Here is a 54,804-nt window from a genome sequence, read left to right on the forward strand (position 1 = left end):
GAACTCTACGAACCCTTCCGCCGCTTCCGCCCCAACCGCACGGGCTCCGCCAAGGGCTCCGGCCTGGGCCTGTCCATAGTCCAAGCCATAGTCCACGCCCACGCAGCCCGCATAACCACCACCGCCAACCACCACGGCGGCCTCACCATAGCCATAACCCTCCCCCGAACCCCCCACCCCCCAAGACCCACGCCACCAACCCTCTCCCCCCACCCGAGCCCCGAACGAGCACAGACAACCTCAACGACGGCAACTCTTTGAGCCCGGCGAGCAACGCTCCCAACGGGGATACTTGAACGGTTGGCTAGGCTTCAGCCCGGCCGGCGCATGAGGCCACGGGGTCCACTGCTCGGGATTCTCGGCACGGCGGGGATGGTCATCGCGGGGTTGTTCACGGCGAGGGCGACGAAGGCCGCGGCGGCGGAGGCGACTCGTGCCGCGGCTCAGGCCCAGGCGGAGCCCGAGCAGCGGCGCGTGGGTCTGGAGGCGTTCCGGGCGATCCGCGCGGAGCAGGCCATGGAGATAGACGAGATGCGGGCGGAGGCTCGGAGTATGCGGTCGCTACTGCGTGCGCTGGCTCGGGCCTACGAGGGTCTGTATCGGTGGGCGCGTGATCCGGTGGGGCCACCGCCGGAGCCTGAGGACAGGGTCAAGGAGTATCTCCGAACCGGAGTGTGAGTCCGACCTGCGTAAAGAGCCCCCGCTGCTGCCCTTCGTGGGCAGCGGCGGGGGCTTTCGCGCATTTGGTAGGGCTCATCCCCAGTCACTTTTGCGATCTGCTATCTCGATGTCAGGAACCTGTCGACGACGCGAGGCCAGGTTCACGACATCCGCTCGTGGTGCCTGCGCCGTGGCAACCGACGAAGCTGCCCCGACCTCTGGAACGAGGGAACGCAAGAGGACGAGGTTGAGACCCAGTTCTTCTGACGCCTGCCTCGACGACGCCCCGCTCTTGCCAAAGCGCCGGGTCATCATCGTCCGCATCAAAAGTGGTTGCTCCGGATGAACAATTACCGGCTCGTTGAGCCTCCAACCCCTGTTCGCAATCTGCTTGAACAGGCTCTGGGTGCGTTCCTTGTCGATGATTTCGAGGTGGCGCGACCGCATGATGAGGGCTTGCATGGACACTCCCCAACGAGCTTTCAGTTCTCCTAGTTCACGTAGCTGGAAGGGAGCTTCCAACGCCTCGTAGGCACGCTCTCGCGGAACGAGGAGGGCGCCCGCAAATCGGTGGGCCTCTTGCTCTGCGAGCTTGGGAGAGATGTGTCTGCGCGCGGGATGGAGCACCAGATGCCCGAGTTCATGGGCAATGGTGAAGCGCTGCCGGTCGCCACTCGATGCGCTGAAGTAGCTGATCAGCGACGGGTCTTCCGTGCCTCGCCAGCACGAGGCGCCGAAATGTCCGATGACGCGGTCCTCGGCGTTACCTCCGCGATCGAGAAGCATCATGGGCACAACCGGGATACCGGCTCGCTCGCAGGTGCGGGTCAGATGTTGCATGACGGAGTCCCGCGCGATGCCCAGGGCATCTCGTGTTTCCTCCGCAAGGCGTTCGATGTCGTCCCCGTCGAGGTCGCCCTCGGCGCGTGGCAGGACGGCTCGCCGCATGCCGACCTCGGTGAGCAGTCGGGCGGAAACCCCGTATGCCTCGCGGACGGTGGCGCTGACACGCTCGACCTCGGTAACCGACGAACTCGCCGTCTTGCGGAAGGCGAGGGTATCGGCCGGGAGGTCGTCGGGATCCACCTCGAAAAAGGACCGAGGGGTTCCGGTTGCGGCACACACGGCATCGAGCACGAGTGTAGGAGCCGGCAAGCATGTCCTCGGGCGACACCGCATCGTTCCGCCGGCCGAGCTGGGCGCGGGCTTTGACCGCAGCGTCGAGCGTGGTGTCGTGCGAGTCGTGCATCCGTCCGACGCTACCCGCCGGATTCGACACCGGGCTCGTGGGCGCGGCCGGCGTCCGGGTGGCGGCTACCGGACGCCGACGATGGTGACCGTCACGTGCGTATCGGTGATCACGAACGTGGCGATGCCCTCGACGCAGAACGCGTACTCGCGCATGTTCGAGGATCGCGTCGGGTGGCCGACTCGCCACGGGTCGGACGCGAGCTGCCGAACCATGCCGTCGTAGGCGGACAGGACATGGGAGGGCTTGCCCTTCAGCCACTGCTGGGTGCTGTACGAGGCGTCGACGCGGTAGCTCATCCGGGGTCTCCCCACTGGGTGCGGTCGGCGGGCACGGTGTCGACGGGCAGGCCTGCGTTGAGTCGGCGGATGGTCTCTTCCATCTCGGGCCAGTCCGGGGAGCGGCGCCGTGCGAGTTCGCCTTGCCACAGGGGCAGCATGTCGGCGAGCGCCTGGAGGTTGCCGTTGGCGTTGGCCTCGTTGAGGGCGGCCTGGTATTCCTCTTCGAACTCCATGCGCAGGTCGTCGGGGAGTTCGGCGCGTAGCTCTGCGGGGGTGGCGTGTTCGGGGCCGCCGAAGCCGATGGTGTGCTGGGGCCGGCGGGGGTCGGTGGTCTGCTCGTCCATGCGCCCAGCGTGGCATCGCTGCCGCGGTGATCGGTAGCCGGCGCACTCGCGTGGGGTACGCGACCCGGTGTGCGCCCTGCGGCTCCGGGGTCGCCGCCACCGCAGTGGGTGGGGGATCCGGTTGCCCGGTTCCGGCCTGGCCCGGCAGCCGCAGGGGGCTCGAATGCTACGACTCGCCCATGGCCTCGCGGAGCCACGTGAGCGAGCCGGTCTCCAGCAGCTCGGCCGCGATGCGCTTCGCGGACTCGGTCCGAATCCGCTTCTGGGAGTTCACGATCCAGCGGTCGACATTCTTGTGCCCCTGGTCCTGGTACTCGATGGCCTGGACGAGGCATTCGAGCTTGTCGGCGTCGCCCGCGCAGATCGCCTCGGGTGTCTCGCGGGACTCGTACTCGCCGATGATCGACCGCATAAGCGCGCCCAGAGCGGCCGGCATGCCCTGGGACTGGTCGGCGGCGATCTTCTCCGCGTCGCCCTTGCCGACGTACTTCTGGCTGATGTGCGCAAGGTCCCCGGTGCGGGTCTCCCCAGTGTCGTGCCACACGCTCAGCAGCGCCGCCCGCGCCGGGTCGGCGCCCTCGAGTTCGGCGATGATCGACGCCAGGAGGGCGGCACGCCACGAGTGCTCGGCGACGGACTCCGGGTCCTTGACGCCGGCGATCCACCACCCGGTCCGCTTGTGCAACTTCAACGAGCCTGCCTCGAAAAGGAAGTTCGCCACCGCGCGGTCTTCGTCAGCCACCCCATGCCCCTTGCCTGTGGTCTACGTCCTCGACAGGCGGATGGCGTAGCGGACTCCGTCCAGCTCGCGCCGCGCCTGCGCGGACAACGTCCCGCCATCCAACAGGAGATCGACCCGATTCCGCAGGGCGTCCGTGTCGACGCCCGCCGCCTGGAGGAGGTGGGGGCGGACCGCGAGGAGCGACCACAGGGTGTGGACGTACAGCTCGGAGAAGCCGAGCCCGGGCGTGAGGTGGTCGACGAGGTGCGCGAGGAGGCGCTGCCCGCACCAGGCACCGGGGGTGACCGGCGCCGCCATGAACGCGTCATCGCCGTGGAGCCGGGGCAGCTCGCCCACCCAGTAGGCCCAGTAGTTGAGGTTCGCGGTCTCGCCGGGGTCGCTGTCCACGAGGGTGCGCTCGATGAACCGCGTCATCCTCTCGGTGTCGCCCTGGCGCACTGCGACGGACGCCACGGAACGGGCGTCGAGCCCGTCCGCCAGCCAGCCCTGGCTTCGCCGGCCCCGCTGCTGGTGCTGTATCCACGGCGTGGTGTCCGGGGCCGGGTCGTAGCTGACGAGGTAGAGCGCCTGTCGGCGGGTCAGGATGTCGGCCGGTCTCGTCGCAGTCTCGGCTGCGCGGCGGACCGCGGTGAAGAACGCGCGACAGCTGGCGGCGGGGAGTTCCGGACTGGTGGCCACCGGGCCGCGGCGTTTCGGCTTGGGGAGGGCGTCGAGCGTGGCGGGCGCGCGGCCGGTGAGCGGCCAGGTAAGCATCTCGACCACGTTGCGCTGCAGCACGGTGGAGCCGAGGGGGTGATGCGGTCCGGCGGAGCCGCCCTCGAGGACGCCTGCCAGGAGGACGTCCGCTTCCATGGCCCGGTCGAGTGCGGTGAGCAGGTCGGGCGAAGCGCCCGCCTGGAGCAACCGGTTGCGGTAGACGAGCATGTGGCCGACGGGTACGGCGGTGATCGGACGGCGCCCGGTCTCCCATGCGGCGACGGTGTCGACGCTCACGCCGAACTGCTCGGCGAGGCCCTCCTGGGTGAGTCCGGTTTGCTCGCGGATGCACCGCATCACGTACCCGGAGATGACGCCGCCGCGGGTCCGGCCGGCGGAACCCTGCGTGTCGGTCAGGGTTTCGGTGGGGGCGGGGGTCATGGGCCCTCCGGATGGCTCGACAACCCGTACCGGCGGTCACTGCCGCGCCGTTGGGGCTGCTCGTAGCGTTGCGGTATCAGTTCACTTAGCGTAGAGGCGAGCGATCATGATCGTCACCGAACAGCCCGATCGGCCGTGTGTCACTGCGTCGGGTGACCCGCACCGTCCGATCCGAGCCGCGCTCTCGGACGGCAGGGTGATGGACATGACGCACGACGAACTCATCGCGCTCCAGCACGAGATCCGGGCGTACCTGCTCTACCCGGTCCCCGGTCCGCCGGTGCGGCGGATGTCGAACTCGGGCGGCTGAGCCCCGCCCGACGCCGCTCGCGATCGATCCGCGGCGGCACCCCCGGCTGTTCGCCCTTCGCCCGGCGGACGGCCCGGCCCGGCGGTGAGTATGACACCGCCGGGCCCTCGACTCCGGTCCTGCCGCCACCGGCGCGGTAGCGGGACCGGCCCCGTCGCCCGACCGTTCGCGGGCGACTCGGCCCGGTGGCGCTGGTATCGCTGCCGGGCCCCCAACGCCTCGCCCGGCCGGGGAAGATCGCGCCCAGCGCGCCGGCCGGGCGAGGCACCACCACTCACCGCCCGCACCACGGAGACGAGGCCATGCCGCAGCGCGACTGGAAGCTTCGCGAGTACACCTACGACCCCGACCTGCTCACCGCGCACTACGAGTTGCCCGACGGGTCGTACGAGTCCGAGACGCTCGCGATCCCCCCCGGCACGCTCCCGGCGCTCGTCCAGGCGGTCCTGGCGCACGCGGACCAGAACGAGCGCACCCACATCCTGCGCGCGGAGGTCAAGCGGAACGACGAAGCCATGGCCGCCAGATACAGGGCGATGCCCGTGCCGGACTGGCTGCCCGCGGCCTACCGGGAGGGTCACACGCTCCGGTAGGCGGGCCCGAGCCTCACCCGCCACCGGTCCGCCGGCAGCAATAGCTCGTCGACCGCAGCGGGGCAACCGTCCCGCGCGTACCTGACCACCCGCACGACAAGGAGGATCGATCCGATGGCGACGCCGAGCATGCCGGCCTCTCCCGGGGCTGCGGCCCGCGCCGACGTATCGGCGTGCTCGCCACTTCCGGGTGCTGACCGGAGGCGCCGGGTGTACCTGACGAGCAGGTGGCTCGTTCGGCCGTCGGGGTCGATGAGTTCGGTGCGTTCGCGCTGGACCCGGGTGCCGTTGGCGAGCCCGAGCAGGACGGCGACATCGCCTGTTGCGGCGGCTCGGGAGAGCTGCCGCTCCCCTATCTCGTGGGGCCAAGCCGCGGCCGGGTCGGTCAGGACTCCCACTGCTGGAGGATGCGCCACCGCGGGCTGGTGGCGCTGTGTCCCCTCGGCGAGGCCTGCGTCGCGGAGGACTTCGAGCGCGAGCTGCGCGACTCTGAGGCCCACCCGGTATTCGTCGGCGACCTGGCGACGGGAGGGCAGGCGATCGCCGGGCGCGAACTCGCCGGAGCGGATACCTCGGCGGAGCGCTTCGGCCACTCGTTGTGCTGTGGAACAGGATCATCACGGTCAACCTCACCGGCACGTTCCTGGTCACCCGCGAGGCGCTGCCCGCCCTCCTGGCCACCGGCAACGGCGTCGTGGTCAACTTCAGCTCGACCTCGGCAGCCTTCGCCCACCCGTACATGGCGGCCTACGCGGCGAGCAAGGGCGGCATCCAGTCCTTCACCCACGCCTTGGCCCTCGAATACGGCAAGCAGGGTCTGCGCGCCGTCAACGTCGCCCCCGGCAGCATCAAGTCCGGTATCACCGAAGCGACTTCGGGCTACCTCCCGGCGGACACCGACTGGGAGCTGTTCGCCAAGCTCTCGCCCATCCTGGCCACCGACCTCGAATCCGGCGGCGCCGCGATGGCCGGCCCCGACGCCATCGCCGGCGTCATCGCGATGCTCGCCTCCGAAGACGGCGCCTTCATCACCGGCACCGAAATCCGAGTAGACGGCGGCACCCACGCCTGACGGCATCCGGGTACGCACGCGCCTCCCGGCAACCGCGTACCCGGCCTCACGCCCCAGACCACGCAGCCACCGCACCCGCACCCGCACCCGCACCCGCACCCGCACCCGCAGCGAATCCGCACGCCGCTCACACACAAACCTCAGCCGTCCGCCCCGACCCGTCGAGCCGGCGGCCCAGCCAGTGGGTACGGCCTCTCGACCGGCAACAACCGCTGAGCCTGCGCCGCTCGGCCCTCCTTGAGCAGCCCCGCCACCCGCCGCACCACCGGCGTCAGGTCGGCGATTCCGACGATCCACTCGTCGTTGAAGATCCGGATCACATCCCGCCCGATCCCGACCTGAATGCTGTAGTGATTCAACGCCGCGCCACGCAACGACCGTTCCGGATCCCACTGCACATGCACGTCGGCACCGGCCACCGACCCCTCGGTCGACACCGCCCGCCCGAGCGCGTCCTCGAACCCCGCCCGACTGATCCGCACGGCCAACACCCGCTCCTGGCCCGCCTTCCGCGCCCAATCACTGCGGTGCATCAGCCACAGGAACGACGGCTTGACCCACGTCATCCGCCCAAACGAAAACGGCGCCACGAACCGCCCCTCCCGCAAAGCGGGTTCGGCAATAGCCGGCGCGTAGGCCTGATACACCACAATCGACGCGGCATCGAAATCGGCCCGAATCTGACGCAACATCACCATGCCCCGACACGCTTCCGGCCTCCCCCACCCCCGGCCACAGGTTTTCCACCCGCCACCAACCCACCACCACGATGTGCCATCTCTCACTACAACCTGTTGGCCGCGCCAAGTGTCACGCCCACCGCCAAACCGGGCACGGCAGGAAATCCCGGAAGCCAAACATAACTTCACGCCTCCCTCTCGCCACCTTCCGTCACCACGGCAAGTCCGCGGCCCCTCATACCCGTTGCGGGTGTCCCAGTCGCCTGGTTGCCTACCGCAGTCCGGTGATCCCGGCGACACGAGGAGTACACCCATGCCCCGTAGGAAACCCCGCACCAAAGGCCGTCGACTCTCCACACTCATCGGTGGTTTGGCCATCGGCGCCCTAGCCTGTGCCCTGCTCACCGCACCGGCCACCGCCGCCACCGGCCCCACCAACCTCCGAATGAACCCGACCCCGATCAACGGATCGGGAGACAACTGCGGCTACCTCCAAGGAATCGGTAGCTTCAGCACGCTCGACCTGACCGCGACGGTGGGCGAGCCCAACGGGCCGCAGGTAGGCGCCCACTTCGAAGTTCACGAGGTCGGCAACGGCAATCCGACCGCCTGGGACGGCGGTTGGACATCCGAGTTCTCCGGCGCCCACACCGCACTCGCGCAAGTCCCCGGCACCGCGCTCACCGACGGCAAGACCTACGCATGGAGCGTCGAGTCGGGGCACGCGAACCAGCCCGACCCGGTCCGCACCGCAGGCTGCACCTTCACATACGACAACACACGCCCCGGTGCTCCCACCGTCACGAGCCAGGACTTCCCGGTGAACGGCGGCGGCAAATACGCCGGGCAACAAGGCGTCTTCATCCTCGACACCAGCACCGCCGGCCCCGACGTCACAGCGGTCGAATACTCCCTCAACGGGCCGATCCCGGTCGTTGGAGCAGCGCAGGCAATCTACGACGCGCCATCCGGCACATGGCGAACCCCGGCCCTGCCCGTGTCGCAGTGGGGCACCAACAACCTGTTCGCGCAGACCGTCGACCGAGCGGGCAACCGCTCGCAGCAGACGACCTATTCGTTCTACGCACCGAGCAATCCCAATCCGCCCGCGCCCAAGCCCGGTGACGTCACCGGTGACGGCAACGTGGATGTCCTCGTCGTAGACGCCGACGGTGCCCTCAAGGGCTACAACTCGGCGACTCAACCCGGATCCGGCGGCGTACTCGCTTCGGCAACCAGCGAAGGGCCGTTGGCCCGGCCCGACGGCGGACGGACCTGGACCGGTGCGCTCGTCAGCCACCGTGGCGGCGGAGGGCGTGCGGACGACCTCTACGTCTACGACGGCAGGGCCATTTCGCTGTACCGCAACACCTTGGACCCGACCACGAGCTACTTCCGTAAAGACCAGGTCCTGGTCGTCAACCGCGCTCCCCGATGCATCGATCTCAACCGGGCCGATCGCGTCTGCGTCGGCTACCGGCAGAACTGGTCCCAGGTGAAGCAGCTCCTCGCCGTCAACGACGCGCGTTCGGAATTCTTCACCGTCGAAGAGGAAACAACGGGCATGCATCGCCTGTGGTTGCACTCCCGCAACAGCCCCCGAGCCACCGCCCTCGACGGCATCGACCGTCGCAACCAGGAGTTCTCCTCCCCCGGTGACATCAACGGCGACGGCCTCGCCGACCTGTGGGCCCGCGACCGCACCGACGGCAAGGTCTACCAATACACCTCCGCCAAGAACCCGGACGGCACCGCCGACCTCGGCGCCTACAGCCGCACGCCCACCCTGATCGCCACCGGATTCGACACCACCGCCTACCCCCAGGTGTCCTCCGACGGCGACTTCGACGGCGACGGCAAGGCCGACCTCTGGGCCCGCGCCGCCAACGGCAACGTCTACACCTACCCCGGACAAGCCCCCGACACCAACGGCAACGTCTTCGGACCCGCACAACTCATCGCCGGTAGCTGAGTCGAAGGACGGTCGGGGCCGCCGCCGATGGTGGTGGTGGCGGCCCCGATCCGACCAGGGTCAGCGGCTGACGTACTCGAAGACCGCGCCGTCCGGGTGGCGAAGCACCGCGCGGCGGCCATTCGGGGTGGGTGTCGGCTCGGCGATGGGTTCGGCGCCGTGGGTGATCAGGTCGGCGAACGTCGCGTCCAGGTCCTCGACGCCGAGGGTGGCGGCCACGCCGCTGAAGCGGGCCGCCGCCTCGGGCGGGCCGGTGAAGACCAGGAACGGTCCGGTGGCCGCCAACTCCAGTCCGGCGAAGGCGAATCGGGTTGCCGGTTCGCCGGTCAGCCGCTCGTAGAACGTGATCGCCGCGTCCAGGTCAGGTACATGTCGGCGCACAGTCACCGATGTGATCGTCATGGACGCAGTCTCACGCATACGCCCGAGGCACTCGCAAGGTGTCCTGGCTAGGCCCACTCGCGCAACGCACCAATCCGCCGAGCTCCCGCGCCGCACCCACCGCGCCCGCCCTCCGCGCTCCCGACATCCCCGCAACGCGCGCCCCCGCGAGGCGCGCCCGCGACGCGTCACCCCTCCGTGCGCCCGTACCGCTCCATCGCCTCCCTCACCACTCCCGGCTTCACCTTGCCCTGGCGGGCCAGCGCGCTCAGCGTGCGGATCGCGATCGATGGGGCGTCCACCGCGAAGTGGGTGCGGGTGGCGGCTCGGGTGTCGGAGAGGCCGAAGCCGTCCGTGCCGAGTGAGGTCCAGTCCTGCCGGACCCACGGCGCGATCTGGTCGGGCACCGCGCGCATCCAGTCGCTCACCGCCACTACCGGCCCGGATGCCTCCGCCAAAACCCGTGCTATATAGGGAACTTGGCCTTCCCCTGCGGCAAGCGCCTCGCGGCGAAGCTCGGTCCAGGAGGTCACCGACCACACCTGTGCCGACACCCCCCAGTCCTCCGCGAGCAGCCGTTGCGCCTCCAGCGCCCACCGCACCGCCGTTCCACTCGCGAGCAGTTCGGCGTCGGCGCCGACACCGGTGTCCGCGCCGGCACCAACGTCAACGCCCGCGCCCGCAGCCGCGTCGGCACCCGCGCCGGCATGTACTTCGGCAGCCACGTCGAGGACGGGCGCGCAGCGGTGGATGCCCCGCAGGATCCCCTCGGCCGCGTCCGGGCTCGGCATCGCCGGTTGCGGAAGCGGTTCGTTGTATACGGTGAGGTAGTAGAAGACGTCCTCGCCGCTCGGGTGTCCCGGCGTCGCGGTCAGCATCCGGCGCAGGCCGTCCCGCACGATTACCGCGATCTCGTACGCGAAGGCCGGATCGTAGGACATGCACGCCGGATTGGTCGACGCGATCAACTGCGAGTGTCCGTCAGCGTGTTGCAGCCCCTCACCGGTCATCGTGGTGCGGCCGGCGGTGGCTCCGATCAGGAAGCCTCGGCCCATCTGGTCGGCCAGTGCCCACAGTTGGTCGGCGACCCGCTGCCAGCCGAACATCGAGTAGAAGACGTAGAACGGGATCATCGGCCGCCCGTGCGTGGCGTACGCGGTGGCCGCCGCCGTGAACGAGGCGACCGCGCCGGCTTCGGTGATGCCCTCGTTGAGGATCTGTCCGTCCACCGCCTCCCGGTAGGACAGCAGCAGTTCGCGGTCCACCGCATCGTAGGTCTGCCCGTGCGGCGAGTAGATCCCGGCGGTCGGGAACATCGACTCCATCCCGAACGTGCGCGCCTCGTCCGGCACGATCGGCACCCAGCTCCGACCCACGACCGGATCGCGCATCAGCTCCTTGGCCAGTCGCACGAATGCCATCGTGGTGGCGATCTCCTGCTTGCCGGACCCCTCGAGCAGCGCGGCGAACGGCGCCTCGGTCAACGCCGGCGGCTCCGGAAGCGGGGTGAACACGACGCGACGCGCGGGTACCGGGCCGCCCAGCGCGCGTCGGCGATCGGCCAGGTAGCGGGCCTCGCGCGAGTCCGGGCCCGGGTGCAGGTACGGCGGCAACTCGCCGTCGAGGTCGGCGTCCGCCACGGGCAGGTCGAGCCGGTCGCGCATCACCCGGAACTCGTCCTGGCGCAGCTTCTTCATCTGGTGGTTGGCGTTGCGCGCCTCGAAGCCCGGCCCGAGCGTCCAACCCTTGACCGTCTGCGCCAACACCACACTGGGCCCGCCCCGGTGCTCGATCGCCGCGCGGTAGGCCGCGTACACCTTGCGCGGTTCGTGGCCCGCGCGGGAGAACCCGATCAGTTCCGCGAGCCGCGCGTCGTCCAGGTGCGCCGCCACGCCGCGCAGATCGGGATCGCCGCCGAGCAGGTTGTCCCGAATGTACCCGCCGTCGGCGGCCGAGTAGGTCTGGAACTGGCCGTCGGGCGTGTGCTCCAACCGGCGGATCAGCTCGCCGTCGTGGTCGCGCGCGAACAGATCGTCCCAGTCCCTGCCCCACAGCGCCTTGACCACATGCCATCCGGCGCCCGCGAACACGCTCTCCAACTCCTGGACCACGCGCCCGTTTCCGCGCACCGGGCCGTCCAGTCGCTGAAGGTTGCAGTTGATCACGAAGACCAGGTTGTCCAGCCCCTCGCGCGCGGCGAGGGTGAGCGCAGCGGTGGCCTCGGGTTCGTCCATCTCGCCGTCACCGAGGAAGGCCCACACCCGGCTGCCCGAGGTGTCCTCCAGGCCCCGGTTGTGCAGGTAGCGGTTGAACCGCGCCTGGTACACCGCGGCCAGCGGTCCCAATCCCATCGACACCGTCGGGAACTCCCAGAAGCCGCCCAGGGATCGCGGATGCGGATAGGACGGCAGCCCACCGCCGCCCACCTCGCGCCGGAACCGGTCGAGCTGATCGACCGTCAGGCGCCCTTCCAGGAAGGCCCGGGCGTACACGCCGGGCGACGCGTGCCCCTGGAAGTAGATCTGATCACCGGACCCGCCGTCGGCCCGCCCCCGGAAGAAATGTTGGAAGCCGACCTCGTACAGCCAGGCCGCCGACGCGTACGTGGCCATGTGCCCGCCCAGCCCGTACCGGCTCGCCCGGGTCACCATCGCCGCCGCGTTCCACCGGTTGTACGCGGTGATCCGCTCCTCCATGTCCGGGTCGCCGGGATAGCTCGGCTCGGCAGCGGTGGGCACGGTGTTGACGTACGGCGTGCGCGTTACGGGCGGCAGGTCCAGGCCGCGGTGTTCGCCGTGTTCGAGCAGGCGGGCCAGCAGCAGGCGGGCGCGGCCGGGGCCGGCGGCGCGTACGACGGCGTCGAGCGACTCGATCCATTCCGCGGTTTCCTCGGGGTCCCGGTCGGGGAGCTGGTCGAGCTGCCCGCTCGGGGTACGGCTCGACGTGTGGTGTGACATCCGGGCCGCCCTCCTTCGTGTCGGTGAGGCTGCCGGGTGCGGACTCCCCGGGTGGAACTTCCGGGTCCGGACTTCCCGGTGGGGAGGTCCGGTGCGGACTTCCCGAGTCGGGACGTCCGGTGCGGACTCCCAAGGTGGGAACTTCCGAGACGGACATCCGGGTGAAGCCCCGCGGCGAAGCCTCTTCATCGCGTCCTCATTGCGTCTTCGTTGCACCTCCATTCTGCGCAATGATCGATCATTGCGCAAAGACGCCTGCTGCGCCCTAGACTGACCCGATGACCGAGCCGCCTCGCCCGACCCTGGAACGCCGCCCGCTCCGCGAGCAGATCCGCCAGTACGTCACCGAGGCCGTGGTCGCCGGCCGCTGGGCGCCCGGCGAGCGCATCGTCGAGCGTCGTGTGGCGGTGGAACTGGGCGTCAGCCAGGCACCCGTACGCGAGGCGCTGCGCGAGCTTGAACAACTGGGCCTGGTCGAGTCGGAGCCCAATAAGGGAGTACGCGTGCGCTCGTTCAGCGAGAGCGACCTACGCGAGATCTATCCGGTACGGGCCGGCCTGGAGGAGACCGCGGCGCGGCTCGCGCTGCCCCGGATCGACGACGAGCGGCTCGACGCGCTCGATCGGCACGTCGCCGCGCTGCACGCGGCCTCGGCGGCGGGCGACGCGAGCGCGCAGATCCGGCACGGAGTGGCCTTCCATCGCGAGATCGTCGCCGCGTCCGGCAACGCGCTCCTGCGCTCGGTCTGGGAGGCGCTGGGCATCGAGGTCTGGACGACGCTGTCGATCCGGGTCTACCGGATGGACCTGCACGAGAACGCCGCCGACCACGAGCCGATCGTCGCCGCCTTCCGCCGCCGCGACCCGGCCACGAGCGACCTGCTGCGCGAACACGTACTCGGCTACGGCGGCTGTGCGCTGCTGCCGTAGGCCGCCCGATCGCACCCCGCACCCCGTACCCACCCGCACGCCGGCCCGGACCACCCACCGGTTCGGCCGTCGCGCGGGCCCGACCCGCGAGACCGCCCGCCCGGCCGCTCGCCCCGACGCTCGCGGAACCGCCCGCCGGACGCTCGGCGCAAACCGCCCCGCCCCGCCCGCCCCGCCGCACCCTCAGCGCAGCAACCCGCGCTCCGCCCGCATATGCGGCGCGACCACATTGCGCGGCCGATTGAACAGGATCACCGTCGCCTCGACCACCGCGACGGCCAGCAGCACCAGGATCGCGACCATCGACAGATAACCCCAGAACGCGGCCGGGCTCTCCCCCTCCGCCGCGAACCACGGCGACACCGCGATCACGACGGACACGCACCACATCTGGATCGCCACCAGCGCCATCGCGCGAACGAGCCCACGCCGGGCCGGGTCACCGAGCGGCAACAACCGAAACGCGAGCACGATGTCGTCGGCCACCCGCGCGCTGCGCCAGATGTCGGTGGTGCGATTGGTCAGGCCTATCGAGGACATGAACGCGAAATAACTCAGCCACAACCGCATGCGTAAGCACCTCGTCCCCCGCCGACCCGGACCACGACCCCGACCTGCGGCTCAGCGCCACACGGGGTCGGGATCATTCTCGCGCAGAACCTTCCGGACGCGCGCAGCGGCTCGACACAAGCGGACCGGCCGGGCGGCACAACTCGGCGCATACCGGACCGACCCATTCGCGCACCGACCGAGCCGAATCGCCTAGTCGGTGACCGGGTTGCGCCGCTCGCGCTCCTCGACCGTGCGCCGGTGCTCCTCGACGTTGCCGGTCAGCGCCTCGGTACGGTGCCCGCGCGCGATGTAGTCGAGCACGATCGCCTCGATCGCGTCCTGCGCGTTGCGCACGCCGGACAGGACCATGACCTCGATCACGACGTTCGCGTCCAGGCTGATGTTGACCTTCGCCATCGACGGCTCCCTCGACTCGACCCGCTCCACCCGAACCCGACGCCCGCCGGCGCGACCCCACGACCACACGACCGCGCAATGGCACATTCACAGTCCACACGTCCGCGCGACCGGTCCCGCTCGGGCACCGGCCTGGCCGCCGACCACGCACGTGTCACCCGTGCGTCACCCACGCGAGGGGACTCTATCGGCCGTTAGAGGGGTTGGCGGTGGCGATGCGACTGAACCCACCCGCCGAGGTGGATGCATCGGGCACGTGCGCTCTCGCGCGGCCCCCGCCCCCGTGTCGAAGGCGAGTCGGATACCTGTGACCTCGGAAGACCCGCTCGTCGTCCTCTCCGGTGTGAACAAGCACTTCGGGTCGCTGCACGTCCTGCGTGACATCGACCTGACCGTGGCGCGCAACGAGGTGGTCGTCCTGATCGGCCCCTCCGGTTCCGGCAAGTCGACGCTGTGCCGCACGATCAATCGGTTGGAGACGATCGACTCCGGCAGCATCACCATCGACGGCCGGCCCCTGCCCGCCGAGGGTCGCGGACTGGCCCGGCTGCGCTCCGATGTCGGCATGGTGTTCCAGTCGTTCAACCTCTTCGCCCACAAGTCGGTATTGGAAAACCTGACCCTCGCGCAGATCAAGGTGCGCAAGCGCAGCAAGGCCGAGGCGGAGAAGAAGGCGCGCGAACTCCTGGACCGGGTCGGCCTCTCCGACCAGGCGCCCAAGTATCCGGCGCAACTCTCCGGCGGACAGCAGCAGCGGGTCGCCATCGCCCGATCACTGGCGATGGATCCCAAGGTGATGTTGTTCGACGAACCGACGTCCGCACTCGACCCGGAGATGATCAACGAGGTCCTGGAGGTCATGCGGACGCTCGCGGTCGAGGGCATGACGATGGTCGTGGTCACCCACGAGATGGGCTTCGCCCGCTCGGCGGCCAATCGTGTGGTGTTCATGGCGGACGGTCGGATCATGGAGTCGCGCAGGCCCGAGGACTTCTTCGACCACCCGGAGACCGACCGGGCCAAGGACTTCCTGTCCAAGATCCTCAAGCACTGACGGGGGATCGCACATGCGCACCCACGCCTGCACCCGCACCCGCACACACGCCGGCCCCGGCCCCCACGCCTGCGTCTACGCCGGCACCCGCGCCCGCACCCGCGCCACCCTCCGAAACACCCCCCGAGCAGCCACCCTGCTCGCCCTCCTCCTCGCCGCACTCCTCCTCGCCGCCTGCGGCAGGTCCGGTACACCCCCGCCCAAGGGCCCCAAGCCCAAGGATCTGCCCTCGTACCAGGTCGCCACCGACGTCGACATCGACTCGCCCACCTTCCGCTCGGCCAAGGCGCGCGGCCGGTTGATCGTCGGCACCAAGGCCGATCAGCCCTACGTCGCCGCGCAGGACCCGGCGAGCGGCTACTACTCGGGCTTCGACGTCGAAATCGCCAAGATGGTGGCCGCGTCACTGGGCTTCCCGGCGGACCGGGTCGAGTTCAAGACGATCACCTCCGCCAACCGCGAGACGTCCTTGCAGAACGGCGAAGTCGACTACTACGTCGGGACGTACACGATCAACGACAACCGCAAGAAGTTGGTCGGCTTCGCCGGGCCGTACTACATGGCCGGCCAGGCGCTCCTGGTCCGCAAGAACGACAAGGACATCAACGGCCCGCAGGACCTGGCCGGCAAGAAGGTCTGTTCGGTCTCCGGCTCCACGCCGTACCAGCGGCTGGTGGCCAACTATCCCAAGGCCACCGCCGTCGCCTATGACAGCTATTCGGTGTGCGTGGACAACCTGATCAGCCTTCAGGTCGACGCGGTCACCACCGACGACACCATCCTCAAGGGCTACGCCGCGAAGGTGCCCGACCAACTCCGGCTCGCCGGCGAGCCGTTCTCCCAGGAGCCGTACGGAATCGGTGTTCCGCGCGGGGACCGGAACTTCCGCCTCGCGATCGACGACGCGATCGTCGCACACGAGGCGAACGGCGACTGGAAGCGCGCCTACGACTCGACCCTCGGCCTCTCCGGCGTACCGGCTCCCCCGCCGCCGCCGGTGGACCGGTACTAGCGGAGGGCGTCGACGACGATGAATGTGCTGCTCGACAACTTCACCCTGTTCCGCAAGGGCTTCGTGGGTACGGTCGAACTGACCCTGGCCGCCTCGGCGATCGCCCTCGTGGTCGGCGTGCTGATGGCCGCCTGCCGGGTCTCCCCGGTCCGTCCGCTGCGGATCATCGGCGGGGCGTGGGTGACCGTGCTCCGCAACACCCCGCTCACCCTGCTGTTCTTCGCGGTCGTGCTGGGCCTGCCGCGATTCGGCGTGGTGCTCCCCTTCTTCACCCTCGCGGTGCTCGCCCTGGGCTGCTACACCTCGGCGTTCATCTGCGAGGCGGTCCGCGCCGGCATCAACACCGTGCCGGTCGGCCAGGGCGAGGCGGCCCGAAGTCTGGGCATGAACTTCGGCCAGACGCTCCAACTGATCGTGCTGCCACAGGCGGTGCGCGCGGTGATCCCACCGGTGGGCAGCACGCTGATCGCGCTCGCCAAGAACACCGCGATCGCCGGTTCGTTCAGCGTCACCGAACTGCTCGGCACGTACCGCACCCTCAACGAACTCGGCTACGACATCGTCGTCACGTTCCTGTGGATCGCCGTGGGCTACCTGATCATCACGCTGTCCATCAGCGCCCTGTTCCGCTTCCTGGAGAAGCGCCTGGAGGTGGCCCGATGAGCACCGAGACCTCGGCGCTGTACGACGTCCCCGGCCCGAAGGCCCTGGCCCGGCACCGCACTTACGGCTGGATCGTCACCGCGCTGTTGATCTGTGTGCTGGCATGGGTGATCTACAAGCTGATCGACACCGGACAGTTCGCCCATGACAAGTGGGCACCCTTCGAATACGTGGGCGTACAGAAGCTGTTGCTGCGCGGCCTGAGGAACACGCTCGAGGTCTTCGCGTGGGCCGCGGTGCTCTCGCTGGCCTTCGGCGCCTTCTTCGCGGCCGGTCGGCTCTCCGAACACCGGGTGATCCGCTGGGGCGCGGGCCTGGTGGTGGAGTTCTTCCGGGCCATGCCCGTGCTGGTGATGATCTTCTTCATCTTCATCGCGATGAAGGTCGAACCCCGCCTGGCCCTGATCGCCGGCCTTACCTTGTACAACGGTTCGGTCCTGGCCGAGGTCTTCCGCGGCGGCGTCAACGCGGTCCCCAAGGGCCAGAGCGAGGCGGCCTACGCACTGGGCATGCGCAAGACCTCGGTGATGGTGCACATCCTGATCCCCCAGGCGGTCCGCACCATGTTGCCCACGATCATCAGCCAGTTGGTGGTCACGCTCAAGGACACCTCGCTGGGCTACCTGATCTCGTACGAGGAATTCCTCTACGCCGGCAAGCAGATCGCCACCAACCTCGACTACAGCCTCCCCTTCATCCCGGTCGTCATCGTGATCGCCCCGATCTACATCGGCATGTGCATGCTTCTCTCCGGCCTTGCCCGCTACTTGGAAAGCAGCGGACGCCGCCGCCACAAGGGCGCCTGACGCCACGTCGGCGGATCGATGCTTCGGCCCGCCCGCGGCCTCCGGACGAGATCGGCCCTATTTCGGGTTCCCGGCTTTCGGGAGGGCCACCGGCATCACCAATGTGGTGAAGCTGCCCTGATCGGCGGAGCGGACCAGGACCGGTAGATCGGGGGCGGCGATGTCGAGGAGGACGTCCGGGCCGACGCCGGCGTCCAGGGCGGGTACGAGTGTGCCCGGGTCGAAGGCGAGTCGGGTCGCGGGGCCGGCGCAGATCGCCGGCAGGGCGCCGGCGTCGACTCGGATCCCGTCGAGGGTCGTGGTCAACACTCGGACCCGGCTCGGGCTGGGGCTGGGGCTGGGGTCTCGGCCTTGGTCCTCTTTCCGGCCTTGGTCCCGGTCCTCGCCATGGTCGTGGTCCTCGCCCGGGTCGTGGTTCTCGTCTTCGTCCCGCCCTCGGCCCAGGCCCCGGCCCTCGCCGAGCAGCGCTTCGCGTAGGGCCGCGCGGTCCACCACGACGCGGGTCTGCGGCGTGGCCAACGCGGCGAGCATGTCGCGGTAGGCCGGGTAGGTGTCGGCGGACGTCGCCGGCTCGTGGACCTCGTCGCCGGCGCGCAGGCGGAAGCCGTCGGCGTCGAGTTCGAGGTCGATCTCGCGGTGTCGGGTCGCCCAGGGGCCGAGTGCGATCAGGTCACCCACCCGGACCAGCGCCTGTCCCGGGCCGCCCTCGATCCGACCCGGGCGCAGTGTACGAACGGACAGCCGGTAGCGATCCGTCGCCACCAGGCGTACCTCCCCGTCGGCCACCTCGACCAGCACACACCCGAGCACCGCCGGCTCCCCCGCACCCGCCGCCGGCGCCACCTGCCGCACCGCGCTCGCCCATTCGGCCCCGCCGATGCTCGCCCGCGTACCGGTCGTGGTCAGCGAGCGCAGCACGCCCTCGACCACGACCCGCGCGGTGTCGGCGCGCTCGCGCATGCGGTCCAGGTGGGTGCGCAGCAGCGCCTCGGCGTGCTCCGGTGGACCGTCCAGTACGGCGACCGCCTCCGGCAGCGGCACCTCCGCCTCGCGCAACGCCCGCAGCCGCAGCGCCCGCGCCTCCTGCTCCGGCGCGTAGGAGCGGTAGCCCGTACCCGGGTCCACCGACGCGGGCCGCATCACACCGCAGTCGTCGTAGTAGCGCAACGCGCTCGGGCTCAGCCCGACCCGCCGCGCGAACGCGCCGATGCCCACCAGTGCGTCCCGTACCTCGTTGTTCGTGTCGTCGTCCATGGCGGCGAGTCTGCGGCTTCGACCTGCTCGAAGGTCAACTGCGGTCGGTCGGCACGGGTGATCGACGCCAGTGCGGGTAGCCGAAACAGGCCGATGAAGGAGGCCGCGAAAAAGGCCGACATGGCATCGAGTGGCGAGTAATACGAGTGAGGTGGACGACCATGCCACGCGGATCCAGCCCCAAGCGCGAACGTCAGTACGAGCACATCAAGGAGAGCGCCAAACAGCGCGGCACCGGCGAGAAGCGGGCCGAGGAGATCGCCGCCCGCACGGTCAACAAGGAGCGCGCCCGCTCCGGCGAGGCCAAGACCGCGAGCCGCTCGTCGCTGCACGACATGTCCTCGGCGAAGCGGGGCGGCAAGAACTCGCACAAGGGTTCGCAGGCACCCACGTACGACCAGCTCTACGCGGATGCCAAGCGCCGCAACATCAAGGGCCGCTCGTCGATGAACAAGGCGCAATTGGCCAAGGCCCTGGGCAGCTAGACGAGGCCGGTCGGGGCGGGTCGGCTCGGGGCGGCGTGGGTCGGGGCGGGTCGGGGCGTCTGCGTTCCGGTCCGGGACACCGGGGTCCGCCCGGGCGGTGGATCACGGCCGCGTCGGGAGGAGGCACCCGACCGACGCGGCCGGCCCACCTCAACGCGCCGCGACCGCCCGCCGCCGGTCCCACGCGACCGCGAGGTACGCGGTCACGCCCGCGAGCGCGAACGAGAACAGTGAGGCCGAGGTCCACGTCTGCGCGTGGATGTGCAGCGCGTCCTGGAGCCGGCCCCAGAACTTCGCCCACCACTCGACCGAACCCGGGTTGATCAGCTGATACATGCAGAATCCCAGCACCCACGGCACGACCATCACCCAGCGGGCCGGCGCGCGGTCGCCCAGGTCCCAGCCGGCTCGGCCGCGTCCGGCGAACAGGTCCACCGCGAGCACGCCGAGCAGCGGGATGAAGATCGAGCCGATCAGCGACAGGAAGCTCGCGTAGGTGTCGAAGTCGTTCACCATCAGCGCGAACGCGGTGACCAGCGCGCCCACGCCCAGGCACAACACCCGGCGGTCCACGCGCGGCGCCAGGTTCTGGATCGACATCGCGGTGCTGTAGACGTTGGCGAAGCTCTGGTCCACCTCGCGCACGACCAGCACGGCGAAGAACACCCATCCGGCGGTGACGCCCAGGAACGAGTCGAAGATCTTGTCCGCGTCGCCGCCGACCTGGGCCAGCGCGACCAGGCCGAGCAGGTAGCACCAGATGCTGGTGATCGAGAATCCGCTGAACGCCGCCCAGAACGCGGGCTTGGTGCCGCGCGAGTGGCGGGTGTAGTCGGACGCGAGCGGAACCCAGGAGACCGCGACCGCGAGCGCCGCGTCCATCGCCGGGAAGAACCCGGACCACGACCCCTCGGTCATCGGCGGCAGGCCCTCGCGCCACAACTGGATGGAGAAGTAGAGCATCGCGATGCCCACCGCGATCGTCACGTAGCGGCGCAGGATCCGCAGCATGCCCAGCGGACGCAGCGTCATCGCCGTGGTGACCGCGCCGGCGGCGACGATGTAAAGCCAATGCGGGCCGTCACCGTCGGTCATCGCCTCGATGCCGATCGAGATCACCAACAGCTCGAAGGTGCCCCAGCCGATGCACTGGACGATGTTGAACACCGTCGGCACGTAGGAGATTTTCGTGCCGAACAGGCCACGCAGCACGGTCATCGCGGGCGCGCCGCTGCGGGCACCGGGGATGCCGGCGACGGCGACCATGAGTGTGCCGATCAGCGTGCCGCCGACGGCCGCGACGATCGCGGCCACCATCGACAGTTGCGGATAGCCGGCCGGGGCGAGCACGAACAGGGCGCCGGAGAAGCCGAGCAGGCTCACTCCGAGGTTGGCCCAGAACGCCGCCTGGTCACGGAACCCGAGGGTACGTGGCGGCGCGGTGTCCAGGACCAGAGGCGCCTCGACGCCGCCGTGCGGTGTCTCGGGGCGCGCGTCGTCGATGACCGGAGCCGACATGGCTCTACCTGCTCTCCCTACGCCGGCATTACCCGGACAGGTTCAAGCGGTCGGTGGCCCCGGATGCGCCGGCGCTACGCCGACACCCCATGCCGCCCTCTCAGCCCGGTTGGTCCGAGCTCCCGCGATGGCGTGGCGAACAGTACGCGCCTCGCGGGTCGCTTGGGAAGGCGGGGTGACCCAACACACGCTCGCGCCCGCCGCCTCGCGCCGGCGAACACACGCACACGCCGGCCGCCTCGCATGGGTGAACACATGCTCGCGCGGGCCATGCCGAGTGGGTGAGCACCATGCCCGCGTCAGCCTTCCCGAGGGGGTGAACCCCGGCTCGCGTCGGCCTTCCCGAGGGGTGCACCCTGGCCCGCGACCGCCGTCCGGAGTGGTTGCACGCAGCCCTCACGCCCGCCATCCCAAGTGGGTGAGCACAGGCTCGCGCCCAGCCATCCCGAGTGGGTGTACACCAAGGCGCCCACCGTCCCGAGTGGGTGAACACACCCTCGCGCCCACCTCCCCTGGTGGGTGAACGCTGTTGCCCATCGAGCCGGCCACCCCGGGCGGGTGAACGGACTTCGCGGCTCACCACCCCGAGTGGTGAACACACGCCCGCCGCCACCCGGAGTGGGTGACAGCACGCCCACGCGCTCACCATCCCGAGTGGGTGAAGCCCGCCCAGGCGGTCAGCGCGTCCGGGGCGATCGCGCGGGCCCTGGCGGCGAGTTCGGGCGGCATCGCGGCCGGGATGCCGCGTTTGGGGTCGCGCAGCCACAACTGGGCTGTGCGTACGGCCTGAGCCGGCGGCAGGTCGCGGCGGTCGAGGTAGTGGCGGGCCATGTACAGCACCAGCGCCGTGATCGTCTCGTCCACCGGCCACAGCGTGGACACCACGGTGTGGCTGCCGGCCGTCAGGTACTCGGCGGCCCGTCGCCAGTTCTCGTCGTGACCACCCGCCGGCACAAAGGCGATCGGATCGCCGGCGGCGCGGCCGACCTCGACCCGGTACCGCCTGTCGAGGTCGCCCACCGACCGCGCGGCGACGTCGCACAACAACCGCGGCGCGCCGATGTACGAGATGCGCGTGCTCTGCAGCGCGTGCCGGCGGCGGCCGTCGACGACCGTCCAAGCCGCGTGCCAGGGCACCATGCCGAACGGTCCGGCGGGCAGCAGCACCAGGGACGGCGTGTGGCCGAACGCGTCGGGCAGCGCGGTCAGTACCGGTGCCATCACCGCTGCCCAGGCCCATTCGCACAGCGCGTCGAGCAGGTCGGCCCAGTTCTCCCGATCGCCCCTGCCCAGGTCCAGGCCGTATTCGAGTTCGGGCAGGTCGAGCACCCGCGTCGCGCCGTCGGTGCCGGTGATCACCGCGGCTCCGGGAACGAGTTGCACCAGCACGTCGTGACCGAGCCGAACCAGCGCGGCGGCGATCTCGGCGGCCGACGGCGGGTCGAGGAGCGTACGCCACGGGGTGCCGCGCGGGTCGAGCCCGATCCGGGCCGAGGCCACCTGCGCGGCGGCCCGGAGCAGGTGGGCATCCGCCGGCGCGGCCCGATCCGCGCGCCGGAAGCAGAGCCGCGCCTGGTCCCAGGCCCGACGGTCGCCGACGGGTGCCGCGCTCGCGGCGTACGCGACGCCCGCCACGTAGGCGAATTCCGGCCACCGGGCGTCGGCGCCGTCGAGCGTGCCGAGTGCCTCGGTCAGCAACTCGATCGCCTCGGCGAACAACTCCCGCACGGCGTCCGGGCCGCCCTCGCCCGACTCGGCCGCCAACGCCTCGGCGCACCGCGCCCGACCGCGTTCACCCCGCTCCCGAGCCCGCCGCGTCTCCGCGTCGACATCCTCCACGCCCACCCCCCGCTAGCCCCCGCACGCCGAAACCACGGTACCGGGGCACGAACTCGCCCCAACGAACGCGCCATCACAACCGCGGCCGAATCCCACCGCCCCATGCCACCACTCCACCCCCCACCCGACCCACCACACCGCCGGCACGTCGACCCGCCCACGCCGCTGCCCACCGTCCGGGCGCATCACAGCCCGATCGCCCGATCGACCCGCTGCTCCACCACCCCACCGGTTCGCCGATAGACCACTTCACTCCCGCCCCCACCACCCCACCAACCGCGCCCGCCACTCCGCCACTCCGCCGGTCTATCGACACACCTCCCCGCCCGCCCCTCGGGCACCCCGTCGCTTCGCCGGCGGTGCCTCCTCGTGCCGGAACCGTTGCTTCCGGTGGTGTGTCCGGCGGGCGCGCAGCCGAACCTTCCGGTTGCCGCAGCGGAGCGGTCCATGGCTCTTCCGTCTTGGTTTACCGGCGCGTAACTTACTCGTGAGTCACCCTCCGACGCCGTCCCAGGGCGTCGCTTCGCCACGCATTCCCGCTGGTCGGGCCACGCCCCGACCATGACGTCAGGAGACCCTCATGGGTCAATTCCGCATGCGCCCACGCGCTGGTGTGCGCCCACGCGCTCGTGCGGTCGCCGTCGTCTCGGCCGCGATTCTCGCCGGGACCGCCCTCGGTCCGGCCGCCTCGGCCGGCACCACCGTCGCTCGCGCCCCGGCGGCCGCCGTGCAGACCGCCGCCGGGACGTCCCTGCGCTTCGTCGACATCCCCGGCGACGGCGGCACCAAGCTCGCCGCCAACGTGACCACCCCGACCGGCGGCGCCCCCGGCACCCGCTACCCGATCGTGGTGCTGCCGACCAGTTGGGCGATGCCCCAGATCGAGTACGTCGTCCCCGCGCAAAAGCTCGCGGACAAGGGCTATGTCGTGGTCGGTTACAACTCGCGCGGCTTCTGGCAGTCCGGCGGCGAGATCGAGACGGCCGGCCCGAAGGACATCGCCGACGCGTCCAGGGTGATCGACTGGGCGCTGGCCAACACGCCCGCGGATCCGGCCCGGATAGGCATGGCCGGCGTCTCCTACGGCGCCGGGATCAGCCTGCTCGCGTCCGCGTTCGATCCCAGGATCAAGGCCGTGGTCGCGATGAGCGGCTGGGCCGACCTGATCGACTCCATCTACAGCGGTCGCACCGAACACGCCCAGGCCGCCACGCTGTTGGGCGGTGCCGGTTTCCTCACCGGTCGTCCCAGCGCCGAACTCACCGAGATCCTGAAGAACTTCCTCTCCGGCAACCTGGCCAAGGAGGCGGAGATGATCGCGTGGGGCGCCAAGCGCTCACCCGCGACCTACCTCGACCGGATCAACGCCAACGGCGCCGCGATCATGCTCGGCAACGCGTGGGGCGACTCGCTCTTCCCGCCGAACCAATACGCCGACTTCTATGGGAAGTTGACCGGCCCCAAGCGACTGGAATTCCGTCCGGGCGACCACGCCACCGCCGAGGCGGGCGGCCTGTTCGGACTTCCCAACGACATGTGGGCCGACTCGACCCGCTGGTTCGACCACCACCTCAAGGGCGTCGACAACGGCATCGACCGCGAGCAGCCCGTGCAGCTCAAGTCCCGTACAGGTGAGGGCGGTTACGAGGGCTTTTCGAGCTGGGCGGCCGTACCGTCCTCGACCCGCACCATCGCGCTCAACGGAACCCAGCGCGTCCTGGCGAACATCGACTCCGGGGCGAACGGCGGCACGATCTTCCTGTCCAGCATCCTCGACCAGTTCCTCCAGGTCCCGCCGGTCGCCTCGATCCCGCTGCTGCCCAGGGCGTTCGCGGGCGTGTGGCAGAGCGACCGCTACGACACGCAGACGAAGGTGCGCGGTACAACCAAGCTGCACACCACCGTCACCGCGTCGCACGAAAGCGGAACGATCTTCGCCTACCTGTACGACGTCGGCCCGCTGGGTATCGGCAAATTGGTGACCCACTCGCCGCTGAGCTTCCACGGCAGGACGCCGGGTGTGGCCTTCCCGGTCGACATCGACATGTTCGCGACGGCCTACGACGTCCCGGCGGGCCACCGCCTGGCGGTCGTGGTGGACACCGTCGACCCGCTGTACCTGGAGCACAACCCGTTCGCCGCCGGACTCGCCTTCTCGTCACCGGCGAACGACCCGTCCACGGTAACGGTGCCGGTCCGCGACTGAGGCCGAGGCCGAGGCCGAGGCCGAGAACGGAGGCCAAGGCGGCGACCGGGGCCAAGGTCGAGCCCGAATTCGCCCACGCAACGGCCGGTGCCCCTCGGACACCGGCCGTTGCCACCGCAACAGACCTCAGCAGGCGCCCGGCCCGACACCGTCGATCCGACCGCCGAAGTCGCCGAGGTACTTCGAGCGCCAGTCACCGTTGAACACGTCGCGCTTCTCCACCGGGCTCCAGTTGATGAAACAGGCCCTGGTGCTCGCGACGGCGGATCCGACGTGATCGTGGAAGGCCGGCGGCATATCGCGGTAGCCACTGCGCGCGGTCCACTCCCACGTGTTGCCGTGGAAACCCTCCCCGGTCCAGAAGCACACCGAGCCGTCGTTGCAGGACGGCGGCGCGGCCGGCGCCGCACTCGCACTCGTCGCCGGCAGCAACAGGGCGGTAAGGGACAGAGCGGCGGCGAGCGCCAGGGTACGCATGCGCATCATGGGTTACTCCACAATCGAAGCACTCGAGACAATCGAGACGGCAACGGCGATCTGCCGCGACGCCGCCATGCTCCTGACCCGGGCCCCGAACTCGCCATACCTCCCGGTTGTTACCACCCGATCGGGGACATGCCATCCCCATACGGCCCAGCGTCGCAATGGCTGGTCGTCGTCCGCCCCATGCCACTACGCTGCGCCGGTGATCATTCTCCTTGTCCACCCGCGACCGGCCCTCAGGGCACCTTCGAGCCGCACCGGGCGCTGACATGGCGCCTTTCGTGGACCGCATCACTCCGTACGACCCGGCCGCGGCAAACTCGACCTCCGGCCGTATTCCCACCCGCACCCGCATCCGGCACGACGCGCGCGAGGCCATCGCGACCGCGTACACCGCCGCGACAGCCGGATTCGCCCTCGACGCCGCCATCCATCGCCTGGCGATCGACAATCCGGTGGCGAACGGGTTCCATTCCGACGATCGCACCGCGGACGACGGACTCCGGGCCGAACTGAGCGAACTGGTCGCCGCCCGAGGCCCGGAGCTTCTGGAAGAGCACCGCATAGGCAACGCGTTTCGCTGGCACCGGCTCGCCGGCGGAGCCGAAATCCGCTCCACGGGCGCCCGGTTGACGCCACGCGCGCGATTGACGGTATGCCCGGACCCGCCGACCCGGCGGTCGAAGCGGGCGAGAGAGTACGTGTGACCATCACCGAAATGGACCGCGAGCGCCGCCGCATCGCCCTTTCCTTCGGCGACATCGACGCCTTCAACGACTCCGACCACTCCGGCTGAGCCCGAGGAGGCGGTCCCTCGGGCCCACCCCCCGATCCACGCGCGGCCACCCCACGGGCGGCGGGCCACTACGCGATGGCCCGCCGCGCGTACACCTCGATCTCGATCCTCATCCGGGGATCGGCAAGGCCGCACATCAACATCGTGGCGGCCGGTCGCACTTCGCCGAAGCAGCGGCGCAGCACCGGCCAACACGGCTCGTTACAACCGGATCATCGGCCTGTGCACCGCGTCGGGCTTCACCACAGGTGACCCGGCACACGGTGGAATGGCAGACCGTCTGCGCCCTGGTGGAAACCGGCCTGGGGGTGTCCCTGGCCCCGGCGAGCATCCGACGCATCCGCCTCAGGGGCGTCGCCTTCCGCACCATCGACCCGGACGCACCCCGCACCCGGGTCGCCGTCGCGTGGCGTAAGGAGGACGACAGCCCGCTGGTGGGCAGCCTTTTGACGGCCATCGACCAGGTTCCGCCGGACGGCTCTCGGAGGTTCGGCGGTCGGGCCGTGTCCTAGGAGATCGCGTCGCCGTTGAGTCGGCATGGGAACTTCGGGGTCGGGTGGGATCGTTCCGAACGGCTTGTGGGGGCGGAGCAGGAGCACACGCAGACGATTCCTCGGCATCGCCACCGCGGTCGGTGCCGGCGCGTATCTCGGCGGCACCCGGACCGCGTCCGCGGCGACGGGCGATCCGGGGCCGGCACCGGAACTGCGGGCCCGCGAAGCGATCTTCGCGATCGACACCGCCATGCGTGAGAGCTACGACGCGCTCCGGGCCGAGGTGATCAAGCAGCTCGGCCCGGTCATCGTCATCGAGAACGATTACCGGGGCGGCCGGTACACGCTCATCCACAACGGCGAGCGGGAGTCCTTGCACCCCGTCTCCGACATGTTCGAGCTGGCCAAGTCGGTCGCCCACGCGCCCCTGGGCATCTACTCGATCATCGCGCCGTATCTGAGCCGCCGAATCCCGGAACTCCCCAGCTCCGCCCGCCTCGACCAGCACGACCTGGACATGGTGGCGTTCAAGGGCCCGGGAACGAACGGATGGATCAGCCCGCTTCAGGACTTCGGTGCCACCCTGACCACCGCCCGGCGGCAGCTCGGCAACGCGCGCATGGCGCGCGAACTCGAAGCGTCCTGCGTACGGATCCTCGACGCCGCGATCGAGTTCATCGACGAGTCGGCGCGGCGCGGCTCGTTCGACATGGCGTCTTTCGAGACCTTCACAGGCGGCTTGAACGACGCCATCGAAACCAACATCAAGCACGCGTCCCGCGCCCAGATCGAGGGCGTGGAAGCCCTCATGGGGCGCTGGCGGGACAAGGTCGGCCGAGCGGACTGGCCCGGCCTGTACATCGTCGTCCTGTCCATCTGGACGACGTCCGCCCAGAACCAGAACTCGATCATCGTCAAACACTTCATGGACCCCGCAAGGGCCGACTCACACCTGATCGACCTCCAGACGGCCCAACCACCCACCGACCCCATCCACGTCGCCCTCGACAACCTGGCCCGAATCGTCCAGGACAACGTCGCGGCGGAAATGGTCTTCCCCCTGAACCCACAACCGGCGGACGCCTTGAAGGGCCGCGAGGACCTCCTGACCCAGGAAATCCTCCACCAACTCGCCTGCCCTCACCGCTGAACGGTCACCAGGGCAGGCCGGTCCCTATTGGCCGAGCGGCGCGTTCTCGATCGCCGTCGCACGGCGGGTCAACACGCGGGTGATGTGGCCGTCGTCCTCTTCGATGTCGCGGACATGCTCGAAGCCGATTCTGTCCAGCAGGACCAGCGAGGCATCGTTCGACGCGGCCACGGTGGCATGCACCTCGGTCAGGCCGAGAGTGTCGAAGCCATCCTCCGCCACCACCCACGTATACGAGTTCGGCCGGCGTTCGCCCAAGACGCGCGAGGACTCCCGGCCCTTCGGGGCATGCCACATCGCGGAGATCCCGTTCATCTGGCAATCCCTCGACGCCTCCGGCGTGGACGAACTCGTCGTCAGTCCTCCCCGCGATCTCGCCGACGAAATGCACCGGCGCTGGGTGGAGTTCATCCTGACCGGCGCACCGACGGACTGGCCCGCGTACGACACGACACAGCGCCCGGTCATGACCTTCCGCCGAGACAACGAGCCGGTGAACGAGATCGTCCCGGACCCGCGCGGACACGAACGGCTCCTGTGGGAGGGCTCGCTCGACCCCGAGTGAGCGAACCGCCGGCGAGCGAAGGCGAGCAAAGCGCCCGGCGAGCGAACCGCCCATCGAGCAAAGCCCCCGGCGAGCACCGCACCAGTGGCCGAACCGCCCTCCGGGCCGAACCTGCCCGAGCCACAACCAACCGGCCGGCGCCGCGCCTCGTCGCGCCGCCGGCCGGAAATGGTTTGACGCTCGCCCCCGCCGCCGGTCGGATGGCCATCCATGAGCACCGCCCCGATGCATCCCGATCTGCACCCCGTCGACGAGGACCTGGTACGGCGGCTGCTCGCCGGGCAGTTCCCCCAATGGTCCGCGACGGCCGTACGGCGATTCCCCTCCGGCGGCACGGTCAACGCCATGTACCGGCTCGGACCGAACCTGGTCGTACGGCTGCCGCTGGTGAAGGGCGGTGCCGGGGACGTGGCCCTCGAACGGGAGTGGCTGCCTCGACTCGCGCCCTTGCTACCGACGGCCATCCCGGAGGTGCTCGGCGCCGGAGAGCCGGCCGAAGGCTACCCGTGGTCGTGGTCGATCTACCGGTGGCAGCCGGGCGCCAACCCCGAGGCCGGGGCGCTGACCCAGCCCACGGCGCTCGCCGAGGATCTGGCCGGCTTCGTGACGGCCATGCGAGGCATCACCCTGCCCGGCGCACCGCGGGCCCATCGCGGCGGGCCGCTGACCGCACTCGACACCTCGACCCGGGCGGCGATCGAGGCATTGCGCACGATCCCGGACGAGGGCATCGACTGCGATGCGGTGACCGCCGTATGGGAGGACGCACTCCGGGCGCCCGCCTGGGACGGGCCGCCGGTGTGGCTGCACGCCGACCTGATGCCGGGAAATCTCCTGGTGGACGATCGCGGCAGGCTGACCTCGGTGATCGACTTCGGCTGCCTGGGCGTGGGCGATCCGGCCTGCGACCTGTTCCCGGCCTGGAACCTGCTGCCGATCGAGGCCGGAAAGACCTTTCGCAACGCACTCGACGTGGACGACGCGACCTGGCGGCGCGGCCGGGGCCGAACGCTCTCCCAGGCCCTGATCGCCCTGCCGTACTACCGCACCACCAACCCGACCATGACCCGCAACGCCCGACACGTCATCCGAACGGTGCTGGAAGAAGCCTGAGGTCGGCCGGCACCCTGCACCCAACGCGCCCAACGCGCACCCACCCACCACCCACGCATCCATCCGCCCGCCCGCCCGCCCAAGCCATCGAGCCTTGACATCAAGGCGACTTGAACTTCTAGGCTCCAGACGAGCATCCGGGGCCTCGGGAGCCCCGGCCCACACGGACGGAGCGCGGCGAACATGGCGATCTACACCGAGGTCGAACGTACGTACCTGATCGGGCAGGGCCTGGGCCGATTGGCCACTGTCGGCCCGAACGGCGTGCCGCAGGTGCGGCCCGTCGGGTTTCGGCTGAACGAGGACGGGACCGTCGACATCGGCGGACCCAAGCTCAGCACGAGCCAGAAGTGGCGCAACGCCGAGCGCAATCCGGCGGTGGCGTTCGTCGTGGACGACATGACGCCGGACGAGCCGGGGGCCTATCGGCCGGGCTGGGGTCGCGGCGTCGAGATCCGCGGCCGGGCCGAGCTGCTCCGCGACCACGAACCGCCGTTCGCAGCCGACTTCTTCAGCAACGAGGTGTTGCGGATCCACCCCGAGCGAGTGATCGGCTGGAACCTCGAGGACGGTTCCTGACCCGAGCGGGCACGCGGCACTCCGACCACTCCCTCCCCCGACATCGCCCGATTCCCGGACGATGTCGGCGGACGTGCCCGACCGCAGGCATCGCGCGGGCATCGCGCCGCCGACGCACCGCCGTCGTCACCGAGTGCCGATCGACGCCCCCAACGCGTGTCCGCCGAAGCCGTCGTCCGCGTGCTGGGCGGCCCACCAGTCGACCATGCGCTCGGGCGTCATCGTGGTCCAGTCCGGCGTGTCCTCGACCATCGCGTAGCCCATCGCCCGGGCGACCCGGACCAGGTCCGCGCCCGCCGGATAGCGGTCCGCCTGATAGCGCGCCAGCACGTCGTCCCACGACCCGTTCGGCCCCACCGCCAGGCACGCGCTCTCGAACGCCACCGCGTCCTGGATGCCCTTGACCGCACCGCTCGCCACATGCGGACGTGCGATCGCCGCCGCGTCGCCCGCGACCAGCGTGCGACCGCTCGTGTACGCGTCCACCACCAGGTCGTTGATCGGCTGGATCAACGTCTCGCTCTCCGGGGTGGCGGTCACCAGGTCGGCCCAGAACGGCGGGAAGTACTTGCGGACCAGCGCGAGCAGCCCCGGCCGGGGGTCGGCCGTGCCGCCGACCGCGCTGTACAGGCCCCACGACATGCGGTCGCCCGTGCTGCTCGGGATGCGGTACATGACGCCTTGGCCGTTCGGGATGCAGATCGAGATCAGGTGGTCGATCGGCTCGTGCTCCCACGGAACACTCCCGCGCCACATCGCATAACCCGCGTACTGCGGTACCGCGGCGGGGAACAGCGCGGTCCGTACGGCGGAGCCGTATCCGTCGGCGCCGACCACCACGTCGTAGCGCTCCCGGGTGCCGTCCGGCAGCACCACGTCGCCGTCCGCGCCGAGGGTGACCGGCGTACCGCCGCGATAGTCCACCTCGGCCGGCACCCGGCGGCGCAACCCCTGCCACAACTGGCCCCAGTTGTAGACCCGGAACGCGGCCGACTGGTCCCACAACAAGCGGCCCCGCGCGGAACCGCCGTCGTCGACGAGCCATTTGCGCCCGACCACGTCCCGCCACGGGGTGGTGTCGTCGACATAGCCGGCGGCCTCCAACTCCACGTAACGGTCCACGTGCAGCGCGATGCCCACACCTCGATCGGCGAGTTCGCCGGTGGTGCGCTCGTACACGGTGACCTCGGCCCCGCCGCGCGCCGCCGCCAGCGCGAACGCGCAGCCCGTGATACTTCCGCCGACCACGGCGACCCTGCCTATCGGCATGCCCATCTCCCCTTGTCCGCTTCCGACTTCGTACAGATGTCCGCACGAGCCCCGGAAGGACCCTACGGGATGTCGGTGGCGATCCGATCACGGACAACGATCAGTTGGGCTCGCCTGGTTTCGTCGAAGCGGATCTCGGCCTCCGTGTCGGGTTCGTTCACCGGAAGTCGGCGCCGGGCGTCGATCAACGTGGTCAGCCTCGGCAGCGCGCCGGCCGCGTGCCGGCCCATGTCGGCAAGCACCGGAAGCGCGTGCGCCCCCACGTACTGGTCCCCGACCACCGCGGCCAATTCCCCGACGAGACGATCGGCGATCCCGGCGTCCACGACACCGTGCACTCGCCAAACGACGCTCGCCAACTCGTACTTGAGCACCGATCCACGCTCGAACAGGCTCATCGCCTGCCGGCCTTGACGTTCCGTCAAGCCGCCGCACGCCATCAACCCGATCAGTGCCCGAGCGGCCCTGCGCCGCGACTCGACCACCTCGATCGGCTGTTCCGCCAACCACGCGTCGACGCCGGCGCGCCCGCCCACCACCCGCCGGGCGGCGAAGACCGCATGCAACTCCGGTACGGCCGCGTCGACTCGCGGTGGCTCGCCCAGTTCGCGCGCCGTTAGCCGGTCCGCCTCACCCGTACCCGCCGCCCACCGTTCGGCCGCGGCCCGCCACAGATCACCCGACAGCCGCAACACCCGCAGCGTCTCCTCGCGCAAGGCCGGACCCGCGCCGGCCGCGACCTCGGCCAGGGCGGGCAGGATCTCGACCGGCCCGGTCCGCCACAGCCGGACGGCCGCCGCCGCCATCTCCACCCCGACCCACCGCACGCCCTCCTCCTCGGCGGCGAGCAACGTCCTCACGACGCGGTGGCATTCGTCCTCGTGGTCGTTGCGGGCCAGGCGCCACGCCCAAGTCGAGCCCCACGAGCGAGCGTCGAGGCCGATCCGGTCCACCGCCGCCGGCAGGTCCGCCAGGATCGCGTCGTTCAGCGCACGAGACCGGGCCCACGGAACACCCTCCGCGCCCGACAACCCGAGCACCGCCGGCACCCGGACCGTCGGGTCGCCATCCTCCGACAGCGTCGTGAACAGGGCCGCGAACCTGTCACCGGTCCCGAGCAGGGCGTTCACGCCCGCCATCCGCACCGCCGGATCGGCGGACCCCGGCAGCCGCGCCGAAACCTCCTCGACCTCGCCCGTCGCCACGAACAGCGGTGCCGCCGCCATCCGGACGGCAGGCTCCGAGTCCACCACATACGCCGCGGCACGCTCGGCGACAATCGGCCAGGTTCGTCCGAACTCGCGCAACGAGCACAGCAGTTCGATGGCACGCACGCGCATCTCGACCGCTCCCGCGTCCGCGAGTCCCAGCAGCACACGCGTCATCGGTCCGTCCCGGTCCGCGCGCACCGCCTCGAAGATCGCCGTCCGCTCCGGCCCTGCTGCCACCGCCGCCGCGCCCGACCCCACCGCCCACTCGATCGTGCGCCCGTCCGGCATCGCCGGCCCGAGCGGCATCACGCGCCCACGCGCCATGACCTGTGCGTCCGCCACCGCGCACTCGCCCACCATGGCCTGTTCGGCCGCCATCCCCTGCTCGACCGTAATCGCCCGTTCGTCCGTCATCGCGATCGACGGTGTCACACCGCAGGCGGCGGGCCCATCGAATTGCGGCGGCCGTCGGGGTCGATCGAGGTCGGCCCCGAAGCCGCCGCGGTCTCCTCCACCTCCGGTCGACCGCCCGCGTCCACTCGACCGCTCACGTCCGCTCGACCTCCCGCCTGGGGTCGACCGCTCGCCTCGGGGGATGCCGCGCCCGCCGACGTGCCCAGGTGCATCGTGATCCGCACGACCACACCCTCGGCACACTCGGCCACTTCGACCTCGTCGCACAACGCGCGGGCGATCCACAATCCCCGCCCCGGGGTCTCGTGCTTGTCGGTCAGCCGCGGAAAACTCCGCCGTCGGCAGCCGTTCTGTTCCTCACGGCTCGCGTGGATCTCACAGACCACCCGGCCCGCCCGGGGCACACATCGCAACAGGGCCGGCTTCGAGCCGTTCGTGACCGCGCACGCGGCGATCTCGTGCACCGCGAGCACCAGACAGTCGGGGCGGTCGTCGGCCAGGCCCACCGCGTCGGCGTGCCGACGCACCACGGCACGCACCAGGCACAGGTCCGACGCGCCGAACGGCAGCACCTCCACCGGGCCCCCGGTACCGGAGCGGGCGCGGTCGCGGTTCGGGCCGGTCACTGCGTTCCCCCACTACGCTCGCCGGACGGTCGGTCCCCGTCCACGATCAGGCCACCGGCACCGCTCCAGCCGAGCAGGTCGACCACCTTGCGTACGGCCGGCCCGGCGGCGCGCAGGACCAGTCGCCGGTGCGGGCCCAGCGCCGCGGCGGCCCGGTACAACGTTTCCATCGTGCTCAGGTCGGCGAACTCCAGCGCGGACAGGTCGACCACCAGATCGCGTCCCGGCTGCGCGGCGGCCCGCCGCAACGCCTCCTCCAACAGACCCAGGGTCGCCACGTCGGCCTCGCCGATCAGCCGCAGCCCCTTGGTCGTGTCGGTGACCTGCAGGCTGGGCGGACGGGCCCGCCCGGTGCCCGCGACGATCGGGTGTAATCGTTCCTGGGCGTCGATCTGCACCGAGCTGAACTCGCGCGGGTCGTACAGGCAGATCCCCATCGCCCGGCGGCCGGGCAGGCCCAGGCCGGCGAGCCGCTCGAACTCGTGCAGTTCGTCGTACCCGACGCCACCGGCTCGGCCCCACGTCATGTCACCGCACACCCGCAGGCCCCGATAGCCGTCCTCGAGCGCCTGGTCCACCGCCGCGAAGAACGTCTGCGCCATCCCCTCGGGCGTGAACTCACCTTCCCACAGCGGTGTTCGGCCGACATCGACGACCACCAGCGAGCCGTCGGCCTCGCGTTCGGCCGGCCGCGTGGGTCCTTGGGACAGCGTACTCATCAGCCAGGATCGATCGCGCCGGCCGAGCAGGCACATCACCCGCTCGTCGGCGGACAACCCGTCCCGCACGTAGCTGTGCACCGCGAGCCGGACCACCGCCTCGTCGGCCGACACGAAGCAGCAGTGGCTGCCGTAATCCATCGCTCCCACCGCGGCCACCGTGGCCCCGGCCTGGGAAGTGTCCATCCGCGTATGCCCCCTGTGGTCCCGGCATGCCTCGGGCCCGGCCCGGGCGCTCGCCCCGCTCCAGACCGTAGTGCCCCCGACCGGTACCCCCGCGCGAAAACAGTCAAGAAAGCTTCTTTCGGGGGTATCCGCCGCCCGACCACGGCACAATCGTTGGGTCCCGGTCGACACCACGGCCGACACCACGGTCGGCCCCGCATCATCCCGCGACCACGATCGCGAACCCGATCGGGTGACGCCGACACCGGTTGGCCCAATACCGCCCGGGTGCCGGCCATCCGGCGACTAGCGTCCTGACGAAACCCACTCGTCCCAGGGAAGACATTGACCACGCATGCCCCGGCGCGGCGCGCCATCGGGCCGGACTCGCCGCGCGTCGACACCGTCGACGTGACGCCTCGTCAGGCCAATCGGGAAAACCTGCAAGGAGTTTGCTGAGCCATGCGCGTCGCCATCACCGGAGCCACCGGATTCCTCGGTCTCCATCTGCTCCGCGAACTGCTCGACCGGCACCGTACGATCACCGTCCTGGCCCACGCGGGTTCGCGCGGCGCGATCGACCGGATTCGGGCCTTTCTGGAAGTCTCCGCCGCTCCCGACGAGTTGGTGCGGCGACTCCCCGAACGGCTGCGGATCGTCGAGACCGACCTGACGCTGCCCCGACTGGGCCTGACGCGGGCGGACTTCGCCTCGCTGGCCGACTCGGTCGACGTGATCTGGCACTGCGCCGGCGATTCCCGGATCGACGCGCCGTTGGCCGAGTTGCGCCCGACCAACGTCGAAGGCACCCGACACCTGTTGGAGTTGGCCGAGGTCGGCCGGCGTCGTCCGCGCGTGCTGCACATCAGCACGGCGTACGTGGCCGGCGGCCGGCGCGATGGCACGGTGAAGGAGGAACTCCCGGACGATTCGGGTGGTTTCGAGAACGACTACGAGCGGTCCAAGTACGAGGCCGAGGTGCTCGTGCGGGACTGGGCCGCGCGGTGCGGACGCTCGGCGATGATCCTGCGGCCGACCACATTGGTCTCCGACCGGCCCGGTCTGCCCGGAAACGTTCTGCGGTACATGGTCGAACGCGCGGAGGCGACCGGAGGCTGCGCGGCCCTGGGTTGGGCCGCCCGGTTGCCGCGCCGGGTGCGGCCGGTGTTGCGGCTGGCCGCGGCGCCGGACGGCCGGCTCAATTTCGTCCCCGTGCACGAGGCCGCGCGGGTGATGACCCGGCTCGCCGATCTCGCCGGTTCCGGGGGCGTGGACGTCTACCACGTACGGCATCCGCACGACGTCCCGATCGGGGTTGTCCGCGAGGTGCTCGCCGAATTCCTGCCGGTCCGGCTGCGGTTCGTCGACCAACCGCCGGAGCGGCCGACCGGGGTGGAACGGCTCGCCGAGGCGCACACGGCGTTCACGCCGTATCTGACACACCGTCGTGGCTACGACGACTCGGGCGTGCGCGCGCTGCTCGGTGAGCCGCGTTCGAGGATCGGCGTGGATCGCGACTACCTCGTGGACTGCGTCCGGCCCGGCCGCGGCGGTCGGCGCGCCCACGCGGCGGAGAACGTGTATCGGGAGCACGGCCGCGCGGACCGGGTCGACGCACTTGAGCTCGGCGGCGTCCTGCGTTTTCGCGGCCTCGCGCCGCGCGTCGAGGATCTGCGCGAGGGGATCGCAGCCCGGCTGTGGCGGGTGCCGGTGCTGGCCTATCGCGTGGACGGCGCGTACCGGCGGCGCGGAGCGCTCGACCTGGCCCGGCACGTGCACGTGCACCCGGCCGGCGTGAACCGCCTGGGCGCCGCCGTCGACGAAGCACTCGCGGATCGGCTGCCTCGGGATCGGCCGCTGTGGGAGGCCCGACTCGTGCACGGGTACGCGGCGGACGAGTGGGCGGTGGTCTTCAAGGCTCATCGGTCGCTGCTGGACGGCGCGTCGGTGGTCGAGGTCGGTCGGCGCCTGTTCGGGGTGGAGCCGATCGACACCGCCCCGACGCCTGCGGCCGGGATGAACGAGCTCGGCGCGGGCGAGCGGCTGCGCTGCCTGGTTCCGCCGAGCACGCGGCCGTTCGCGACGCGCGGGCTGACCGGTACCCGTCGGATGGCCTGGCTGGGCCTGGACGCCAAGCGGCTGCGCGCGGCGGTACACGACACGGGCGCCGAGCCGGACGCGCTGTTCCTCGCCGCCCTCACCGGCGCGCTGCGGGATTGCCCGGGCGTCCCGTGGCGACGCGGGCCGAAGCCGGTCTGGGCCCTCGTACCGTCCGCCGCCGGCGGCTGGGCCCGTGCGGAACCGGGCAGCCACGCCCGGCCGACCCGGGTCCGGCTGCCCTGCGACCAGGCGGACCCCGCGCGGCGCCTGGCGCTGATCGCGCAGACGCCCGCGGCGTCGGGCGTGCGCTGGGGGCTGCGCGCGGCGATGTCGCCATGGCAGGTGGACGTGGCGGCGGAGCCGGCTCAGGGGTGGCTGCGCCGGCCGTACGCGTTCCGCGGGTCCTCGATGGTGGGTGCGGTCCCCTTCGGCGGTGTGCCCCGGGGTGTGCCGTTCGGAGTGTTCCTGGGCACGTTCGAGGACACGTTGTACGTGAGCGCCACGGTCGACACGGCCCTGCCGGGCGAGCTGGCGGAATCCCTGTGCGCGTCGTGGTCGACGGCGCTGGACGAACTCGCGGCCTGAGCCGGTCCTGGTTCGGCCGTCGGGCGGGCCCGTACCCGCCCTGCGGCCGAACCGGCCGGATCCCTCGTCAGACCAGGTGCCGCCACACGTCGACGTCGGCCGTGCGGCTCCAGGTCGCGTCGCCGTGGCCGTAGTTCGCCACGACGGTGAAGCCCACCTTCGGGTTGCCGCCGGCCCGGATCAGTTCCGCGCCCCGGGGGTGGTCGCCGCGTCCCAGGGCGGTGTTCACCCAGGTGACCTCGGCGTCGATGGCCGACCAGTCGATGCGATACACCGAGTCCTCGCCGGCCCAGATCGCGGTGAGGTCGCGCATCAGCGCGGTGGGGATCAGGCCGCCGCCGAACCGGGCGCCGGCCTCGGCCCACACCGACAGCGGCGCGTGCGCGAGCGCGAACCGGTCCTGGTCGGGCGTCGCGCCGAACGTGAAGTCGCCTGCGGCGAAGCCCTGTTCGTAGACCCAGTTGGTGAGCCCCGGCAGGCTGTTCGTGTGGATCAGCGCGAAGTGCGCGAGTGCCGCGTTGGTGAAGCGGGTGCCCGGGTCGACGGGTCGCGGTACCGGCGAGGCGCCGTTCGGGTCGCCGACCGCCCGCGCGAGCAGGCCCTTCAGTCCCGGGTCGCTCGCGTAGCCGCCGGCGGCGAGTTCGCGGTCGAGCGCGACCCTGGTCCGCGCGGCCCGTACCGCGAGTTCGCCCTCGTACGGCCCGGTGGTGTCCAGCACCATCACCCGGCGCAGCCTGGGCGATCGGTCCGCCGCGAGGTCGAGCGCGAGCGCGGCGCCGGCGGAGTGGCCGAGCAGGTCGTAGGGCACCCGCAGCGCCGCGTCGACCGCGTCGATCACCTTGCGCGCGTCCCGCTTGTGCGCGGCCAGGCCCCACGCGGGGCCGAGGTCGGCGGCCGTCGCGTCGTTTTCGCGCGGCGAGACGCCGATCACCAGGTAGCCGCGTTCGCGCAGGTGATGGGTGAGGTTGTGGGCGGTGGGGGTGAAGAAGTTCGAGGAGAAGTCGAGGCCGCCGCCGGGCAGCAGATAGACGAGCCGGCGCGGCAGGTGTCGGGTGTCGGCGACCACGTCCACCACCAACGGCACCGCCGCGTCCCGTACTTCCAGCCGGGTCCGGGTCCAGCCGGAGCCGTGTTCGCGCCCGCGCACCTCGAGGTCGCCGCCCAGCGCGCCGGCGATGCGTTCCGCCACCGGTTGCCCACCCGCCCGGCCGGTGCCCGCTCCCAGGCCGATCAGCGCCGGGGTCGCGAGCACGGCCAACGCCTTCCTGCGTCGCATCGCCTTCCCCCTCCTTCGACGACGTCAAGCCTGGTCGGCGCACCCGGCACGCCACAAGTACCCGCGGCGATCCGCCACGAGCACACGCCCGGCCGGGCCGCTGCGGGCCGACGGATTCGGCGGTCCCCACCCGGCGACCGTGCCCGGTCGCCGGCATGGTGCGGACCCGCCGGTGCGGTTCGCTCCGCACCGGCGGGTCCGCACCGTGTCGGCCGGCCCGGGACGCGCTAGCCGGGCTGCACCGGCTGTACGGACTGCTCCGCCTGTTCGGACCGTTCCGCCCGGCGCGGCTGCACCACCGCCCGGTCCGAACCATCCGATCCTTGCGCTCCTTGCGATGCGTCCGATCGTGCCGACTCCGCCGGTTCCGGGCCGGCGACGACCTCCGCGAAGCGGGCGGCGGCGATCAGTTGCGGGTCGCCGGTGCGCAGCGCGTCCTCGACGAGCGCGCCGGCCAGGGCCGGATCACGCTCGGACACCGCGAGGTAGGGCAAGGCCCGCAACACGGCTCGACGTTCGTGCGCGTCGCCGCGCCAGTACAGGGTGCGCAGGTGCGCGGACAGGTCACACTCGGGCGTACGCGCGGCCAATTCGGCCAGCGCCAGGACCCGCGCGGCGTCGTCGCAGGTCCACCCGGGCAGGCCGATCAGCGGCGCTCGGCCGCAGGCGCGGCCGGCCGCGGCGAACGCGGTGAAGTCGGCGAGCGTGGGCCAGTCCTCGCTGCCCGGTTTGGCGGACGCGGTGAACGCGCTTCGCAGAGCTGCGATCGGCGGGTGGGGCATGGGCGGATTCCTCCCGGTGGCCGGCGATGCGCGATACGCACCTGTGGCTGTGCGTTCCCCATCCGAGGTGATCGCCAATCGAACGATTCACGGATGGGCGTAGCGGTGCCGCGGGGCGGACGTTCAAGCCGAATCGCATTCCCGACAAAGCCGAACTTTCGGTAATCCGTCCATCTTCACGCCCGGCGTCCGCCCGCTCGGGCGGCGGGCCTCGGCCGAGGAGGCGCACAGGGCGCGCACGGCGCATTCTTGACCTTCAGCGGACCTTTCGCGGACCGTTCGCAGGCTGACGCGAACGTTGACGAGATCTACCGTTGGTGAATGGTCCGTGAACCGCTCGTCGAGGTCAGTGTCGTGATCGCCGCGCCTGCCGAGGCGGTCTGGCATGCCCTCGTGGACGCGGACACGCGCGCGATGTGGTGGCGCTATCTCGACTTGGACGCGCGGGTCGGCGGTCGGCTCAGCGAGCGCTGGAGCGGAGCGGACGGCGAGGCCCGGTTGACCACCGGCCGGGTCCGGACACTGGAACCGTGCCGCCTGCTGCGCTTCACCTGGGCCGACGACGACTGGGCGATGTCCACGACGGTGACCATCGAGCCGGCCCGGGCTCGTCCGGGCACCCAGGTCCAAGTCCGCGAGACCAGCTGGAGTCGCCTCCGGGACGGCCCGAGCCTGGCCGCCGCGCACCGCGACGGCTGGGGTGCGCACGTCGAGGACCTGCGCCGCTTCACCGAGGCCGCCGGCGGCCCGCGTTGACCGCGCGGGGTGTGCTCGGCGTCGTACCGGTCCGCGCCGGCACCACCCGCCATGGACCGGTGGTCGCCGGCGGTTGACGCGGGGGCGGGCGGTAGTGTTGTGGCGCCGTTCGGAGGACGAACGGCGGAGCGAGCCGGGTCCGGTTCGCGCGATCGGTGTCGCCGGTGGCGTGGTCGGCCGGCTGCACCACCTTTGGGAGTCATCGTGTTGAACGCCCTCGGCGCCCTCGCCGAACTCACCCCTTTCCTCGTCGTGGCGGTCGGTTTCACCTTCGTGATCCGCGGCATCCTGCGCGCGGACCGGCGCGAGCGCGAGCACTACGCCAAGCAGGACACCGAGACTCAGGTGCCCTCGTCCTGACCATCGCGTCGGACGTCGCCGGGGCTGACCCTCGGGCGCCTGCGGTCGGCCCGGCGTCGCGCGCGGAGAGCACTCGGCCGACGGAGCGGCACCGGCCGAGCAGCCGGGTGGACCGGCCCGCCGGAGGAAATCGCCTGGCCCCGAATCGGCGGGCCACGCTACGGTTTCCGCGGCCTTCCGGTGCGCAGGCCGCGGATACTCCATGGAGCCTTCAAGGGCAGTGAAATGTACGGGGCCCAGAGTCCCGGTCTCCGCGGCCGCCTCGATCTCGGCGGGCCGCCTGCTTCTCCCGGCACAGTGCGGCCGGACCGGACCGCCGGGTCGTCGACCCGGCGGTCGCGTCGTTTCCCGCACTTCGACCGCGGCACCGACACGGGTTCGAGCGCGCCGACTCCGGAGCGCCGTCGCGTCGGCATCCTCGGCCCCACCGCGCAGCCCCCGACCCCCTACCGGGGTATCACTCCGGAGTTGGCGCCGCGGTGTGATGCCCCCGCGGGGCCCGACTCCTACCTTGGGGAACACGCCGAAACCGGCCGCACCCGCGCCGGTATCGCCCCGCCCGCGCGGCTCGCGGGCACAGCCCCGAGGACTGCGCCATGACATCCACGACCGCTCACCCCGCCGCCGCAACCCTCGCCCGCTCCCCGAGCCGGCGCACGACGCGCCGCACGATCCGCCGCTTCGCGCCCGGTTCGGTGCGCGAGGCCGGTCGGCGCTCGATGTACGCGCTGATCGCGCTGCCGCTCGGTCTGCTGAGCATCGGCCTGGTGCTCGGCGGCCGGCCCGCCCGCGCGGCCCGCGTGCGGCTCGCGGCGGCCCGGCGGTTCCTGGACACAAAGTCGGACGAGACGACCGGACGGCCCGGCCCCGGCCCGCTCCGGGTGCTCCGGGACGGCGTGCTCGACGCCGCACTGGGCATCCCGACGCTGATCCTGGCCGGGTACGCGTACGGCAACACCCTGCGCAACCTGACCTACCCGATCTGGTACGGCGACACCGACTACCACGACGCGTGGGGCGGGCCGACCCTGGCCGGTGTCTGGACCGTGCACGCGATCGGCGGCCTCGCCTTCTTCGCGGTGTGTCTGTGCCTGATCAAGGCGCTCACCGACGTACCGGCGACCGTGGCCCGCCGAACGTTCGGGCCGCGGACCTGACCGCCACGCAGGCACTCGCCCGCCCGCTCCCGCTCCCGCCCCGGAGACCGCGATGGACACCGCCCTCGCCCCGCCCGACCGATCGGTCCATCCGGGCATAGCATCACCAACCGTGAAGATCGTTCGACCGCCGACCGTCCTGGCCACGCTCCGCGAGGCGTTGTCCCTGGACTCGGTGGCCCCGCTGCCCAACACCCGCCGCGCGAGGCGGGTGTTGTCGCTGACCGCGCTGCTGATCGGCGTGGCCGGTTGGCTCGACCTGTACCAGCACTACGACGTGTCGGCCGCGGGCGCGACCGTCTCCGCCATCGCCCGCGCGGTCCCGGTGCTGCTGTGCCTGTATCGCCCGCCGGCTGCCTGGTGGTTGGCGCTGACCGCGGCGATCGCGACGGCGGCGCCGACCCACCCGGTGTCCGACTCCGAGCCGTGGCCGTGGGCGGTGACCTCGGTGTTCTCGCTGGTCGTCGTCCTGAGCGTGATCGCGCTGCGGGCGCCGCGTCGGGTGCTGGTCGTCCTGTGGCTGGTGCTGCTCGCGGCCGGCACGGTGCTGATGCTCACCCGCAGTCCGATCGACGTCGACGAACTGCTGCCGATAGCCGTCCTGTCCGCCCTCGCCCCACTCACCGCCGAGGCGATCGGCAGCCGAAGTGCCGTGCAGCGCCGACTGGTCCGGGTCGAGGAGATCAGCCAGGCCGAACACGCCCGGCGCACCCTCCTGGAGGAACGCACCAGGATCGCCCGCGAGTTGCACGACGTGGTGGCCCACCACATGTCGGTGATCACCGTTCAGGCGGACAGCGCGCCGTATCGCATCGTCGACCTGCCGCCCGCGGCCGTCACCGAGTTCGGCACGATCGCCGCCGAGGCACGCCGCTCGCTCACCGAGATGCGCCGCCTGCTGCACGTGCTGCGCCAGGACGCGGACGCCGGCGCCGAGCACAGCCCGCAACCGGGTCTGGCCGAATTGCCCGTACTGATCGAGACCGCGCATCGGGCCGGCCTGGAGGCGCATCTGTCAATCGAGGACTCCGTGCCCGCGCCGGACCGAATCCCGGTGGGCGTACAACTCTCCGCGTACCGGTTGATCCAGGAGTCGCTCAGCAACGTGGTCCGGCACGCCCCGGGCGCCTCGGTACGGGTCACCGTGACCGCGGACGCCTCGGCGCTGCGGCTGACCGTGGTCAACTCCGCTCCCGGAGCGGCCGGCAGGCCCGTGGAGCCGCGCGGGCCGGTCGAGGATTCCGGCCCGACCGGCACCGGCCAGGGCCTGATCGGCATGCGCGAGCGGGTCGCGATGCTGGCCGGCGAGTTGCACACCGGGGCGTTGGAGGACGGCGGCTTCCGGGTCGCTGCCATGCTTCCCCTACCGCCGGCCGACGCCACGTCGGCCCCGACCACCCCCGGAGCGGCATGACCACCGTAGTGATCGCCGACGACCAGGCGATGATCCGTGCCGGCTTCGCCGCGCTGCTCGCCGCCCAGCCGGACCTGGAGGTGGTCGGCGAGGCCGCCGACGGGCGCGAGGCGGTCCGGCTGACCCGGGAGACCCGGCCGGACGTGGTCCTGATGGACGTGCGGATGCCGATCCTGGACGGCCTGGCCGCGACCCGCGAACTGCTCGGCGAAACCGACGCGTTCGACGCGATGCCCAGGGTGTTGATGCTGACCACGTTCGACATCGACGACTACGTGTACGAGGCGCTGCGCGCGGGTGCGAGCGGCTTCCTGCTCAAGGACGCCTCCCCCGCCGATCTGATCGCCGCCGTGCGGATCGTCGCGGCCGGGGACGCCCTCCTGGCGCCCTCGATCACCCGTCGGCTGATCGCCGACTTCGCTCGCAACCGGCCGATCACACGTGCGAGTTCGACCCGCCTGGGCACCCTCACCCCGCGCGAGACCGAGGTGCTCGGGCTGATCGCGCAGGGCCGCTCCAACGGCGAGATCGCCGCCCACCTCGTGCTCGCCGAACAGACGGTCAAGACGCACGTGAGCCGGATCCTGGACAAGCTCGACCTGCGCGACCGCGCCCAGGCGGTGGTCTTCGCCTACGAGAGCGGCCTGATCACCCCGGGCACACCGGGGTAGCCCGACCGAGCCGAAACGGACCGCGCCGAACCGAGCGTCCGCGAGCGGGTCGGCGACGCTCCGTTGCCGACCCGCTCGTACGCGAACCCTCCCGGCCGCCTCGCGCCTACTCCGTGGGCAGCCCCAGGGCGCGCAACTCGGCCGGGTCGCCCGGTCCGACCACGTCCTTGATGTCCGGACGGGCCAGGCGGGCGGGGTCGGCGAGGATGTTGATCTCGACGATCTTGTCACCCACGATGGTGAAGTCCATCACCCCGAACGCCTTGCCGCCCGGCGCGTTCAGCAGACCCGGAGCCCCGTTGATGAGCACGGGTCGGGCGTACTGCGCGAAGCGCGCGAAGGTGAGCGCCTGCTCGACCACCGCGCGGGCGCCGCGGACCAGTTGGGAGACACCGATCGGGCCGCTGCCGGTGTCGGCACGGAGCAGGACGTCGGGGTCGAGCAGGTCCAGCAGGGCCTGGAAGTCGCCGGCCCGGGAGGCGGCCAGGAAGGCGTCCACGACGCGGCGCTGACGCGGCAGATCCGGCTCCGGCGCCGCGCCCTGCACCCGACGCCGGGCACGGCTGGCGAGCTGCCGGGTCGCCGCGGTCGACTTGTCCACGATCGGCGCGATGTCGTCGAACGGCATCGCGAACATGTCGTGCAGCACGAAGGCGAGCCGCTCGGCGGGGGGCAGCGTGTCCAGCACGACCAGCATCGCCAGCCCGACCGAGTCGGCGAGGACCGCGAGCTCCTCGGGGTCGGCCCCCTCCGCGTGCGAGACGATCGGGTCCGGCACGTGCGTGTCCCACATGTCCTCGCGCCGGGACTTGCGCGAGCGCAGCATGTCCAGGCAGACCCGCCCGACGACCGTGGTCAGCCAGCCGCCGAGGTTGTGCACATCGCTGATGTCGGAGCGGTCCAGGCGCAGCCAGGCCTCCTGGACGGCGTCCTCCGCCTCACTGAGCGAGCCGAGCATGCGATACGCCACCGCCCGCAGATGGCTGCGGTTCTCCTCGAACCGTTCGGCAAGCAGTTCGTGCTCCGTCATCGTTCGCTTTCTCCCGTTCCCGTTCCCCCGGCGCTGTGAGCGACGGATTCCAGACGATATGACACCCGGAAACCGCCGTCCCGGCGCCCCGCCCACCGGCTCGGCCTTCCGGGGTCCGCCGCTCGTGCGCCGGGCCGTGCCCGGTGAGGGACTTCCCGCCGATCCGCCCGCAAAGGTGTCCCCTCGGCCGAACCCCTGGTTGCATGGGCGGCGACCAGGATCGAGGAGGGACCGCGTGCCCAGGCGACGGCCGAATGTGCCCGCGCGACGCGGCACGGCGCAACTGTCGGCCCTTGCCCTGCTCGCCGCCGCCGGCTGCGCGGCGTGCGGCGACACCGCGGCCGCGGCGCCGGACCGAGCCGTCACCGGCTACACCGACGGCGTCGTGTCCGCCACGGTCCCGTGGCAGGGCCGGTCGATCACCTTCGAGGTGGCGGTCGGCGTCACCACTTCGCCCGAGCCGCCGCGGATCACCGACCGGCTGCCCAAGGTCGGCACCGCCCCGAAGGGCACGATGTTCGTCCTGATCGGCCTGCACGCGGCCCTGCGCCCGACGGCCCACCCCGACTCCGGTTCCGTTCCCGACTCCGCCTCCGGTTCCGGTGCGGCCCCGGCCCGCTGCACCTTCGCCTACGGCCACAAGCTCGCCGACGAGGTGGTGCTGCGGCTGCCCGACGGCCGTCGCGTCCCGGTTCTGAACGCCTCCCCGCAGCCGGACCTCTACGCCGCCTCGGTCGAACTCGCCTTCCAGGTACCGGAGTCCTTCCGCGCCGGCACCCTCGCCCTGACTCCGACCGGCACCCTGCGCGCGGCCTGCCCGACCGGCCCGACCGACATCCCGCTGACCTTCCCCACCCACCACTTCACCCTCAGAGCCGACTGAGCCGATCGAACCACCCAGCCGAGCGAGGCAAGCCAGGGGAGCCAGGACAGCCGAGGGACCCGGTAGACCCGGGAGGCCGAGCCGACCGACCCGCCCGTCACCCGATCCACACCAGGTTGATCACACTCACCATCACCCGGTTCTCCTGCACGATGTACGTCGCGAAGCCGTGCGCCGCGAAGGCCGCCTCCAGGGTGTCCTTGAGGCCACCGCTCATCCGCGCGCCCGCGTTCCACGGGTCGTGGCGCAGTCGCCGCTCCAGTTCGATCCAGGCCCGGCGGGCGGCGGTCGGCAGAGTGCGCCGAATCGCCTCGGCCTCGACGTGGTACTCGACGCCATAGCTCACCGCTGCGCCCGGAACAACCGGTCCACCCGGGGCCGGACGACCCCGGACAGATCGCCCTCCCGGATCCGCCGGGCCCGCTCCAACACGGCCTCGTGGTCGCCGTTCCGGTGATGCACGAGCCGCCGCTGCCACGGGAGCAACACGTGCGCGAGCAGGGCCAGATCGCCCGCGTCGCGCGCGTGCTCCAGGGCCCGGCCGTACTCGACCTCGAACTCCTCCCGCGCCCCCTCCGGGAGTTCGGCCCGCAACTGCCCCGGCGTGGGCCACAGCGCACCGCCGGTATGGACGGTCACGGCCGAAGCGGATGGATCACGAGGCGCGGTCATGCCCCCAAGCGTCGCACCACGCCCCCACTCGACCACCCCTGCTCGCGGAAATCCGACGCCCCGGCGCCCACCGCGCGCTCACAACCGGAGCTTGTGCCACGCCGTGCGCAGGGCCTCCAGCTCGCGACGGGGGAACGGCCGCCGCCAGTCCGCGTACCAGCGGTCCTCGCCGAGGTCGAAGTCCACCCGGTCGAATCCGCGCAGTACGCTCCGCGCGAGCAGTTCGATCGGGTGGCGCGCCTCCCACAACACCTCGCCGGGCCGGTTCCGCATCGATGCGTCGGCGTATTCGACGATCCTGATGTCCACCGCGTCGCCGTCCGGGCTCAGGTGCCACAGATAGCCGTTGGGTTCGGCCTCGAACATCACCTTGTGGTCGCCCGGTTCGCCGAGCGCGAGCCGGGTCGCCGCGTCGATCAGTTCCGCGGGCGCGTCGGTGATGTAGGAGACGACCAACTGCGCCTCCCCGGTGGTGCCGGCGATGGTGCAGTCGGCCCAGCCGGAACCCGAAAGGGTCCAGGTGAACCACAGCGATGCCTTCATTCCGGACATGTTGCCGGCCTTCCTGGAATCACCGCATGGATCGCACGAATCTCACCCGTCCGGCCGGCGCATGGGACGCGCTGCGCCTGGATGTACCCGAGTCCGTGCGGCCGTCGCTGCGCCTGCCGGTGGCGGGGACCCGCAAGCTCGTCCCGGTCGACGAGCCGGCCGCGGCCCCGCTGTTGGTGTCGTCCCGCCCGATGGCGTACGGCGCCCACGTAGAGGGCCCGGTGGACGGTTACGAGCAGCGGATGGCATCGATACACCGCGGCTCCCGACGCCGGTGCGAACGCGGTACGGGACGCGGGCCGGCAACTCGCGCGCGACCTGCACCGGCCGCGCGCGGGCTACGGCCCGACCCGGGCGCCCGGCCGCTCAAGGGCGGCGTCCCCGCCTGGCGGGGGCCGGGCGCGCGCCATGCACCCGACCGGGCACGCCGAGCGCCCGGTCACCGCCCGGCTCCGGCCCGGCCCGCTCGGCCTCGTCGCGAACGCGTACGTCGAGCACCGCCGCCGCGCCCACCCGCCCGTCGCGTACCGCCTCGGCCCACACCGCCGCGTGATACGGCCCGGCCGCGCCGGCGAACGCCCCCGCGCCCATCGGACCACTCTCGCGCGGGACCCGATAGCGCACGGTCCACACCACCTCCGCGCCCGGGCCGATCGGCGCGCCCGGCTCCGGCTCCACCACCGCGACCCGCTCCTGGTCGAACACCCGGACCCGGAACCGCTCGGCCCCGCCCCCGCGATTGCGCACCAGCAACCGAGCCTCCACCACCTCCCCGGGGGTGGCCGCGATCCGCGCCCGTTCGAATCCGACCTGCACCGCGAGGGCCGGATCGCCCACCCGCTGCCCGGCCAGATCGGCCCCGCACAGCGGCCCCTCGCAGTATCCGTGGCGCTCGTCCGCCACCGGAGTCCCACATAGTCGGCAGTGCCCCGTCACACTCATGGCTGCCCCCGAACGTCGATCCCCCCGCGTCCGAAGACGCCCAACCGAGAAGACCCGTTCCGCATTCGTCCGCGGATAAGGGAAGCCCCTCGTTCCCTCCCTTCCCCCTGATCGCATCCTGCACTAACGTGCCGGCACACCCGGCCGCCCGGCGTCCTCGGACGATCCGTGCACCGGACACCACGACCGCGGGCCGAACCCACCCGGCCCCACCGGCGTCCGCCGAACTCGCGGCGGAATCCGGCCCCACGCACAGCGCAGCGACCCGCACGGAGGTTGTCCCCATGGCATCGACCCTCACCGGCGCGAAGATCGTCGTCACCGGTGTCACCGGCCAAGTCGCCGAACCGGTCGCCAAGATCCTCGCCCGGGACAACGACGTGTACGGCGCCGCCCGCTTCCACGACGACGAGGCCCGCGAGCGCCTGGAGGCCGCGGGCGTCACGTGCGTGAAGATCGACCTGGCCGCCGGCGACGTCGCGGCGCTGCCCGCCGACGCCGACTACGTGGTCAACTTCGCCGTGGCCAAGAACGGCGACTGGAACGTGGACCTGGACGCGAACGCGGGCGGCGTACTGTCCCTGATGGAGCATCACCAGGCCGCCCGGGCCTTCCTGCACTGCTCCTCCACCGCCGTCTACCAGCCCGCCGGCCACAAGGAACTGAGGGAAAGCGCTGCTCTGGGAGACAACCACGGCGTGTGGTCGTTCCTGGAGACGTACAGCATCTGCAAGATCGCCGCCGAGGGCGCCGCCCGCTGGGGTGCGCGCCGGTTCGCGCTGCCGACCACGATCGCCCGCCTGTCGGTGCCCTACGGCGACAACGGTGGCTGGCCCGGCATCCACTTGGAGATGATGCTCGGCGGCGCGCCCGTCGACGTGCACACCAACGCCCCGAGCGTCTACCACCCGATCCACGTGGACGACATCGCCGGCACGCTGCCCGCGCTGTTCGCGGCGGCCACACCCGAGGTCACCACCGTCAACTGGGGCGGCAGCGACCCGGTGAGCATCGAGGAATGGTGCGGCTACCTGGCTGAACTCACCGGCGTGACACCCGAGTTCAACGCCACCGACGCGACCATCGACTCGGTCACGCTGGACCTGACCCGGATGCACGAAATCACCGGCCGCACCACCGTGCACTGGCGGGACGGGATGCGCCGGATGGTCGAGGCCCTGCACCCGGAACTGCTCAAGTAGGACCGATCCGGGCCGCGCGTCGTCGGAGCGCACGTTGTCCGGCGACGCGTCGATCCGGCCCGCGTGCGTCCGGGTTCGGCCCGCGGTCGGCCCGCGTCCGGTTCACGCTCGCCCCGCGCGCTCACCTCGCGAACGCGTGCTCGGTGACCGGCCCGAGTGCCTCGAAGCCCAGCTTCCGGTACACCGGTTCGCCGGCCGCCGACGCCTGGAGCACCGCGACCGAATGCCCCTCGTCGACCGCCGTGTCCAGCGCGGCCCGGGTCAGGGCCGCGCCGTACCCGCGCATGCGGTGGGTGGCCAACGTCGCGATGTTGTACACGCCCGCGACACCGGCGTGCGCGAACACCTCGGCGGTGGCCACCGGCCGGTCGTCCAGGTACCCGACCAGGTAGCGCGCGGCCGATGCGAGCGCGGCCTCGGCGGTCAGTTCGACGAACCGCACGACATCACCCGCGGACGGCGTCCACAGCGTCGACAACACCTCGGCGAAGTCGAGCAACCCCGTGCGCGTGCGCACCGGTTCGATCCGCAACCCGGCCGGCGGCGCGGCCTCGGCGGGCGTGCTCCGGGTCCACCGCGCCCACATGGCCACCTCGGTCTCGTTGACCGGCAGGCCGTGTGCCACCAGCCGCTCGGCCAGGTCCGTCGGCCGCGACCCCCGGGTGACCCACCACGAGAACGGCCGCCCGGTCGCCGCGATCCGGCGCACCGTGCGCTCGACGGCCGCGTCGACCGTCTCGGCGGTCAGCCGCGCGCCCGCGACGATGTTGTACGAATCGTGCGCCAGACCGCTGTCCGCGAGGACCACCCGGTCGTCCTCGTCCACCCGCATCCCGGGAGTGACCCGATGCAGGTGGCACGCGTGCTCGGCAAGGTTGCGGTCCATGGCTTCGATCGGTGCGCGCATCCGGCCATTGTCACCGGGTGCCCCGCCCGAACCCCGCAACGACCGGGCACCGGCCGCCCGGTTCCGGGAGCGCCGGCGTACCCCTTCGACCGGCAAACGTGCCGAACCCATGACCGGGCGCCGGCACACTCGGCCGCGTGACCGAATCCACTGACGCCCCGACCCCCGCCGAGGATCCCGCCTGGCACTCCGTGCGCTGTCTGTTCCGCCATCAGCCGGACATCTACGAGGAACGCATCACGCTGTGGCGCGCCGCCGACTTGGATGAGGCCATCGCGCTGGCCGAGGCGGACGCGCTGGAATACGCCCGCGACGTGAACGACGCCGAATACCTGGGTCTCGCGCAGGCGTTCCGGCTGTTCGACGCGCAGGTCGGACACGGTACGGAGGTCTTCTCGCTGGCCCGGGACAGCCCGCTGGAACCGACCGAGTACCTCGACGCGTTCTTCGACACGGGCACCGAGCGACAACGTCGGGTCATGGCCGACAGTGATCCCCCGGACGCCCGGTGACCGCCCGCCGCGACAGCCGTCGCCCGGTGTTCATCCGGGGTCGGGTTCACAACTCCGGCTTCGCACGGGACCATGGAGGGCAACTGCCCTATAGATGTAGGTAGGGAGGAGCGCCATGGACGGACTCGTCGTGCTCGCCGTGTCCGCGTGTCTGCTCGGCTTGACCGTGCTCCTGGTGGTGCGCTCGCTCGGCCGTCGCGACCTCAGCACCGCACCCAGGGACCTGCTGCGCGAGGACGGCGTCGCCGACCTCGACGCGGCCGAGTGGTCACCGGACACCGAATGGCCTCGGCAGACCGATGCCGGTACCGCGCCGGACTCGCGCACCTGCCGCTGACTCGGCCGGGCAGAGCCCGCCACGCGTCGGCAGCGGTGCCGGGTCCGGCATCGACGGCCGGTTCGGCGCCGATGCCGGGGTCGGCTTCCGGCTTCCGCCCCGACCGAGCGCGGGCTCCGACGACGCGCGCTACGGCGCGTCGGGTTCGCCGCGCACTCTCGCGTGTGCCGTCGGCGCGTCGGGAGCGTCGGGCGGTTCCGCGTCGGCGGCCACCACCTGGGCCCGGGCCCGGTCGATCCGGCGGTGCCAGCGGGCCACACCCGGGTCGTTGTCCGGATCGGTGGACCTGGCCAGCGCGACGCCGTAGCCGAGCTGGGCGCGCTGCAAGCGGCTCTGCGCCCGGGCCGCCTTGCGGCCGTGCTCGCGTCGGGCCGCCTCCACCGCCTCCTTGCGGGTCTTGTTCGAGGCGAGCGCGGCCAGTTCGCGCAGCGGCAACAGTTCCGGCTCGTCGCCCACGGCGTGTGCGAACCAGCGGTACTCCTGCCGGGCCGCGAGCCGATAGACGAAGCTCGCGATGGCGAGCACCACCAGACCGTTGAGCACGATCTGCACGATGGTCAGGTACCAGTCGGTGCGCCCCAGGACGATCTCCAGGAGCGGCGAGTTGTTCACGAAGTGCAGGCCCCACGCCACCGCGTACAGCGCGCCGGCCGCCGCGAGCCGCACCCCGAGCGGCCGCCGCACCCCGACCACCACGTACGCGACACCCGCGCCGGTCATCGCGGTGAACGCCGCGTGGCTCCACAACCCGTTGACGATGGCGCGGACGAAGAAGCTGGCCACGATCCCGCCGGTCCAGGTCTCGCCGGCCTGGATCGCGGCGTTCAGCGCGTACATCACGTTCTCGACCACCTGGAAGCCCAGGCCGACCAGCGCGCCGAAGACGAAGCCGTCGAGCACGCTCTCGAAGACTCGTCGGTTGATCAGGATCAGCACCACCACGCCGAGCAGCTTGAGCGTCTCCTCGACGATCGGCGCCGAGATCGAGGCGCCCCAGTCGGTGGCGAACGCGGGATCCAGCTTGGACAGATAGCTGAGCAGGTTGTCGTTGGCCACGAGCGCGAAGCCGGTCGCCACCACGCCGCCCCACAACACGGCGGCCACGCAGAACGACAGCGGCTCGCGCTCGAACAGGTCCAGGTGGGTGATCACCGCGAGCGCCGGGATCAGCCACATCGTGTGGATGACCACGCTCAGTACGAGCGCGCCGGAGGGTGCCGCCGAGGACAGCCGGATGAAGTTGGGCACCACGCTCGCCGCGGCCGGCGCGAGCACGATCGGATACAGCCAGAACGCCGCGCTCGCCGGCCGCACGATGCTGCCCGCGTCCCGCCGGCCCCGGCGGTCGGTCAGCGGAGCCACGCTCACGACTCGACCACCTCCACCGAGTCGAGCATGGTCACCACGTCGTCGGCGATCGCCTCGGTCAGCGGCGCGGTGTGCCGCGCGGTGAGCGAGACGCCCAGTCCCTGGCCGCCGCCGACCAGCACGGTGAGCGTGCCGGCCACGGTGTTCCCGCTGATCGGCGCGACCAGGCCGGTGAGCCCGCGCGCGGTGGTCACCGAGGCCGGATCGCCACCGACTCGCCCGCGCCCGGTCGCCTCGTAGCGCCGCGCCGCCGCCTTGAACGCGTTCGCCGCCGAGGATTGCCGACCCAGCGGGGTCAGCCGGTACCTCGTCGCGCCCTTGACCAACACGCTGACCAGATCGGCCTGGGAAGCGCCCCGGTCGATCTGCCAGCCGGGTGCCGGGTGGTACCGGAACGTGCCCAGTGTGACCACCTGGCCGAGGTGCACCGGCGCGGCCCCGACGACGGAGCGGTTGAGCAGGTACGGGATCGCGATCAGGAGCAGCATCACGACCGCCACCACGAGCGTCGCGCGCAGTCCGTGGGTGGACGGGATCGGTGCCGACCTCGAACTCGGGCTCGAATCCGGCGAAGGTGGTCGCGGAACGGGTGCGGTGAGAGACAAACGCGACTCCTGTCTGGCGTCGTGGGCGTCTCCGCCGGTACCCCCGCCGTCGCCGAATGTCACTCGGTGCTCGACCGAAGGAGTGATTCGGTCACGGTAAAATCACGAAAACGCTGTTTTCGTCCCACCGATCGATGGACGGCTGTTACAGAGCCGTCGAAGGACCGTCTCGCCGTCCGGTTAGGGTCGTTTTTGTCAACAGCACCACCCCCTGAACGCCTGCCGGAGCCCTTCCCTTGAACTCCCTTTCCGCACGCCGTCGTCGCGCGACGGCACTGGCCGGTGCCGTACTCGTCGCGGTGACCGCGTCCGCGTGCGGCTCGTCCGGCGACTCATCGGCGGAGAACGCCAAGTCCACGAGCGCGCCGACCCAGTCCGGCGGCCACCCGGTGAACCCGCCCGCGAAGCCCGCGCTGCCGAGCAAGGTCGTCACGCCGACCGGACCTGCCACGAACTTCACGACCGCGACGACCACTTCGGTCGGGCCGATCCTGATGACCTCGTACACGGGCCCCAAGTCGGGGGTCACCGGCAAGGTGTGGGTGTGGCTGCCTCCCGAGTACCACGACCCGGCCTACGCGAAGCACGGCTTCCCGGTGCTCACCCTGTACGCGGGTGGCCAGAGCAACGGCTACAACACCTGGACCGACAACCAGTTGCCGATCCAGGAACTGAACGTGCAGGAGGCCAAGGCCGGCCGGACGCATCCGTTCATCATGGTGATGCCGGTGCAGAACCTGGAGAAGGACGAGAAGCGCAGCCTGGAGTGCAGCGACATCCCGGGTCAGCCGAAGATGGGCACCTGGATGGCGCAGGACATCCCCGACCTGGTCAAGGCCAACTTCCGCACGCTCCGCGACCCGGCCGGATGGGGTGTGATGGGCGCGTCCACGGGCGCGTTCTGCAGCGTCAAGCTCGCACTCCGACACCCGGAGCAGTTCAAGGTCGCGGTGCCGATCGACGGCTACTTCAACCCGGATTCGCCGCTGTGGAAGGGCCACGAGGCCGAACGGCTCGCCAACAGCCCGGATCAGCTCATCGCGGCGGGCAAGGCCGGGATCGACGTGCTCGCGACCGCGGGCGGCGGGGATCCGGCCGAGGTGCGGCTGGTCAAGGCCTTCGTCGCCAAGGCGGCGCCACCCGTGCGCATCGAGTACTACGAGCAGCCCGGTGGCAGGCATCTCACCTCGCATTTCAAGCGGATGATCCCCGACCTGCTCGGCTGGCTCGGCCGACACATGTCCCCACCCACCACCGACTGACCGTGTCCGGACCGTCGCTGAATCACCCTGGAAGACCACAGTGAGCCTGACCGGTACGCCCTTCTATATAACGACCATCGTGCTCGCGATCGCCGCCGTCGCGGCGGCCATGATCGCGTGGAACCGCATCCCCGGACCCAAACCGGTCAAGATCGTCGCGCGGCTGTTCATGCTGGTGACCTGCCAGGCGACGGCCATCCTGATGGTCTTCGTGATGGTCAACAACGCGAACAGCCTCTACGACACCTGGGACGACTTCCTCGGCACCGGCGGCGGCCACGTGACCGAGGCCCGCGAGCCGGCGCCGCCGCCCGCGCCCGAGGTCAAGCTGCTCACCAAGTTCGAGCCCGCCTCGGACGGCAAGATGGGCGAGGGCGTCCAGGAGACCACCCTCAAGGGTCCGCAGTCGGCCGTCGAGGCCGAGGTCTACGTGTGGCTGCCGCCGCAGTACAAGGACCCGGCGTTCGCGGACAAGAAGTTCCCCGTGGTCGAACTGCTGCCCGGCTACCCGGGTTCGGCCAAGGCGTGGTTCGGCACGCTGGACGTCAACAAGCAGCTCAAGGCCCTGATGACCAAGGGCGAGGTGGCGCCGTTCATCCTGGTCTCGCCGCGGACCAGGCTGCTCGCGGGCCAGGAGGACACCGGCTGCGCGGACGTGCCGGGCAAGGCCAACGCGGACACCTGGATCTCCGGCGACGTGCGCCGCATGGTGATCGACAACTTCCGCGCCGAGT

At 71.2% G+C, this 54,804-nt stretch carries 58 protein-coding genes, 3 pseudogenes and 1 riboswitch (1 of these 62 only partly in view); of the genes and pseudogenes, 30 read left to right on the forward strand and 31 right to left on the reverse strand.

Annotated features, from left to right (window positions below; translation table 11 throughout):
• Together ACIRL2_RS31100 and ACIRL2_RS31105 are read left to right on the forward strand one after the other, a co-directional pair.
• On the forward strand, positions 1–261 hold a 261-nt coding region (locus ACIRL2_RS31100; RefSeq protein WP_402236449.1), incomplete at its 5' end, for an ATP-binding protein.
• A 66-nt stretch (positions 262–327) separates the two neighbouring features.
• On the forward strand, positions 328–678 hold the full coding sequence (locus tag ACIRL2_RS31105) for a hypothetical protein (RefSeq protein WP_402236452.1): 351 nt from the start codon (positions 328–330) through the stop codon (positions 676–678).
• A 75-nt stretch (positions 679–753) separates the two neighbouring features.
• On the opposite strand, the gene ACIRL2_RS31110 is transcribed toward ACIRL2_RS31105, so the two are convergent.
• The 5 genes from ACIRL2_RS31110 to ACIRL2_RS31130 all read right to left on the reverse strand — a co-directional run bounded on the left by ACIRL2_RS31110 (position 754) and on the right by ACIRL2_RS31130 (position 4,413).
• Positions 754–1,797, reverse strand: coding sequence for an ImmA/IrrE family metallo-endopeptidase (locus tag ACIRL2_RS31110; RefSeq protein WP_402236454.1), 1,044 nt, complete (start codon positions 1,795–1,797; stop codon positions 754–756).
• Between the two features lie 177 nt (positions 1,798–1,974).
• Positions 1,975–2,208 carry a hypothetical protein gene (locus tag ACIRL2_RS31115; RefSeq protein WP_395873935.1) on the reverse strand — a complete coding sequence of 78 codons (234 nt, stop codon included), beginning with the start codon at positions 2,206–2,208 and terminating at the stop codon, positions 1,975–1,977.
• Positions 2,205–2,534: a DUF6247 family protein gene (locus tag ACIRL2_RS31120; protein ID WP_402236457.1), complete on the reverse strand. Its 330-nt coding sequence runs from the start codon at positions 2,532–2,534 to the stop codon at positions 2,205–2,207. Before ACIRL2_RS31120 ends, ACIRL2_RS31115 begins: the two co-directional genes overlap by 4 nt.
• 166 nt (positions 2,535–2,700) lie before the next feature.
• A complete protein-coding gene (locus ACIRL2_RS31125; protein WP_395873933.1) occupies positions 2,701–3,276 on the reverse strand; it encodes an HD family hydrolase in 576 nt (191 codons plus the stop codon).
• Positions 3,277–3,297: 21 nt separating this feature from the next.
• Positions 3,298–4,413 (reverse strand): helix-turn-helix domain-containing protein, encoded by a 1,116-nt coding sequence (locus tag ACIRL2_RS31130; protein ID WP_402236459.1) that lies wholly within the window; start codon positions 4,411–4,413, stop codon positions 3,298–3,300.
• A gap of 495 nt (positions 4,414–4,908) precedes the next feature.
• Here ACIRL2_RS31130 and ACIRL2_RS31135 point away from each other — a divergent pair, with 495 nt between their 5' ends.
• Complete coding sequence (locus ACIRL2_RS31135) at positions 4,909–5,316, forward strand: hypothetical protein (protein ID WP_402236461.1); 408 nt, start codon at positions 4,909–4,911, stop codon at positions 5,314–5,316.
• Here ACIRL2_RS31135 and ACIRL2_RS31140 read toward each other — a convergent pair.
• Positions 5,301–5,909: a GntR family transcriptional regulator gene (locus tag ACIRL2_RS31140; protein ID WP_402236463.1), complete on the reverse strand. Its 609-nt coding sequence runs from the start codon at positions 5,907–5,909 to the stop codon at positions 5,301–5,303. The two genes, ACIRL2_RS31135 and ACIRL2_RS31140, sit on opposite strands and share 16 nt — an antisense overlap.
• Before the next feature lie 8 nt (positions 5,910–5,917).
• Here ACIRL2_RS31140 and ACIRL2_RS31145 point away from each other — a divergent pair.
• Positions 5,918–6,388: pseudogene (locus ACIRL2_RS31145) on the forward strand (SDR family NAD(P)-dependent oxidoreductase); the annotation flags it as partial.
• 140 nt (positions 6,389–6,528) lie between these two features.
• On the opposite strand, the gene ACIRL2_RS31150 reads toward ACIRL2_RS31145, so the two are convergent.
• Positions 6,529–7,086: a DUF4291 domain-containing protein gene (locus ACIRL2_RS31150; protein WP_402236466.1), complete on the reverse strand. Its 558-nt coding sequence runs from the start codon at positions 7,084–7,086 to the stop codon at positions 6,529–6,531.
• A 295-nt stretch (positions 7,087–7,381) separates the two neighbouring features.
• Here ACIRL2_RS31150 and ACIRL2_RS31155 point away from each other — a divergent pair, with 295 nt between their 5' ends.
• Positions 7,382–9,040: an FG-GAP repeat domain-containing protein gene (locus ACIRL2_RS31155; protein ID WP_395873925.1), complete on the forward strand. Its 1,659-nt coding sequence runs from the start codon at positions 7,382–7,384 to the stop codon at positions 9,038–9,040.
• A gap of 60 nt (positions 9,041–9,100) precedes the next feature.
• Here ACIRL2_RS31155 and ACIRL2_RS31160 read toward each other — a convergent pair whose 3' ends face one another.
• Positions 9,101–9,442 (reverse strand): VOC family protein, encoded by a 342-nt coding sequence (locus ACIRL2_RS31160; protein WP_395873924.1) that lies wholly within the window; start codon positions 9,440–9,442, stop codon positions 9,101–9,103.
• A gap of 167 nt (positions 9,443–9,609) precedes the next feature.
• Positions 9,610–12,378 (reverse strand): pyruvate dehydrogenase (acetyl-transferring), homodimeric type, encoded by a 2,769-nt coding sequence (aceE, locus tag ACIRL2_RS31165; RefSeq protein ID WP_402236469.1) that lies wholly within the window; start codon positions 12,376–12,378, stop codon positions 9,610–9,612.
• Positions 12,379–12,656: 278 nt separating this feature from the next.
• Here aceE and ACIRL2_RS31170 point away from each other — a divergent pair, with 278 nt between their 5' ends.
• Positions 12,657–13,307 (forward strand): GntR family transcriptional regulator, encoded by a 651-nt coding sequence (locus ACIRL2_RS31170; protein ID WP_395873922.1) that lies wholly within the window; start codon positions 12,657–12,659, stop codon positions 13,305–13,307.
• Positions 13,308–13,490: 183 nt separating this feature from the next.
• Here the strand turns inward: ACIRL2_RS31170 and ACIRL2_RS31175 are convergent, their stop codons facing one another.
• Positions 13,491–13,877 carry a hypothetical protein gene (locus ACIRL2_RS31175; RefSeq protein WP_395873921.1) on the reverse strand — a complete coding sequence of 129 codons (387 nt, stop codon included), beginning with the start codon at positions 13,875–13,877 and terminating at the stop codon, positions 13,491–13,493.
• 192 nt (positions 13,878–14,069) lie between these two features.
• Positions 14,070–14,276, reverse strand: coding sequence for a DUF2191 domain-containing protein (locus ACIRL2_RS31180; protein ID WP_395873920.1), 207 nt, complete (start codon positions 14,274–14,276; stop codon positions 14,070–14,072).
• Positions 14,277–14,577: 301 nt separating this feature from the next.
• Here ACIRL2_RS31180 and ACIRL2_RS31185 point away from each other — a divergent pair, with 301 nt between their 5' ends.
• The 4 genes from ACIRL2_RS31185 to ACIRL2_RS31200 are packed head-to-tail and all read left to right on the forward strand — an operon-like array spanning position 14,578 to position 17,811.
• Entirely contained in the window at positions 14,578–15,330 is a 753-nt protein-coding gene (locus tag ACIRL2_RS31185) for an amino acid ABC transporter ATP-binding protein (RefSeq protein WP_395873943.1), read from the forward strand.
• Between the two features lie 13 nt (positions 15,331–15,343).
• On the forward strand, positions 15,344–16,342 hold the full coding sequence (locus ACIRL2_RS31190; protein ID WP_395873919.1) for a glutamate ABC transporter substrate-binding protein: 999 nt from the start codon (positions 15,344–15,346) through the stop codon (positions 16,340–16,342).
• An 18-nt stretch (positions 16,343–16,360) separates the two neighbouring features.
• The gene (locus ACIRL2_RS31195) at positions 16,361–17,005 is read left to right on the forward strand and encodes an amino acid ABC transporter permease (protein ID WP_395873918.1); all 645 of its coding nucleotides are present in this window, start codon (positions 16,361–16,363) and stop codon (positions 17,003–17,005) included.
• Positions 17,002–17,811 carry an amino acid ABC transporter permease gene (locus ACIRL2_RS31200; protein ID WP_395873917.1) on the forward strand — a complete coding sequence of 270 codons (810 nt, stop codon included), beginning with the start codon at positions 17,002–17,004 and terminating at the stop codon, positions 17,809–17,811. Before ACIRL2_RS31195 ends, ACIRL2_RS31200 begins: the two co-directional genes overlap by 4 nt.
• Before the next feature lie 57 nt (positions 17,812–17,868).
• On the opposite strand, the gene ACIRL2_RS31205 is transcribed toward ACIRL2_RS31200, so the two are convergent.
• Positions 17,869–19,065 (reverse strand): MerR family transcriptional regulator, encoded by a 1,197-nt coding sequence (locus ACIRL2_RS31205; RefSeq protein ID WP_395873916.1) that lies wholly within the window; start codon positions 19,063–19,065, stop codon positions 17,869–17,871.
• Between the two features lie 161 nt (positions 19,066–19,226).
• Here ACIRL2_RS31205 and ACIRL2_RS31210 point away from each other — a divergent pair, with 161 nt between their 5' ends.
• The gene (locus ACIRL2_RS31210; protein ID WP_395873915.1) at positions 19,227–19,550 is read left to right on the forward strand and encodes a plasmid stabilization protein; all 324 of its coding nucleotides are present in this window, start codon (positions 19,227–19,229) and stop codon (positions 19,548–19,550) included.
• Positions 19,551–19,700: 150 nt separating this feature from the next.
• On the opposite strand, the gene ACIRL2_RS31215 is transcribed toward ACIRL2_RS31210, so the two are convergent.
• Both ACIRL2_RS31215 and ACIRL2_RS31220 read right to left on the reverse strand, forming a co-directional pair.
• Complete coding sequence (locus ACIRL2_RS31215; RefSeq protein ID WP_395873914.1) at positions 19,701–21,068, reverse strand: purine-cytosine permease family protein; 1,368 nt, start codon at positions 21,066–21,068, stop codon at positions 19,701–19,703.
• Positions 21,064–21,204: riboswitch (TPP riboswitch) on the reverse strand. Its footprint overlaps the gene before it by 5 nt.
• Positions 21,205–21,710: 506 nt before the next feature.
• Entirely contained in the window at positions 21,711–22,907 is a 1,197-nt protein-coding gene (locus ACIRL2_RS31220) for a CHAT domain-containing protein (RefSeq protein ID WP_402236474.1), read from the reverse strand.
• Positions 22,908–23,487: 580 nt separating this feature from the next.
• Between ACIRL2_RS31220 and ACIRL2_RS31225 the strand changes: the two genes are divergently transcribed.
• Positions 23,488–25,113: an alpha/beta fold hydrolase gene (locus tag ACIRL2_RS31225; protein WP_402236476.1), complete on the forward strand. Its 1,626-nt coding sequence runs from the start codon at positions 23,488–23,490 to the stop codon at positions 25,111–25,113.
• A 126-nt stretch (positions 25,114–25,239) separates the two neighbouring features.
• Here ACIRL2_RS31225 and ACIRL2_RS31230 read toward each other — a convergent pair whose 3' ends face one another.
• Positions 25,240–25,599: a peptidase inhibitor family I36 protein gene (locus tag ACIRL2_RS31230; RefSeq protein ID WP_395873911.1), complete on the reverse strand. Its 360-nt coding sequence runs from the start codon at positions 25,597–25,599 to the stop codon at positions 25,240–25,242.
• Between the two features lie 278 nt (positions 25,600–25,877).
• On the opposite strand from ACIRL2_RS31230, the gene ACIRL2_RS31235 reads away from it, so the two are divergent.
• Entirely contained in the window at positions 25,878–26,303 is a 426-nt protein-coding gene (locus ACIRL2_RS31235; protein WP_395873910.1) for a hypothetical protein, read from the forward strand.
• A 157-nt stretch (positions 26,304–26,460) separates the two neighbouring features.
• On the opposite strand, the pseudogene ACIRL2_RS31240 reads toward ACIRL2_RS31235, so the two are convergent.
• Positions 26,461–26,592 (reverse strand): annotated as a pseudogene (locus ACIRL2_RS31240) (RidA family protein); the annotation flags it as partial.
• 63 nt (positions 26,593–26,655) lie between these two features.
• On the opposite strand from ACIRL2_RS31240, the gene ACIRL2_RS31245 reads away from it, so the two are divergent.
• Both ACIRL2_RS31245 and ACIRL2_RS31250 read left to right on the forward strand, forming a co-directional pair.
• Positions 26,656–26,904 carry a LysR substrate-binding domain-containing protein gene (locus ACIRL2_RS31245; RefSeq protein WP_402236480.1) on the forward strand — a complete coding sequence of 83 codons (249 nt, stop codon included), beginning with the start codon at positions 26,656–26,658 and terminating at the stop codon, positions 26,902–26,904.
• A 25-nt stretch (positions 26,905–26,929) separates the two neighbouring features.
• The gene (locus tag ACIRL2_RS31250) at positions 26,930–28,036 is read left to right on the forward strand and encodes a hypothetical protein (protein ID WP_402236483.1); all 1,107 of its coding nucleotides are present in this window, start codon (positions 26,930–26,932) and stop codon (positions 28,034–28,036) included.
• Between the two features lie 24 nt (positions 28,037–28,060).
• Here the strand turns inward: ACIRL2_RS31250 and ACIRL2_RS31255 are convergent.
• Positions 28,061–28,246: pseudogene (locus ACIRL2_RS31255) on the reverse strand (GNAT family N-acetyltransferase); the annotation flags it as partial.
• Here ACIRL2_RS31255 and ACIRL2_RS31260 point away from each other — a divergent pair.
• The 3 genes from ACIRL2_RS31260 to ACIRL2_RS31270 all read left to right on the forward strand — a co-directional run bounded on the left by ACIRL2_RS31260 (position 28,236) and on the right by ACIRL2_RS31270 (position 30,293).
• Positions 28,236–28,601: a carboxylesterase family protein gene (locus ACIRL2_RS31260; protein ID WP_402236486.1), complete on the forward strand. Its 366-nt coding sequence runs from the start codon at positions 28,236–28,238 to the stop codon at positions 28,599–28,601. The pseudogene ACIRL2_RS31255 and the gene ACIRL2_RS31260 sit on opposite strands and share 11 nt — an antisense overlap.
• Before the next feature lie 210 nt (positions 28,602–28,811).
• Positions 28,812–29,714: an aminoglycoside phosphotransferase family protein gene (locus ACIRL2_RS31265; protein ID WP_402236489.1), complete on the forward strand. Its 903-nt coding sequence runs from the start codon at positions 28,812–28,814 to the stop codon at positions 29,712–29,714.
• Positions 29,715–29,897: 183 nt separating this feature from the next.
• The gene (locus ACIRL2_RS31270; RefSeq protein ID WP_402236491.1) at positions 29,898–30,293 is read left to right on the forward strand and encodes a PPOX class F420-dependent oxidoreductase; all 396 of its coding nucleotides are present in this window, start codon (positions 29,898–29,900) and stop codon (positions 30,291–30,293) included.
• Positions 30,294–30,419: 126 nt separating this feature from the next.
• On the opposite strand, the gene ACIRL2_RS31275 is transcribed toward ACIRL2_RS31270, so the two are convergent.
• The 4 genes from ACIRL2_RS31275 to ACIRL2_RS31290 form a co-directional block, all read right to left on the reverse strand.
• Entirely contained in the window at positions 30,420–31,562 is a 1,143-nt protein-coding gene (locus ACIRL2_RS31275) for an FAD-dependent monooxygenase (RefSeq protein ID WP_395873905.1), read from the reverse strand.
• A gap of 62 nt (positions 31,563–31,624) precedes the next feature.
• Complete coding sequence (locus ACIRL2_RS31280; RefSeq protein ID WP_402236494.1) at positions 31,625–33,187, reverse strand: hypothetical protein; 1,563 nt, start codon at positions 33,185–33,187, stop codon at positions 31,625–31,627.
• Positions 33,188–33,201: 14 nt separating this feature from the next.
• Positions 33,202–33,813, reverse strand: a complete 612-nt coding sequence (locus ACIRL2_RS31285) for an ATP-binding protein (protein ID WP_402236497.1) — start codon at positions 33,811–33,813, stop codon at positions 33,202–33,204.
• Positions 33,810–34,718 (reverse strand): MEDS domain-containing protein, encoded by a 909-nt coding sequence (locus ACIRL2_RS31290; RefSeq protein WP_395873902.1) that lies wholly within the window; start codon positions 34,716–34,718, stop codon positions 33,810–33,812. Before ACIRL2_RS31290 ends, ACIRL2_RS31285 begins: the two co-directional genes overlap by 4 nt.
• 441 nt (positions 34,719–35,159) lie before the next feature.
• Between ACIRL2_RS31290 and ACIRL2_RS31295 the strand changes: the two genes are divergently transcribed.
• Entirely contained in the window at positions 35,160–37,382 is a 2,223-nt protein-coding gene (locus tag ACIRL2_RS31295; RefSeq protein WP_402236500.1) for an SDR family oxidoreductase, read from the forward strand.
• Positions 37,383–37,449: 67 nt separating this feature from the next.
• Here the strand turns inward: ACIRL2_RS31295 and ACIRL2_RS31300 are convergent, their stop codons facing one another.
• Positions 37,450–38,658, reverse strand: coding sequence for a hypothetical protein (locus tag ACIRL2_RS31300; protein ID WP_402236503.1), 1,209 nt, complete (start codon positions 38,656–38,658; stop codon positions 37,450–37,452).
• A gap of 227 nt (positions 38,659–38,885) precedes the next feature.
• Positions 38,886–39,440, reverse strand: coding sequence for an EboA domain-containing protein (locus ACIRL2_RS31305; RefSeq protein ID WP_402236506.1), 555 nt, complete (start codon positions 39,438–39,440; stop codon positions 38,886–38,888).
• Between the two features lie 321 nt (positions 39,441–39,761).
• On the opposite strand from ACIRL2_RS31305, the gene ACIRL2_RS31310 reads away from it, so the two are divergent.
• From ACIRL2_RS31310 to ACIRL2_RS31330, 5 genes are all read left to right on the forward strand, one after another.
• Entirely contained in the window at positions 39,762–40,196 is a 435-nt protein-coding gene (locus ACIRL2_RS31310) for an SRPBCC domain-containing protein (RefSeq protein ID WP_402236509.1), read from the forward strand.
• Positions 40,197–40,400: 204 nt separating this feature from the next.
• Positions 40,401–40,556: a hypothetical protein gene (locus tag ACIRL2_RS31315; RefSeq protein ID WP_395873897.1), complete on the forward strand. Its 156-nt coding sequence runs from the start codon at positions 40,401–40,403 to the stop codon at positions 40,554–40,556.
• A gap of 596 nt (positions 40,557–41,152) precedes the next feature.
• A complete protein-coding gene (locus ACIRL2_RS31320) occupies positions 41,153–41,713 on the forward strand; it encodes a hypothetical protein (RefSeq protein ID WP_395873896.1) in 561 nt (186 codons plus the stop codon).
• A 112-nt stretch (positions 41,714–41,825) separates the two neighbouring features.
• Positions 41,826–43,127, forward strand: coding sequence for a sensor histidine kinase (locus ACIRL2_RS31325; protein ID WP_402236512.1), 1,302 nt, complete (start codon positions 41,826–41,828; stop codon positions 43,125–43,127).
• Positions 43,124–43,798 carry a response regulator gene (locus ACIRL2_RS31330; RefSeq protein ID WP_395873894.1) on the forward strand — a complete coding sequence of 225 codons (675 nt, stop codon included), beginning with the start codon at positions 43,124–43,126 and terminating at the stop codon, positions 43,796–43,798. Before ACIRL2_RS31325 ends, ACIRL2_RS31330 begins: the two co-directional genes overlap by 4 nt.
• A gap of 106 nt (positions 43,799–43,904) precedes the next feature.
• Here ACIRL2_RS31330 and ACIRL2_RS31335 read toward each other — a convergent pair whose 3' ends face one another.
• Positions 43,905–44,828, reverse strand: a complete 924-nt coding sequence (locus ACIRL2_RS31335; RefSeq protein ID WP_395873893.1) for a sigma-70 family RNA polymerase sigma factor — start codon at positions 44,826–44,828, stop codon at positions 43,905–43,907.
• Positions 44,829–45,063: 235 nt separating this feature from the next.
• Here ACIRL2_RS31335 and ACIRL2_RS31340 point away from each other — a divergent pair, with 235 nt between their 5' ends.
• Entirely contained in the window at positions 45,064–45,711 is a 648-nt protein-coding gene (locus ACIRL2_RS31340; protein WP_402236516.1) for a hypothetical protein, read from the forward strand.
• Between the two features lie 97 nt (positions 45,712–45,808).
• On the opposite strand, the gene ACIRL2_RS31345 is transcribed toward ACIRL2_RS31340, so the two are convergent.
• The 4 genes from ACIRL2_RS31345 to ACIRL2_RS31360 form a co-directional block, all read right to left on the reverse strand.
• Entirely contained in the window at positions 45,809–46,057 is a 249-nt protein-coding gene (locus ACIRL2_RS31345) for a hypothetical protein (RefSeq protein WP_395873891.1), read from the reverse strand.
• A complete protein-coding gene (locus tag ACIRL2_RS31350) occupies positions 46,054–46,350 on the reverse strand; it encodes a DUF6247 family protein (protein ID WP_402236519.1) in 297 nt (98 codons plus the stop codon). The genes ACIRL2_RS31345 and ACIRL2_RS31350 overlap by 4 nt, the downstream gene beginning before the upstream one ends.
• Positions 46,351–46,461: 111 nt before the next feature.
• A complete protein-coding gene (locus ACIRL2_RS31355) occupies positions 46,462–46,926 on the reverse strand; it encodes a hypothetical protein (RefSeq protein WP_402236521.1) in 465 nt (154 codons plus the stop codon).
• 375 nt (positions 46,927–47,301) lie between these two features.
• Complete coding sequence (locus tag ACIRL2_RS31360) at positions 47,302–47,838, reverse strand: hypothetical protein (RefSeq protein ID WP_402236523.1); 537 nt, start codon at positions 47,836–47,838, stop codon at positions 47,302–47,304.
• A 323-nt stretch (positions 47,839–48,161) separates the two neighbouring features.
• Here ACIRL2_RS31360 and ACIRL2_RS31365 point away from each other — a divergent pair, with 323 nt between their 5' ends.
• Positions 48,162–49,079, forward strand: a complete 918-nt coding sequence (locus ACIRL2_RS31365) for an NAD-dependent epimerase/dehydratase family protein (protein WP_395873887.1) — start codon at positions 48,162–48,164, stop codon at positions 49,077–49,079.
• Positions 49,080–49,200: 121 nt separating this feature from the next.
• On the opposite strand, the gene ACIRL2_RS31370 is transcribed toward ACIRL2_RS31365, so the two are convergent.
• Positions 49,201–49,965, reverse strand: coding sequence for a GNAT family N-acetyltransferase (locus ACIRL2_RS31370; RefSeq protein ID WP_395873942.1), 765 nt, complete (start codon positions 49,963–49,965; stop codon positions 49,201–49,203).
• Positions 49,966–50,123: 158 nt separating this feature from the next.
• On the opposite strand from ACIRL2_RS31370, the gene ACIRL2_RS31375 reads away from it, so the two are divergent.
• On the forward strand, positions 50,124–50,498 hold the full coding sequence (locus ACIRL2_RS31375) for a hypothetical protein (RefSeq protein ID WP_395873886.1): 375 nt from the start codon (positions 50,124–50,126) through the stop codon (positions 50,496–50,498).
• Positions 50,499–50,613: 115 nt separating this feature from the next.
• Complete coding sequence (locus ACIRL2_RS31380) at positions 50,614–50,835, forward strand: hypothetical protein (RefSeq protein ID WP_395873885.1); 222 nt, start codon at positions 50,614–50,616, stop codon at positions 50,833–50,835.
• 129 nt (positions 50,836–50,964) lie between these two features.
• Here the strand turns inward: ACIRL2_RS31380 and ACIRL2_RS31385 are convergent, their stop codons facing one another.
• On the reverse strand, positions 50,965–52,203 hold the full coding sequence (locus tag ACIRL2_RS31385; RefSeq protein ID WP_395873884.1) for a PrsW family intramembrane metalloprotease: 1,239 nt from the start codon (positions 52,201–52,203) through the stop codon (positions 50,965–50,967).
• Positions 52,200–52,694, reverse strand: coding sequence for a hypothetical protein (locus tag ACIRL2_RS31390; RefSeq protein WP_395873883.1), 495 nt, complete (start codon positions 52,692–52,694; stop codon positions 52,200–52,202). Before ACIRL2_RS31390 ends, ACIRL2_RS31385 begins: the two co-directional genes overlap by 4 nt.
• Before the next feature lie 350 nt (positions 52,695–53,044).
• Between ACIRL2_RS31390 and ACIRL2_RS31395 the strand changes: the two genes are divergently transcribed.
• Together ACIRL2_RS31395 and ACIRL2_RS31400 are read left to right on the forward strand one after the other, a co-directional pair.
• Complete coding sequence (locus ACIRL2_RS31395; RefSeq protein ID WP_395873882.1) at positions 53,045–54,070, forward strand: alpha/beta hydrolase; 1,026 nt, start codon at positions 53,045–53,047, stop codon at positions 54,068–54,070.
• A 40-nt stretch (positions 54,071–54,110) separates the two neighbouring features.
• Positions 54,111–54,804: the 5' portion of an alpha/beta hydrolase gene (locus ACIRL2_RS31400; protein ID WP_395873881.1), read on the forward strand. Its footprint extends 401 nt past the window's final position; the window shows 694 of its 1,095 coding nt (coding positions 1–694); its start codon is at positions 54,111–54,113; its stop codon lies off the right edge, out of view.

This window comes from Embleya sp. NPDC127516 (assembly GCF_044765325.1).
GTDB lineage: Bacteria > Actinomycetota > Actinomycetes > Streptomycetales > Streptomycetaceae > Embleya.

Excerpts from the sequence above, each read along its gene's own strand:
- ACIRL2_RS31105 (WP_402236452.1), top strand. The coding sequence starts at position 328 with ATGAGGCCACGGGGTCCACTGCTCGGGATTCTCGGCACGGCGGGGATG.
- ACIRL2_RS31225 (WP_402236476.1), top strand. The coding sequence starts at position 23,488 with ATGGGTCAATTCCGCATGCGCCCACGCGCTGGTGTGCGCCCACGCGCT.
- ACIRL2_RS31180 (WP_395873920.1), bottom strand. The coding sequence starts at position 14,276 with ATGGCGAAGGTCAACATCAGCCTGGACGCGAACGTCGTGATCGAGGTC.
- ACIRL2_RS31195 (WP_395873918.1), top strand. The coding sequence starts at position 16,361 with ATGAATGTGCTGCTCGACAACTTCACCCTGTTCCGCAAGGGCTTCGTG.
- ACIRL2_RS31170 (WP_395873922.1), top strand. The coding sequence starts at position 12,657 with ATGACCGAGCCGCCTCGCCCGACCCTGGAACGCCGCCCGCTCCGCGAG.
- ACIRL2_RS31190 (WP_395873919.1), top strand. The coding sequence starts at position 15,344 with ATGCGCACCCACGCCTGCACCCGCACCCGCACACACGCCGGCCCCGGC.
- ACIRL2_RS31300 (WP_402236503.1), bottom strand. The coding sequence starts at position 38,658 with ATGCGACGCAGGAAGGCGTTGGCCGTGCTCGCGACCCCGGCGCTGATC.
- ACIRL2_RS31290 (WP_395873902.1), bottom strand. The coding sequence starts at position 34,718 with ATGGACACTTCCCAGGCCGGGGCCACGGTGGCCGCGGTGGGAGCGATG.
- ACIRL2_RS31320 (WP_395873896.1), top strand. The coding sequence starts at position 41,153 with ATGACATCCACGACCGCTCACCCCGCCGCCGCAACCCTCGCCCGCTCC.
- ACIRL2_RS31115 (WP_395873935.1), bottom strand. The coding sequence starts at position 2,208 with ATGAGCTACCGCGTCGACGCCTCGTACAGCACCCAGCAGTGGCTGAAG.
- ACIRL2_RS31205 (WP_395873916.1), bottom strand. The coding sequence starts at position 19,065 with ATGGACGACGACACGAACAACGAGGTACGGGACGCACTGGTGGGCATC.
- ACIRL2_RS31155 (WP_395873925.1), top strand. The coding sequence starts at position 7,382 with ATGCCCCGTAGGAAACCCCGCACCAAAGGCCGTCGACTCTCCACACTC.
- ACIRL2_RS31355 (WP_402236521.1), bottom strand. The coding sequence starts at position 46,926 with ATGAAGGCATCGCTGTGGTTCACCTGGACCCTTTCGGGTTCCGGCTGG.
- ACIRL2_RS31130 (WP_402236459.1), bottom strand. The coding sequence starts at position 4,413 with ATGACCCCCGCCCCCACCGAAACCCTGACCGACACGCAGGGTTCCGCC.
- ACIRL2_RS31335 (WP_395873893.1), bottom strand. The coding sequence starts at position 44,828 with ATGACGGAGCACGAACTGCTTGCCGAACGGTTCGAGGAGAACCGCAGC.
- ACIRL2_RS31160 (WP_395873924.1), bottom strand. The coding sequence starts at position 9,442 with ATGACGATCACATCGGTGACTGTGCGCCGACATGTACCTGACCTGGAC.
- ACIRL2_RS31175 (WP_395873921.1), bottom strand. The coding sequence starts at position 13,877 with ATGCGGTTGTGGCTGAGTTATTTCGCGTTCATGTCCTCGATAGGCCTG.
- ACIRL2_RS31250 (WP_402236483.1), top strand. The coding sequence starts at position 26,930 with ATGGGAACTTCGGGGTCGGGTGGGATCGTTCCGAACGGCTTGTGGGGG.
- ACIRL2_RS31295 (WP_402236500.1), top strand. The coding sequence starts at position 35,160 with ATGCGCGTCGCCATCACCGGAGCCACCGGATTCCTCGGTCTCCATCTG.
- ACIRL2_RS31305 (WP_402236506.1), bottom strand. The coding sequence starts at position 39,440 with ATGCCCCACCCGCCGATCGCAGCTCTGCGAAGCGCGTTCACCGCGTCC.
- ACIRL2_RS31380 (WP_395873885.1), top strand. The coding sequence starts at position 50,614 with ATGGACGGACTCGTCGTGCTCGCCGTGTCCGCGTGTCTGCTCGGCTTG.
- ACIRL2_RS31150 (WP_402236466.1), bottom strand. The coding sequence starts at position 7,086 with ATGGTGATGTTGCGTCAGATTCGGGCCGATTTCGATGCCGCGTCGATT.
- ACIRL2_RS31275 (WP_395873905.1), bottom strand. The coding sequence starts at position 31,562 with ATGCCGATAGGCAGGGTCGCCGTGGTCGGCGGAAGTATCACGGGCTGC.
- ACIRL2_RS31215 (WP_395873914.1), bottom strand. The coding sequence starts at position 21,068 with ATGTCGGCTCCGGTCATCGACGACGCGCGCCCCGAGACACCGCACGGC.
- ACIRL2_RS31230 (WP_395873911.1), bottom strand. The coding sequence starts at position 25,599 with ATGATGCGCATGCGTACCCTGGCGCTCGCCGCCGCTCTGTCCCTTACC.
- ACIRL2_RS31265 (WP_402236489.1), top strand. The coding sequence starts at position 28,812 with ATGAGCACCGCCCCGATGCATCCCGATCTGCACCCCGTCGACGAGGAC.
- ACIRL2_RS31200 (WP_395873917.1), top strand. The coding sequence starts at position 17,002 with ATGAGCACCGAGACCTCGGCGCTGTACGACGTCCCCGGCCCGAAGGCC.
- ACIRL2_RS31310 (WP_402236509.1), top strand. The coding sequence starts at position 39,762 with ATGGTCCGTGAACCGCTCGTCGAGGTCAGTGTCGTGATCGCCGCGCCT.
- ACIRL2_RS31270 (WP_402236491.1), top strand. The coding sequence starts at position 29,898 with ATGGCGATCTACACCGAGGTCGAACGTACGTACCTGATCGGGCAGGGC.
- ACIRL2_RS31120 (WP_402236457.1), bottom strand. The coding sequence starts at position 2,534 with ATGGACGAGCAGACCACCGACCCCCGCCGGCCCCAGCACACCATCGGC.
- aceE (WP_402236469.1), bottom strand. The coding sequence starts at position 12,378 with ATGTCACACCACACGTCGAGCCGTACCCCGAGCGGGCAGCTCGACCAG.
- ACIRL2_RS31280 (WP_402236494.1), bottom strand. The coding sequence starts at position 33,187 with ATGACGGACGAACGGGCGATTACGGTCGAGCAGGGGATGGCGGCCGAA.
- ACIRL2_RS31210 (WP_395873915.1), top strand. The coding sequence starts at position 19,227 with ATGCCACGCGGATCCAGCCCCAAGCGCGAACGTCAGTACGAGCACATC.
- ACIRL2_RS31370 (WP_395873942.1), bottom strand. The coding sequence starts at position 49,965 with ATGGACCGCAACCTTGCCGAGCACGCGTGCCACCTGCATCGGGTCACT.
- ACIRL2_RS31365 (WP_395873887.1), top strand. The coding sequence starts at position 48,162 with ATGGCATCGACCCTCACCGGCGCGAAGATCGTCGTCACCGGTGTCACC.
- ACIRL2_RS31330 (WP_395873894.1), top strand. The coding sequence starts at position 43,124 with ATGACCACCGTAGTGATCGCCGACGACCAGGCGATGATCCGTGCCGGC.